Origin of the sequence: Enterococcus sp. AZ179 (assembly GCF_050498885.1) — a bacterium.
Classification (GTDB): Bacteria; Bacillota; Bacilli; order Lactobacillales; family Enterococcaceae; genus Enterococcus_D; species Enterococcus_D entomosocium.
In genome coordinates, this window is sequence record NZ_JBMHEO010000001.1 from 230,687 (window position 1) to 287,551 (window position 56,865).

Below are 56,865 nucleotides of genomic sequence, written 5' to 3' on the forward strand. Positions count from 1 at the left end.
ATTATTGGAGAATTTTTTCACACTAAACGACGACGTATAGTCGGTGATTTTCAAAATCAAAATCTTCCGTTTTGAACGCAATTCTCGAACTTCTTTATCAAAGACATACCCTTGGATCGTAACTCTGCGTTCTTCCTCAATGATATTGATCATCGGTGTCACAGGTTCATCGGCAGGAATATTACGTCCCAAGGCAATTGGTCCGTCAAATTCGACGGTTTTTACTTCTTTTTTGCGTTGCTCGTGGGCCATTAAGTTCTCAGCGGCTTGCAATTGGAAGGCTGCCGTTTGTTCTTCTTTTCGTGCTTCAAGTTCTTTCAAGGCTGCCTCAGCCTGTTCTTTGTCTAACTGCGGCAAGATCCGAAATTTTTGAAACCCGAAAGTCCCATAATTTTCCTCAATGATCGGTAAGTACTGTTGCTGCAAAATCGTGATGACCGCATCATTGTTGACGGGTAAAATCACTTTGTTCTCTTGAATCATAGGTATTTGATTTTTGATCACTTGATGAACTAACGGCCGATCACAATTTTGATTGGCTAACGCTAATGGCCAGTATTCTTGAATGAACTGCTCATCAAAGGAACCATCTTGAGCTTCAATGACAATGCGAACTTCCGCGATTTCTTTAAACGCTAGTTCAATGTGTTGTTTAAAGGATTGATACACCATCACCGGTAATAAACGTTCAAATTGGAAATAAAACGTCCACGCTTTTGATTGTCGATGCACGGTTACTTGTCTGATTTGGGCAGTTTGCATCAATGGATGCTGCCGAAGATTTGGGGCAGCTGCAATTTGGTCTAATAATATCTCAAAGGTCTCTCTTTCTTTTGACAATTGAAGATCCTCCTTTTCTCAGTACTCACTAGTATACCTCTTTTTGTCTTCACTTTCATTAAAAAATCGAGAAAGGAATTCCTCTCTCGATCTACCATTTGTTCCGATTTATTCTTGGTTGGCTAATAAAATCGTCAAGGTCGAAGCGACTTCTTCTTTCCTCACTTCAACGGTTGCGCCAGTATGCTTGATTTTGATCTCCACGATGCCTTCTACGGCTTTTTTACCGATGGTCAAGCGAATCGGACAACCAATCAAATCGGCATCTGCAAATTTGACCCCTGCACGTTCATTGCGGTCATCCACCAATACTTGATAGCCGACTTGGTTCATCATTTCTTCTACTTCTTCACTTAAGGCATTTTGATAGCTATCTTCAATCGACGTTTGGATGATATGCACATCAAATGGGGCAATTTCTTGGGGCCAATCGATCCCAAACTCATTGCCGTATTGTTCGACGATTGTTGAAAGCAGCCGAGAAACGCCCAGACCATAACAGCCCATGATGATTGGTTGTTCATCGCCATTTTCATCGACAACCGTCGCTTCTTGGGCCTCGCTGTACTTGGTTCCTAACTTGAAGATATGCCCAACTTCGATTCCTCGCGTAAAGGTTAAGGTTCCTTTTCCATCTGGGGAAGGATCGCCTTCTTGAACCAAGCGAAAATCGGCAAAGGCTAGTGGTTGAAAATCACGGCCTACATTTGCATTGAGAAAATAGCTCTGTTTTTCTGCAGCTGGTACGATCAGATTCGCCATATCTTGGACATGCTGATCCGCATACAATTGGATCAAATCAGCAAGCTCAATGGGGCTGCGAAGTTGTGTGTCACTGGTCAGATAGGACTCGGCTTCTTCAGCAGTCAGGACCTTCACTTGATCAGCCGCTAAAAAATGCTTGATTTTTGTTTCATTGAGACTGTGATCACCTCGAAGCAATACCATAATGACTTGCTCGTCAACGAGCAGCAAAAATACTTGAACGATTTTTTGCAAATCCGTATCGTGTGTTTTCGCCAGTTCCTCTAACGATAATGATTCTTTATGAACGACTTTTTGTAACTCTAAGTAGGTCTCATGAGATTTTTTAGCGATATACTGACTAGTTGCTAGTTTCCAATTGGCGACATAGTCGCTTTCAGTCGAATAACAGATCAGCTCTTCGCCGATTCCAGACAATGCCAAAAACTCTTTTGAATCTCGGCCACCCATCAAGCCATTATCCCCGACCACTGCCCGATACTCGATCCCACAGCGTTTCAATATGGCATGGTAAGCCATTTCGTAGCGATTATAGGTTTGATCTAAGCTGGCTTCATCGGCGTGAAAAGAATAGCCATCTTGCATGATAAATTCACGGCTGCGAATCAATCCAAAACGCGGCCGCTGTTCGTCCCGATATTTCGTTTGGATCTGATATAAGCTCAAAGGCAGTCGCTTATAAGACGTGATCTCGTTTTTGATCAATGTCGTGAACGGCTCTTCGTGAGTGGGCCCTAAAACGATCTCTCGTTCGTTTCGATCTGTCAACCGATACAAAGACTCACCATACAGTGAGGCCCGTCCAGACTCCTTCCATGGTTCATACGGAAGCAAAGAAGGCATCGCCATCTCCACAGCATCGATTTCTGCCAGCTCCTCACGAATGACCCGTTTGATCTTTTCTAACACCCTTTGTGCTAATGGCAAGTAGACATAGATGCCTGCCGCCACTTGTCGAATATACCCTGCCCTAACTAACAGTTGATGACTTAACGTCTCCGCATCGCTGGGGGTTTCCCTCAATGTCGGAATCAAACATTTTGACTGTTTCATTTTTTTCTCCTTTGCTACAAAAAATCATGTTCACCCGATCAACAATTGATTTGCTTGTGCGTCTTATTTTTAAAAGAAGAAACGTTGGATATCATTCCAGGTAACGAGAACCATCAGCAGCATCAAAAACCCAAACCCAATCAGGGTAATGATGCCTTCTTTTTCTTGACTGATTGGCTTGCCTCGCACACCTTCTAAAATATTTAAAACCAGTTTCCCACCATCTAATCCAGGAATCGGCAATAAATTAAAGATCCCCAAATTGATGGAAATCATCGCCATCATGGCGATCACCGTTGTGACACCTTGCGATGCGGCTTGAGAAGACAGTTGGAAAATCGCTACCGGTCCGCCCAATTTATTGATATCTGGTTGGGCGATCAAGTTGCCGACTGCTCTAAAAATAACCAGCGAATTGTCAATGGTCGTTTGTAAGCCACCCAGTAAGATGTCTCCGATCCCAGTTTTTAACGAAGCCGTGATCCCTAAGAAACCGATCGTGGTCTCCCCTGATTCTTGACTCGCAGGAGTTGCTGTCAAATCAAGTGTTTCCGCTCCTCGTTTGACTTCTAGAGTAATCTGAGTAGCTGGGTACTTTTGGATCTCTGTCGTCAATTCTGACCAGTTGGAAACATCGACGCCTTCAACTGCTAGGATTTCGTCGCCATTTTGCAGCCCGGCTTCAGCAGCCGGGGTTCCTGCTTCGATTCCTGTCACGACGGTTGCATCTTGATTCGCGACACCACCTTGCGCAAACACCAACCCAGTGAATAAAACCAAGGATAAAATAAAGTTATTCATCGGTCCTGCAAAATTCGTCAGCATTCGTTGCCACAGCTTTGCAGACTGGAATTGAACGTCTTTTGGTGCGATCCGAACTTCAACGCCATCTTCATGAATGATCGTTGCGTCATGATCCACAGCGTACGTAACCGCTTCTTGTTCATTGCCGTTGATGAAGCCAGTGATCGTCAACTTCTCCTCCAAGTCAAAGTCGGTCACTTCCATGGGGATCGCTTGCGGCAATTGGATCTTTTTGCTTGTATTGATTTTGGTGACTTTGCCAGTTGCATCTTGAACCAAGGAGACTGGCATGCCAGGCGTTAATTCGGTCTCATCTTCGCCCCAGCCTGCCATTTGGACATACCCGCCTAATGGCAGCATCCGAATCGTGTAGGTCGTCCCATCTTTCGCTTGATGCGCGAACAATTTAGGCCCCATACCGATGGCAAACTCTCTTACTAAAATACCTGCCCGTTTTGCAAAGAAGTAGTGTCCAAATTCGTGAATCACTACCACCACGGAAAAGATAATGATAAATACAAGTATCGTTTTCATGCTCGTTCCTCTCTTTCACAGCATCCCTCTCATTCAGGGCAGCCTTTCCTTATTTTATCACACCGGTTCCCGTTGAGGAACTCACATTCCCGTTGTAACAAGAATTTAAAAAAAGAAGCGCAAGCCAAGCCTGCACTTCTTAAAAATTTTCTAAAAGACACCGAATAAATACATGATTGGAAACACAAACAACATGCTGTCGAAGCGATCTAAGATTCCTCCGTGACCTGGCAGGATATTCCCTGAATCCTTCACGCCATAGTGACGTTTGATCGCGGATTCCACTAAATCACCAAATTGCCCAGCGATCGAAAAGAGGACCGTCAATAAAATCATGATGGCACTACCGTGTCCAAAATAATCTTTCCCAGGAAATGCTAATAGATACAAACCAGCTACGACCACCGCAGCAGCAATCCCGCCTAGGGCCCCTTCGATGGTTTTATTAGGAGAAATCTCCGGCCATAATTTTCGTTGGCCGTAACGCCGTCCCACCATGTAAGCCCCAATATCCGTTGCCCACACGATAAACAGCCCGAAAACTAAAACAACTAATCCATCCGTTGCTGACCGTGCCGTCAAGAAACGTTCAAACCCGACACCGGTATATAAGCTAACGATCACCGGAAACCCAGCTTCATCGATGGTATACGTATTTTTCGAAATAACCGCGATCCCTAGTAACAAAAGAACGATCAGATAGTACAAGGCACTTTTATCTGTCCCCTCTGGCAAAAAGAAAAACCAGCGTTCTTGAGGCAAAACTAAGATCACCGCTCCGAGGATTGAAAGAATTCCTTCAAAACTGAAAATAGCTAGTCCTTTCATCCGAAATAATTCATAAACACCAATTCCTGCCATTGCTGCTGCCAGCAATTCGACGGCAATGCCGCCAACATAAATAATTGGCAGGAAAAAGGCTAATGCGACGACCGCAGTGATTACACGTTGTCTCACTCTTCTTCCTCCTCTGTTTTCAAACCGCCAAAACGCCGGTTTCGTTGTTGAAAGCTCCCAATCGCGTCCTCTAATAACGCAGCATCGAAATCAGGCCAGAGCGCCTTCGTAAAGAATAACTCGCTGTATGCAATCTGCCATAACAAGAAATTACTGACACGTTCCTCACCACTCGTTCGAATCACCAATTCAGGATCCCACAAAGGGCTTGGTAAAAAACCAGTCATCAAATGCGTCCCCAGCATGTCTTCCGTGAGCTCTGGTAGGGCTTCGCCGGAAGCCGAGAGTTCTTCATAAAGCGCTTGGACAGCTGTCAAAATTTCTGCGCGGCTGCCATAATTCAAAGCAAAATTCAAGATCATTCCCGTATTGTCTTTGGTTTGGTCGATCGCTCGCTTGACCGCTTCTTGCGTGTGTAGGGGTAAAGAATCCGTGAACCCCATCACTTTGACTTGAACATTTTCTTTGATTAGCTCAGGAACAAAGGTGTCGAAAAAGTCGACTGGTAGTTGCATCAAAAAGTCTACTTCCTCGTTCGGCCGTTTCCAATTCTCTGTCGAAAATGCATAAAGCGTCAATACCTTCACACCTAAGTGTGAAGCGTGTTTCGTGATTTTCTTTACCGTCTCCATGCCTTCTTTGTGGCCAGCTACTCTTGGCAAGCGCCGATTTTGCGCCCATCTGCCGTTACCATCCATAATGATCGCGATGTGTTGGGGAATCGGCAGTGATGGATCAAATTCATGTTCAGCCGCTTCTTTGATATATTTGTCTTTTTGTGGAAAAAAACGCAGCATCGTATTCGCTCCTCTTCCAATTCTTGAAATTCATCTTTTACATTATAACAATAATCAGATTTCTTGCCTATGAAAACCAAGAAAAGATTTCCATATTAAGAAAAAACAAAAAAACAGCTGTCATATTCAAGTACATGAGATAGTTTCGCCCATAAAAAAAGAGCCGCTGAAGCGACTCTTCGTCATTCCTTTTAAACTTCAAGTAATTCTTGTTCTTTTTCAGCTGCGATGGCATCGATTTCTTTGATGCTGTTATCTGTAGCAGTCTGCACTTCTTTTTCAGATTCCCGCAAATCATCTTCTGTGATGTCGCCAGCTTTTTCTTGTTTCTTGTAAGCTTCCATGGCATCCCGACGAATGTTACGGACGGCGATTTTCGCATTTTCAGCTTCTTTTTTCACGTCTTTTGCTAATTCTTTACGGCGTTCTTCCGTTAATTGAGGAATCACCAAACGAATCACTGTTCCGTCATTGGCAGGCGTGATACCAATATCACTTTGCATGATGGCTTTTTCAACTTCTTGGATCATTGTTTTGTCAAAAGGTGTGATCATCAAAATTCTTGCTTCTGGAATCGTAATTGAAGCCATTTGGTTCAAGGGTGTTGGTACACCATAGTAAGTAACCATTACGCGGTCTAAGATGCTCGCGTTCGCGCGGCCAGCACGGATTTGTCCTAGTTCCCGCTGCAAGTTTTCTGCTGCTTTTTTCATTTTGTCTTTTGCTTCTGTTAAAATTTTGTCAGCCATGTTATTTCCCCCTTACTGTCGTTCCAATATGTTCACCTAAAATGGCGCGGCGAATGTTTCCATGCTCATTCAAGTTGAATACGACTAATGGAATATCGTTGTCCATACTTAATGAACTTGCGGTTGAATCCATTACTTGCAATCCTTTGGAAATGACTTCTAAATGAGTCAATTCTTCAAATTTCACAGCACTTTGATCCGTTTTAGGATCTGCTGAGTAGACGCCATCAACATTGTTTTTTGCCATCAAAATGACATCGGCGTTGATTTCAGCTGCCCGTAAGGCTGCGGTCGTATCAGTTGAGAAATAAGGATTCCCGGTTCCGCCAGCAAAAATGACGACCCGTCCTTTTTCTAAGTGGCGTTCTGCTCTACGACGAATATAAGGCTCAGCGATTTGACGCATCTCGATTGAAGTTTGGACACGCGTTGGTACACCAGCGTTTTCTAGTGTATCTTGTAATGCTAAAGCATTCATCACAGTCGCTAGCATGCCCATGTAATCAGCTTGGGCTCTTTCCATCCCCATTTGCGCACCGATTTGTCCACGCCAAATGTTTCCGCCGCCGACCACGATCGCCATCTGTACACCTAATTCGTGGACTTCCTTGATCTCTTTAACGATCTCCTGGATGGTCGGTGGTTTGATCCCAAAGCCTTCGTCACCCGCTAATGCTTCACCACTTAATTTTAATACAACACGTTGATATTTTGGTTTGCCCATCATGATTCCTCCGTACATTCTCCAATTCTATTGTAGCATATTGGTGCTCTTTCGTTGAAAATTATCTACACTATTTCTTCAAAAACCGTTTTTGCTTAAAAAAAGGGAGCGCACTTCCATGCGTTCCCATCTGTTCGAGGAACAGAATTATTTTTTCACTTGGCTCATTACTTCTTCAACGAAGTTGTCTTCGCGTTTTTCGATACCTTCGCCGACTTCAAAGCGGACAAAAGATTTCACAGTTGCGCCTTTTGATGCAACATATTTTTCAACTGTCATATCTGGGTCTTTAACGAATGGTTGGTCAACCAAAGCGATTTCTGCTTTAAATTTCTTCAAGCGTCCTTCAACCATTTTTTCAACGATGTTCGCTGGTTTGCCTTCGTTCAATGCTTGTTCTGTCAAGACTTGTTTTTCATGATCCAATTCTTCTTGAGAGATTTGTGCTTCGTTCACGTAGCGAGGGTTGATCGCTGCAACGTGCATTGCAACATCTTTCGCAACTGATTCGTCAGTTGTTCCTTCAAGAACAGTCAATACCGCAATACGTCCGCCCATGTGTAGGTAACCGCCGAAAGCAGCATTGTCATCTTTTTCAACAACTTCAAAACGACGGAAGCTGATTTTTTCTCCGATTACTTGTGTTGCTTCGATCAACGCAGCATCCATTGTGCCTTTAGAGGTTTCTAATTTTAAAGCAGCATCCATATCAGCTGGTTTGTTCGCTGCGATTACTTCAGCGATTTCTTTTACTAAGTCTTGGAACATTTCGTTTTTAGAAACGAAGTCAGTTTCTGAGTTCACTTCAACGATTGCTGCTGTGTTGCCGTTGATTGCTACAGATGCTAAACCTTCAGCAGCAATACGGTCGTTTTTCTTCGCAGCTTTTGCCATACCTTTTTCACGTAATAAGTCAACGGCTTTTTCGATGTCGCCTTCTACTTCAACTAATGCACGTTTTGCGTCCATCATTCCTACACCAGTCATATCGCGTAATTCTTTTACTAATTTAGCTGTTACTTCTGCCATTTTTTGTTTCCTCCTAAATGTTTTTAAACAAGATTGCTTGTCTTTAAAAAAAGCTGTTTCAAAGGAGAGTGAGGCTTGGCGCCTAGCCTTTGAAACAGCTCCATCATTTATTATTCAGCTGATGCGTTGTCGCCTTCGACAACATCAACGATTTCTTCGATTGAAGTTGCGTTTTCTGTTGATTCAGCAGCAAAATCTTCTTCTGCTACTTGGTCTTCGCCTTGGTTACCTTCGATGAAAGCATCTGCCATTTTCGCAGTGATCAATTTAACGGCACGAATAGCGTCATCATTTGATGGGATAACAACATCGATTTCGTCTGGATCACAGTTTGTATCGACCATCGCTACGATCGGGATATTTAATTTGCGTGCTTCTTGGATCGCGATACGTTCTTTACGTGGGTCAACAACGTACATTACATCTGGAATTCTTGGCATATCAGCAATACCGCCTAAGAATTTTTCAAGACGTTCGCGCTCTTTGTTCAAGCCAACGACTTCTTTTTTAGGAAGAACAGCAAATGTACCATCTTCTTCCATTTTGTTGATTTGTTTCAAACGAGCAACACGTTTTTGGATTGTTTCCCAGTTTGTCAATGTTCCACCTAACCAACGATGGTTAACATAGTATTGACCTGAACGGATTGCTTCTTCTTTGATTGCTTCTTGTGCTTGTTTTTTAGTACCTACGAACAATGCAACGCCGCCTTCTTCAGCAACATTTTTCATGTAGTCGTAAGCTGCGTCTACTAATTTCACTGTTTTTTGCAAATCAATGATGTAGATGCCGTTTCTTTCTGTGAAGATATATTTCTTCATTTTTGGGTTCCAGCGACGAGTTTGGTGACCAAAGTGTACGCCGGCTTCAAGTAATTGTTTCATTGAGATTACTGCCATGTTGTGTTTCCTCCAATTTGGTTTTTTGTTTTCCTCTCTTGCTCTTTTACTCCTTGAAGAACTGAATCGATCAGCACCGCTTCGCAGATGGAACAAGATGTGGGATTGACGTGAAAAACTCACGCCTTAAACAGTATACAGTAGCTAAAAAAGAAATGCAACTGATTCAAATGAAAAACTACGATCCGCGGTCCAGCTTTTTTTAACACTCTAAATCTTTTCTTATAATATCTAGGTTTTTTCGGCGTTATCTGCTATGATAAGGCTGACTTAATCAATCATGCTTAAAGGAGTTTACCTATGCGAAAAGCTGATCGCCATTTACTTATTAGACAAATCATTACTGAACATACTGTACGCACGCAAGAAGAATTATTGCAGCAATTGGAAGTCCAAGGCGTCTCCGCCACGCAAGCGACTATTTCTCGCGATATTCGTGATTTGAAAATCGTGAAAGTGCCCGATGAGTCAGGTCAGACAAAGTTTGTCATTTTTCAAGGAATGCAAGCTTCTGAGGATGAAAAAGAAGAAGAGCAGCGTTTGATACAGATGATCGAAGACGTTGTCACTAAAGTAGATCGTGTGCAATTCATGACCTTGATCCATACCGTTGCGGACAATGCGCCTTTGCTTTCGGCAGCGATCGATGAAGTGACCATGCCAGAAAAAGTTTGCTCGTTGGCGGGCTTTGATACAGTAGCGGTGATTTCCCGCAGCGACGAAGACGCTGAAACTTTTTATCAATTTATCAGAAACCACGCGGTCTTATAGCGCAAAAACAGCTATAGGATCTAGCTGCATTCTTCACTACAAAAAAGCTGTGCCCTTGTCGAAACAAGAAGCACAGCTTTTTTTGTTACATTTTGTCGGGTGCGTGTAAACCAAGCAACCGTAAATCTTCTTTCAATAGAGTAGTTACTGCATAAACAAGAGCTAGACGTGCGTCTTTTTCCGTATCTTCGGCTAAGATTTTGACATTGGCATAATACTTGTTAAAGGCTTGTGCCAACTTGATGGCATGTTTGGCAATGACGGATGGTTCATATTTTTCCGCCGCTTGCATGACCGTTTCTGGGTAGCGCTGAATCAATTTGATAACTTCCCAGCTCTCAGCGTCTGCCAACGCCAGACTGCTGACAGCAGCGGGATCAAAGTTGGCTTTTTCAAGAATGCTCATGGCACGGGCATGAGAGTATTGCACGTATGGTCCGGTCTCTCCTTCAAAACGGACGACTTCTTCTAGCGTAAAGTCGAAATTATTCAAACGGTCATTTTTCAAATCGTGGAAAACGACTGCCCCGACACCGACTTGTTTTGCTACTTCTTCTTTGTTTTCAAGTGTTGGGTTCTTTTCAGTGATTTGTTCTTTCGCTGAATCGATCGCTTCATTCAATACTTCTTCCAAAAGAACAATCTTGCCTTTTCTTGTAGACAGTTTTTTCCCATCTTTGGTGATCAACCCAAATGGCACGTGGGTCATATCATCTGCCCACTCAAAGCCCATTTCCTTCAAAACAGCTTTTAATTGTTTGAAGTGATAACTTTGTTCATTCCCTACCACGTACAATGATTTTGCAAAATTGTAGGTCCGTTTGCGGTAAAGCGCTGCAGCCATATCCCGTGTGATGTAAAGGGTCGCACCATCGGACTTACGGATCAACGCCGGATTTAAGTCATAGGCAGCCAAATCAACGATTTCTGCCCCTTGGTCTTCTTTTAGCAAGTGTTTTTCTTCTAATAATTCCACGACTTCTGTCATTTTATCATTATAGAAAGCTTCGCCATTCAACGAATCAAAGGAAACTTCCAACATATCATAGATTTTATTGAATTCTTTTAATGATTCATCACGGAACCATTGCCACAAATCCATTGCTTCTTGGTCACCATCTTCTAGTTTCTTGAACCAAGCTCTCGCATCATCTTCTAATTGCTTATCTGTCTCGGCTGCTTCATGAAAATCAACATACAAACGTAATAGTTCGTTGATTGGTTCCGCTTTGACCGCTTCTTCTGACCCCCACTTCTTATAGGCAACGATCAATTTCCCAAATTGTGTGCCCCAGTCGCCTAAATGGTTGATGCGAATTGGCTGATAACCGATTTTTTCTAAAATAAAGCCGATCGAGTTACCAATCACAGTGGAACGCAAATGCCCCATTGAGATGGGTTTGGCAATATTTGGTGAAGACATATCGATCGGTACTGCTTGCTGATTGCCGATGGTTTGATCGCCAAAATGATTTTTTTCTTTGAGAACCAGCTCTAAGACATGGGCAGAGATTGCTTTTTTATCCATAAAGAAGTTTAAATACGGACCGACCACTTCAATTTTTTCAAAAGACGCTTGATCGATTTTTTCTGCTAAGTCTGCGGCAATTTGCTGCGGCGCTTTCCGATAGACTTTTGCTAGCGAGAAGGCTGGGAATGCCACATCCCCATGGTCGGCTGACTTTGGATTTTCCAGTAATTGCTGAACTTGTTCGATCGATAGATCTTCTTTTACTACTTGATGGATCGCTTGTGCGACGATTTCTTTGTTATTCATAGTATCCCTCCTATAATGACTGAACCCATTTTTTGATGAAACGTTGTTTGAAGCAAGCAAACAGTTGTATGTTTTTCATGCAAGAAATGATTGATAAAAACAAAAAAGCCTCTAGCGCATAACTTGCACTAGAGACGAGATTTCCCGCGGTACCACTCTGATTGTCCTTTTCGGACCCACTTTTTTCTGATAACGGCAGAATTCCGTTTGCTTAGCAAATTCTCACAAGTGCGTTTCACAATCTGATCAATTCGGCTTCCACCACCCCGAACTCGCTAACTGATACTCGAATCGCTACTTCTCTTGTTTCATCAAATCAAGGCTATTTACTTCCCAGAAAGTATAGCAAAGAAATGTTTGTTTGGCTAGCGAGATTCTGGCATTTTTCAAAAATTTTATTTTTATACTTTAGGAATAAATAGATCCCCGGCAGTCACTGCCATGATCGCTTTGATTGAGTGCAAACGATTTTCGGCTTGATCAAATTGACGAGCATACTTGCTACGAAAGACCTCGTCAGTGACTTCCATCTCAGAAATCCCATACGCCTGCGCTGCTTTTTTGCCATAAATAGTTTGGTCATCATGAAAAGCCGGTAAACAGTGCATAAAAATCACTTGGTCATTTTGCGTTTTTTCCATCAGCGATTGGTTTACTTGATAAGGCAGCAACTGTTCGATCCGCTCTTGAAATTTTTCTTCTTCGCCCATTGAAACCCAAACATCGGTATACACGACATCAGCGCCTAAAACACCTTGATCCACGTCATCCGTCACCAGGATCTTTGCGCCAGAGTGCTGAGCATAGGCTTGTGCTTGTTCGATAATGTTTGCTTCTGGCTGCAAGGCCTTTGGGGTGACGACATGAATATTGACCCCTAAAATCGCACTCGTCACTAACAAAGAATTGGCGACATTGTTGCGCCCATCCCCACAGTATGCGATGGTCAAGCCAGTCAGTTCACCGAAGTTTTCTTGAATGGTTAAAAAGTCAGCGATCATTTGTGTTGGATGCCAGTCATCCGTTAAGCCATTCCAAACAGGCACGCCTGAATAGTTGGCCAGATCTTCGACGACCTGTTGGCTAAAGCCGCGAAACTCGATCCCGTCAAACATGCGTCCGAATACTTTGGCGGTATCTTCAACGGATTCTTTAGACCCCAACTGAATATCATTGGCCCCTAAAAATTCCGGATGCGCCCCCAAATCCACCGCTGCAACCGTAAAGGCTGCTCGCGTCCGTGTTGAATTCTTTTCAAACAAAAGCGCAATATTTTTTCCTTCTAAGTAGCGATGTGGTTGATTGTTGGCTTTCATCCCTTTTAAGTGCTGGGAAAAATCAATTAAATATTGCAGTTCTTCTTTTGTGAAATCTTTCTCTGCTAAAAAACTGCGTCCTTTAAAAACTGATGTCATTGCATACCCGCCTCTCAAATAATTAATAAATATACATCAGAATATCAAATAATGAAATATAATACAACTATATCTTCTGTTTGCTCATAAATGAAACAAAAAAAACACCTAAGAACGGATCTTAGGTGCAATCATCTTAAGAAATCCTATGGGCAAAGCTGACACTTGGATCAGCATTCAATGAAAGGTCTGCTAGGTGCTGCTTTTTCAACGCAACATGGGCATAGGCACCAATCATGGCCGCATTATCTCCGCAAAGGCGCAACGGTGGAATCAACAGTTCTACCTCCGGCAATTCCTGCATTGCTTTTTGTAAAGCGTCACGCAAGCCTTGATTCGCGGCGACCCCGCCAGCGACGATCAGTTGTTTTACCGGATAGGCTTGGCATGCCCGCACTGTTTTGTGAACCAATACTTCGACTACGCTGGCTTGAAAACTGGCTGCTAGATTTTCTACTGACAATGCTTCCTCTCTTTGCTGTGCATTATGCACAAAGTTGATAAAGGAACTCTTCAAGCCACTGAAACTAAAATCAAAATTATCTTCTTGCATCATTGCTCGAGGAAAGTGATACGTATCACTACCTAGATGTGCAAGGCGATCAATTTCTTTCCCACTAGGATAAGGCAAACCGAGAACTCGACCAACTTTGTCATAGGCTTCACCAGCGGCATCATCTCTCGTTTCTCCGATGATCTCAAAAGAGCCATCTTCTGCCATATACACCAATTCGGTGTGGCCGCCGCTGACCAATAATGCCATTAAAGGAAAAACCAATGGCTTCACTAGGCGAGCTGCATAAATATGTCCTGCCATGTGATTGACCGGAATCAGCGGTAAGCTGTGGGCCCACGCAAAGGCTTTCGCTGCAGAAAGCCCAATCAACAGTGCCCCAACCAACCCTGGACCATAGGTGACAGCCACGGCTGATAATTCTTCTGGTTGTGTGTTGGCTTGGGTCAATGCTTCGTCGATGCACAAAGTAATCTGTTCGACATGGTGACGACTAGCGACTTCTGGTACGACACCGCCGAAGCGCTGGTGGCTCTTGATCTGCGAAGCAACAATGTTACTTAAAATGGTGTCGCCGTTTTTAATCACTGCCACACTGGTTTCATCACAACTGCTTTCAATGGCTAAAATCAATTCATTCATTTGATTTTTTTCCGCCTACTTTCTTTTCCATAATCAACGCATCCTCTTCAGGATGACTGTAATATTTTTTTCTACGACCGATGACCGTATAGCCCATGCGCAAATAAAGGGCCTGTGCTTGTAAATTCGACACACGTACTTCAAGATAGATCCGCCGACCATCGGTTTGTTCCACGAGCGATTCCATTTGTTTCAACAATTCTTTCGCCAAACCATGCCCTTGATATGCTGGTAAAACCGCTACATTAAACAGCTCTGCTTCATCCAGCACTTGCTGAAAACAGAGAAACCCAATCAGCTCTTGGTTGGTTTTTCCATAACGAAACAAATAGCGACTGTTGCTGTTTTGCAAATCTTGCTGAAATTGCTGCAGATTCCAAGGCGAGCCAAAGGGATAGCTCTGATCCGCCAATGACCAGAGCATTTGCGGTGTCGGGATCGTTTGATCTGCTTGTTCGTTAGTCATTTAAAAATTTCACCATATCCAATGCGTCTTCATTGCCTTCGGTGTAGTACGCCGTTTTGATCGCCTGTGAAACAAACCCGAGGGTCCGATACAAACGTTGCGCATCACGATTGCCCAGGCGCACTTCTAATGTCAAACGGTCGCATTTGTTTTTCCTTGCATAACGTTCGATTTCTCCTAGCAAGAAAGAACCGATCCCTTTTCCTTGATAATCAGGAATGATCGCAATATTGGTGATATGGGCATCAGCGCCTAAAATCCGCACCCCGATAAACCCAATCATCCGCTCATTATGCAAGATGCCCAAATAAAGATGTTTGACCCGTGAATAAAGTTCTGACAAAAAGGCGCTCTTGGTCCAAGGCAGTTCCCCAGCATACACGAGACGCTCCACCTGCAGCAGCTCTTTAATGTCATCTCCGACTAATTCACGAACAACGTACGTTTCCCCTCGTATCTCTTTTTTACGCTCTGGGTATTGAATCTGACGGAAAAGAGCCAGCTTTCCCGTCATCGTTTTAAATTTTTTCAACATAGGCATCCACTCCCGGTTCATGCGAGGCTAACCATTTTTCTTCGGCTTCAACTAATTTTAAATAGTCTGGTACAAAACCATGGATCGAAGCGACCGGCGCTTCTTCTTTCGCAAGAGCAGCTAAAACAACGCCATTCGGGTAATTCCATAACGACACTTGATTGATATGGGCTGTCGGCAGTTCCGCCTCAATCATGTCTTTAAATTTGATGGTATCGGCGCCGACAAATAGCACTTCTTGACCATCGACTGCTTTTAGCTGGGTCAATAATTCAGACAGTGAGATATGCTGGTCTTTGATCCTTTTTTCTAAGGTCCCATTATGCCATTGGTAGGCACCTGCGTAGACATTTTGACGGCGAGCGTCAAACAACGGCACGATCACTTGCGATACGCCCACACAATTGGCAGCGACTGCTTTCAAACTAGAAACACCAATCAGCGGGATGTTCAATGTTTGCGCCAGCGTTTTTGCTGTTGTGACGCCGATTCGCAAACCTGTATACGAACCAGGACCTTTCGCAACAACGATTTGCTCCAGCTCTTTAGGGGCCATCCCCACCGCCTGCATCAATCCATCAATGGCAGGCATCAATGCTGTGCTGTGGTTTTTGATCGCCATCGTCTGGCTTTGTCCCAACACTTCTTGACCATCGACCACCGCAACCGCCAGTGTCTGGTTTGAGGTATCAATCGCTAATGTTTTCATCTATCTTCTCCCCATTCAAAAAACTCTCTCATATTCTACCATATTCTAATCAAATGCCCAACCAAGTCTCCAAAAAGATGCCTGCGTTTAGAAAAAAAGCAATAGGACAACAATACCCGAACCTTTGAAAAAAGCAAGCACGGCTGCAGTTGCAAACCAGCGAGGCTGTTTAAAGGTTCGGGTAAGGCGATATTCATTTTTTTTTTAATCCATTAAAACTCAGTTGACGTGTGTAACGACATCCTTCGGTGATTCAACTGGTTGCTAAGAAGATTGGCGCGTAATCAGCTCCGTTGCGATCGTAACTTTGCGAGGAACGGGTGCCGCATTCGTAATGATATCCAGCAAGGTCGTCACTGCCAGTTCCCCCAGCCATTCCGTATGAACTTTGATGGTTGACAGAGTCGGAAAGACGTACTTTGCGACACTGACATCATTGAAGCCGATAATTGCGATCTCCTCAGGAATCTTGATGTTTTTTTCTTGCAAAGCACGCATAGCGCCAATCGCTAAGGCATCACTGGAAGCAAATAAGGCACTTGGCAACTCTTTGTTTTGCTGCAAATACTCTTTCATCGCCTCATAACCGCCCTCTACTGTAAACGGTGCGTTGAGATGATATTGCGGGTGGTGCAACTTCAACCGACGGAGCCGTTCCTCAAAAATCCGGCGCCGAGGGTCTTCGATTTCTTGGTGATGGTCCTTGGTAAACTCAACGCCTGATAACAAGCCGATCCTTTGGTGGCCTTTTGCAATAAAGTCATCGATCACTAAATCGACCGCTTGTTGAAAGTCCACCACCAGAGAATTGACGCCCTGGGCCAATGCATCAAAATCGACCATCAACAAATTGGATTGGCTTTTTTTCAATTGACGAATCTGGTGATCATCGAATTTCCCTAGCGCGATCGTTCCATCGACGGCGGTATCAGACAATCCTTCATAGGGTTCTTTCAGCAAACGGATCCCTAATTCTTCGGTTTTGTTTTCAATCCCAATACGGATGGCTAAGTAGTAAAGATCCGCTAATTCTTCCTCGGTATCAAACCATTGGATCAAGCGTATACTACTGGTTTCCGGCTGACTCTTTTTTTTGTGTTTTGTGTAATTGAGTGCTTCTGCGGCTTTAAAAATTTTCTCTTTGGTTTCAGAGCTGACCGATAATTCTGAATCGTAATTCAGCACCCGTGATACAGTGGCTGGCGAGACGCCAGCCTGTTGTGCAATATCTTTAATCGTTGCCATCTTCCAGCCTCCTTTTTTTGCGGGGAACTTTTTTATAAAGTAGCTATAAAGTGAGCAAAGGCCGCTTGCCCTGTCTGGTCTCGTTTAAAGACGCCTGCATGCGTCAATACTTGTGTAAAGACTTCTCCTAATGCATTGCGCAAAATCTGCGACACGTTTTCGGCATTGCATTCTGGGTGCTGGGCTTTGATCGCATCTGCCCACGGTATATGGTAAGCCGCGATCTGATTGGGCTGATCCAATAGATAAGCAGTCACTTCTTCTAGTTCCGGAGCTAAACGCGGTGGGAGAACTGCCAAACCCATGACTTCAATCAATCCGATATTTTCTTTTTTGATATGCTGCACTTCTTGATGTGGATGAAAAATGCCGTCAGGATGTTCTTTGGAAACATTATTATCCCGCAAGACTAAGTCCATTTCAAACAGCTCTCCTTGCTTGCGGGCGATCGGTGTCACTGTATGATGAGCCGTCCCATCTTCTGAAAAAGCATGGATCGAAACACTTGGATCTGAGTACTGTTGCCATTGGGCTAACACATATTGGCAAGCGGCGGCTAATTTTTGTTTGTTTTTCGCTTGTAATCGTATCACCGACATTGGCCACTTCACGATCCCCGCAGCTACATCAGGAAACCCAGTCAAAGAAAAGTGTTGTTCGATTGGCGCTTTTGCCATGGCAAACGTATGCCGCCCTCCTTGGTAATGGTCATGGGACAAGATCGAACCCCCAACGATCGGCAGATCGGCATTGGACCCGACAAAATAATGCGGCATCACTTCAATGATCTGCAACAAGCGAGCGAAGGTTTGCAAATTGATTTTCATAGGCCGATGGTCTAAAGAAAGAAAAATCGAATGCTCATTGTAATAGGCGTAAGGAGAATATTGGAAGCCCCACGCTTCATTATCCAAATTCATACGAATGATCCGATGATTGGTCCGCGCTGGGTAATTGACCCTTCCTTGGTAGCCTTCATTTTCCAAACACAACATACATTTCGGATAATCTACAGAAGCAGCGGTACCTTCTTGGGCAATTTGCTTCGGATCTTTTTCAGGTTTTGATAAATTGATCGTGATCTCGATCTCCCCATACTCCGTATCAACAGGAAAGACGATATTTTTAGCGATGGCCCGAGTCTTGATGTAATCATTTTGACGGCACAGCTCAAAGAAATAATCCGTCGCTTCTTTAGGATCATTGGCATAATGTTGCGCAAAAAAAGCATTGACTACTGAAGGTGGTGGCGTCAAAAAGTCCATCAACTGGGCTTCAAAGATTTCTCTTTCTGCGTGAGAATCGCCAATTTGCTGATTGCTCAATGCACATGCCACCAGTTCGTCCATCATTTCAATCGAGGAACGAGCAACAGAACGAATTTCGCTGGGCTCAAAAACAGCTTCCCCGATCATAGCTAGTACTCGGTTTTGCAAATAAATACGATCCATTTCCATCCAGCCGCCAGCCTTGATTGCTAAAGTGACGAAATCGCTGATTGTTTGGCTGATCGTCATTGGTTATTCCTCCTGCCCTTGATACCCATTTGGATGGCTGACATGCCAATTCCAAGCAGTCTCGATGATTGCTTCGACGTCGGTATAGACTGGTTTCCAGCCTAAAACCTTTCGTGCTTTTTCACTCGATGCCACTAAGGTACTTGGATCACCGGCACGGCGAGGCGCCACTCTGGCTGGGATCTCTTTTTTCGTTACATTGCGGGCCGCTTCCACCATTTCTTTCACAGAGTACCCATGATTGCTGCCTAAATTGAAGACATTGCTCTCATTGCCTTTTTGTAAATATTCTAATGCCAACAGGTGAGCAGCGATCAGATCTTCGACATGGACATAATCACGAACACAAGTCCCATCTGGAGTATCGTAATCCTCCCCAAAAATCGCGACTTCTTTTCGTTGTCCTAAAGCAGCTTGTAAGATGATCGGTACTAAGTGTGTTTCTGGATCATGGTCTTCACCGATCGAAGCATCCGACTTCGCGCCAGCCACATTGAAATAACGCAATGCGACATACTTCATACCATAGGCTTCATCGCACCAACGCATCATTTTTTCCATGATCAACTTGCTTTCGCCATAAGGATTTTTAGGATTTGTTGGGGTTTCTTCCGTGATTGGACTATGATCAGGTTCCCCATAGGTTGCTGCTGTAGAAGAAAAGACAATATGTTTCACTTGATGTTCCTTCATCACTTCTAAGAGGACCTGCATCCCATACACATTATTGTTGAAATATTTCAATGGTTTTTCTACGGATTCCCCCACCAAAGAGCTGGCAGCAAAGTGAATCACGCCGTCGATCGTTTCTTTTTCAAAAACCGATTGTAAAAATGCTTTGTCGCGAATATCCCCTTCATAAAAGGTTGCTGCTGGATGGATCGCTTGGCGATGTCCTGTCAGCAAATTGTCAATGACAACGACTTGTTTTCCTTGTTCGATCAATTGATCGACTGCATGAGAACCGATATAGCCGGCTCCTCCTAATACTAAAATCGCCATATTTTCAGCCTTCTTTCTAAATTCCTTAATCATTTCTTATTCTACAGTTTTCGTGCACCATCATCAATACTTGCTTGATAAATGTCGGTTGCGTAGCCGATTTCTGCTAAATAGGTTGCTTTGACGGACGCTTCAAAATCAGCCCATTCACTTGCTTTAACCAATGCGATCCCGCAGCCGCCAAAGCCCGCACCAGTCATCCGCGCACCTAAAACAGCAGGATGCGCTTGAGCAGCTGCGACTAATGTATCTAGTTCACGCCCTGTCACTTCATAATCATCCCGCAATGAAGCATGCGAAGCATTTAACAACTGGCCGAATTCTTCAAGATCACCAGCAGTCAAAGCGGCTTTTGCTTTTAATGTCCGTTGGTTTTCCGTCACTGCATGTTTCGCCCGTTTGATCAAGCGTGGATCGTCGATCAATGCTGTATTTGCAAAAAAGGTTGCTTCGTCTAATGCACCCAATGAATCAACGGCTAATGATTTTTGCAAACGAGCTAATGCTTCTTCACATTCTGCACGTCGTTCATTGTATTTAGAATCAGCCAATTCGCGGCGCTTATTGGTATTCATGATCGCTACGACATAATCACCAAATGCCGCTGGTACGACTTCATAATTTAAAGTGTTCGTATCTAAAAGCAATGCATGGTCTTTTTGACCCATTCCGATCGCAAATTGATCCATGATCCCTGAGTTAACGCCAATAAACTCATTTTCGACTTTTTTGCCGATTTTAACTAAGTCCAAGGTCTTCAAAGTTAAATCAAAGAGATCTTTTAGACAAACCCCCGTCAGCAATTCAATCGATGCAGAAGAAGAAAGACCTGCGCCATTCGGAATGTTGCCATAAAAAGCGATGTCAAAGCCACGATCGATCCCTTGCCCCGCTTCTTTTAGGAAACGAACGACCCCTTTCGGATAGTTTGTCCAATCATCTTCTTTTCGGTAATCTAGCTCATCTAACTGAAAGGAGATCACGCCTTTTTCTGGAAAATTCTCTGAATAGAGTTGGATCAACTGGTCTTCACGTTTTCGTGCTACTGCATACGTCCCTAATGTGATTGCCGCCGGGAAAACATAACCGCCATTGTAATCTGTGTGTTCACCGATCAAGTTGATTCTCCCTGGCGCAAAATACATGCCTGTGCCTGCTGTTCCAAATTTATCAATAAATATCTGTTGCAATTGCTCCATTTTTCTCACTCCCACTTTCTTTTTAGTAAACTTATTGTAAATTATTTACTAAATTATTTCAAGCGTTTTCAATCCTAAAAGTGATTTTTTTTGATATTTTTTCCGTTTTCATTCATAATGAACCTATAACTAAAGGCGAGGTGTTTAATGATGAAACGATTTCTTTCAGGATTTTTAGTAGGAACAGTCGCAACGGTTGCTGCAGCTGCAAGTGTTGTTATGACGGTCAAGAAACAAGTGATTGATCCAATTGACGAACAACAAGCAGATCATGATGAAAAACGGAAACGCGCGATGCGTAAAAGCGTTGCCCGCTAATCATTTGCTACAAAAGAGCCGTCAGCCTTCAATAGGCTGGCGGCTCTTTTAGGTAATCATTCTGCCTTCTCCAGTAAGTCCTGCAAAATCACGGCTTGATTTTGTTCTTCATTTTTCGCTCCGTAAAGTAAGGTCACGGTCTGTTGTTCAGCAACCAACGCTTTTAACCGTGCCAAGGCATCTTTAGCTGGCGCTTTCTCTAATTCTTGTAGATAGCAGCCTTTAAACGCATCAAAACGTTCAGGATCATGCCCAAACCATTTGCGCAATTCAGTACTTGGTGCGACTGCTTTGAGCCATAGATCGATCTGGGCTGCCTCCTTTTTCATTCCTCTAGGCCAGATGCGATCCACCAATACCCGATAGCCATCTGTCGTTTCCGCCACTTCATAAATTCTTTTTCGCTTGATCAACGCACACTCTCCTTATCGATAGACCTAAGTTCTATAAATAAAGGCAAAAGCCCACAATGTAAATTGAATAATGACTTACTTGAAACACTCCGTTTGGTGTTTCGTCGCTCATTCAAATTTGCTTGTGTTCTTTTGCCTTAAGTTCTCTCTTTTATAAACTATTTTTCTTTTTCGTCTTGCCACTCCAGCCTTCATAACCTTCTTTTAGGATATAGACATTGGTAAAGCCTTCTTTACGTAATTTATTTGCTGCGCGAATACTCAACGATTTACGCGTGTCATATAAGTAGATTGGTTGATCTCTACGAAATGCGCTGAAGGAATTGGTTAAAACCGTAAAGGGAATATTACGCGCCCCTAAAATATGCCCACTGTCAAATTCATTTTTTTCCCGAACGTCGATCACTTGGGCTTTCTTCATTCCTGCTTTAAATTCATCTTCTGAGATGATCGTTGCTGAACGGCGTCCCATAATTTGAAAATACGCCCAGTTCAAAGCGATTGCTAAGATTATTAATGCCAAAACCAAGTTTAGCCACATAATTGGTGTCATTTCTTCTATTCCTCTCTATTGTAACAAACATTCTTTTTTGATTTATGCTGCTTTAATGTATCATTGCCTAGCAGCTTGTCATCTATGCTTTTGCTGCAAACTGCAAAGCTAATGATGCTGCCCCAATCACACCGGCATCATTCCCAAGTTCGGCCAATTTGATTTCAGTACTTTCCGTTACCTGTGGGAAGGTAAATTGAGCAAAGTAGGCAGCAACCCGTTCACGTAAAAATTCACCGGCTGCCGATACGCCTCCACCTAAAACGATACTTGATGGATTTAATGTGTTTCCTAGGTTTCCGCATGCCAACCCAAGGTAGAAGCACACTTTATCAACGACCATCAAGCCAAATGGATCGTTTGCTTGAGCCGCTTCAAAAATATCTTTACTTGAAACATCTTCCCCATTGTCCAGCTGTTGTTTCAATGCCGAGTCGCCAGCATATTCTTCTGCCAACTGTCGAGCAACTCGCACAACACCCGTCGCACTAGAAACAGTTTCTAAACAACCACGTTTGCCGCAAGTACATTCGAACCCTTCAGGATCAACAGTGATATGACCGATTTCTCCGGCACAACCAGCAACCCCATGAAGCAATTGCCCTTCCATGATGATACCGCCGCCAACACCTGTACCTAGTGTGATAAAGATGACATCAGGATTGTTATCCCCTGCCCCTTTCCAACGCTCACCTAAAGCTGCTACATTGGCATCGTTATCGATGGCAAATGGGATTTTTGTGCCTTTTTCAATCAGTTCTTTGACTGGCTGAAGTGTTTTCCAGTTCAGATTGTAGGCACCTATGACGGTTCCTTTGTCACGGTCGACACTTCCTGGTGTCCCCATACCAATACCGATAAATGCTTCCGGCTGTAAGCCATATAATTCTAGGCGATGATTGATCGATGCCACGATTTCTGGCACGATATGTGAGCCTTCATCAAGAATATTGGTGTCAATACTCCATTTTTGCTGAATCTCGCCTTCGCTCGTTAAAATAGCGAATTTCACAGTTGTTCCGCCTAAATCAATTCCGATGATTTTTTTGTCCATCACTTGTTTTCCTCCCGGCTTTCTTCAATTCGATGCTCCCGCGTAAGAATTCGCCGGGCAGTCAGATATACATCCCGATCTATCAAGCGACTGTCATAAAAGTTTTTCAACTCGATTTGCATCAGTTCTATATCGTAGATCCGCTTGCCGACATATACGTAAACACCAAATTGTTTCAGTAATTGTTGTACGTCATATAACGTTTCCATTTAACCACTTCCTGCTTATTATACAAGTAATTAATATTTTTTAAAACCATATATCACAAAAATAGCCAATAAGAAAACAAAGAGTCCGCCAGAGAGGATTCTGGTGTGGATCGAATATTTTCCATAGTTCTTTGGCAATGCCAAAAGATTCCCTAACAATAACCCACCGAGGATCCCGCCAATGTGTCCCCACATATCAATCGTTTGATCAAACACCCCAAAAACCAGGTTCAATCCAACGAATAGGGCAAATTGCCGTACCATTGCTTGGATGCGGTAATCATTTCTAAAATGCCAACCTAAAATCAAAAATGCCCCGAAAAGCCCGAATAATGAAGTACTAGCGCCTGCTGATTGAACCCCTATTTGGTTGAAAGCAAAACTCATGGTATTGCCCATGATGCCGCTTAGTAAATACAAGGCAAAAAAACGGCTATGACCATAGATGGCTTCTACTTGTTGCCCCATATAATAGAGAATCACAGAGTTGATTGCAAAATGTGCCAACCCGAAATGCAGAAAGATTGGGGTAACGAAACGCCAATATTCATTTAAATAGACGACAAACGGACCAAACATCACCCCGCCTGATTGAATAGAGGGACTAAAATAACCCAAGATAAACACAATAGTTTGGATAGCTAAAAATAGATACGTGAAGATCGGCTGATTCAGCCATCTTTTCATTTGAGAATTCATTGACGTGCTCCTTTACGTGCGAATAAGCGAATCCGTATAGATTTTATCGATTGGAATGTCGAATACATCTGGTGTCCATTGATCGTTGAATTGTTCTCCGAAGACCAAAGAAACGGTCTTGCCATCAAAAGCTGACAAGAAACGATCATAATAGCCGCCGCCAAAGCCGATGCGATAGCCTTTTTTCGAAAAAGCCAAGCCGGGAACAATGAGTAAATCCAAGTGATGGGCTTCTTGCTCACTGATCGGCTCTTCAACCCCAAATGCCGACGTTTCATAACGCGTTGCCGGCTCCACATGATAAAACTGCAATTTTTTTTGTTGTGCTTTCGGCACTGCGATTCGTTTGTTTTGTTCAAATCCTTTAGCAAAAATAGCCGCTGTATCAAATTCAAATGGCAACGAACGGATCACTCCTACTGACTTAGCCGTTTGCCAAATCTGAGAAGAAAACAGCAACTGCAAAATCACCGTTTCTTTCTGCTGCTTTTGTTTGCTCGGCATTTTTTTTAATGTTTGGATCATGTGCTCTCTAATGACTGGTTTTTCCATTGGATCACTCCTCTCAGAAATAGTACCAAAAACTGTGTCCAAATAGCAAACTAGAATCGCAGATTTCTTGGCAAGATCATGACTATCTGCTCATCCTTCTTTACGCCGGATCAGTAAAAAGACAAAGTACGGTGCCCCCACGATAGAAATGATGATACCAGCTGGGATCTCACCGCTTGTCAATAGTAAACGACCGATCGTATCACTTACTAAGACCAGCAGACTGCCGATCATTCCCGCTAAGAAAAAGGCACTGCGAGATTCTCTGCCGATGAGTCCCTTGGCGATATGAGGCGCCAATAAGCCCACAAAGGCTAAATTACCGGTATAGCCAACCGTACTGGCAGCCAAACCAACCGCAATCACTAAAAACCACGTCCGCAACCGTGTCAAAGAAACCCCTAAGCTAATTGCCTGTTCCTCACCAAAACCAAGCAGATTAAGTTTAGGTACGGTCCAGAAAGCTGCGACAGACAATACGATGACCCAAGGAAGCAGACTGGTAATTTGCTGCCACGAGGTTCCCCAGATAGATCCAGAAAGCCATGCTGTTACAAAGCGATAGCGGTCTTTTGATAATTCCACCGTAAAAAGTAAAGTAGCCGCGGCCAACCCTGCATTGACGGCGATTCCCGCAAGCAGCACTCGCTCCATCGACAACAATTGGCGGTGTTTATAGGCAATCAAATAGACCAGTACAGCAGCCAACAAGCCACCGAAGATCCCAACGACAGGTAAAAGCTGCGATCCTTGGGTATAAACCCCTAAGTAGATCATTACAAAGAGACCCGCGCCATTGTTGATTCCTACGATACTTGCATCAGCCAGCTCGTTTCTCGTCACCCCCTGCAAGACAAAACCAGAAAAACCAAAGGCACCGCCGGCGATCAGCGCCAGACAAGCCCGTGGTAGTCGAAACTCAGTAAACGTCAGTACCTGACTCGAAGAAGCCGTACCTTGAAAGATTGCCCCTAATGTCTGAAAGGTTAAGATTGTTTTTCCCACCATGACACTTCCTAAAAAAGCGGCCATCACCAGTAGAAAAAAAACAAAGAGTGTTTTTTTCATCAGTCTTCCCTCCGTATCTTGACCAATAGAAAAGGCACACCGATCAATGCCATCAGTATCCCAAAGGGTGTCTCAAAAGGGGGATTGATCAAGCGACCTGCCAGATCAGCGGCCATCACCAGTGTTCCCCCTCCAAGGATCGTCAAAGGCAAAATCAGTTGATAGTTTTTGCCCACCATCCCCCGCACGACATGAGGAACCATTAAGCCGACAAAGCTGACCGGTCCTACAAGCGAAACCGCCATTCCCGCCAAAACTACGACTAACAGTAAGGCAGATGCCCGAATCAGATGCGGGTGCTTGCCTAATGAAATGACGGTGTCATCTCCTAGTGCTAACAGATTGAGGGCTTTTCCTAGCCGTAGCACAAAAACGATGGCGATCAGATAGATGGGGCCCACAAAACGCAGTTGCTGCCAAGTCACATTCGCCGCACCACCGATAAACCAAAAGGCTATCTCTTGGTTTAAATCAAATTGCAATGACAGAGTTTGACTAATGGCTGAGAAAAAAGAACTTAATGCCACACCAGCCAAAATCAGTCCCGTGGGCGACATGCCTAGTTTGGCGTATCTGGTCAGTAAAAAAAGCAGCCCAGTTGCCGCAAACGCACCAAAAAAGGAAAACAGCGCCGCTTGACTCGGTTGCACACTAGGAAAGAGGATAAATGCGATCGCTAGTCCCAAGGCAGCCCCACTATTGACACCTAAAAGACCACCATCTGCCAAGGGATTTCTCGTAATCCCCTGCATGATGGCTCCTGTAACAGCAAAACAACTTCCTACTAGAAAAGCAGCCAAAACACGTGGCAACCGAATATTGCGCAAGACTTGATGCAGCTGATTCTCATAATCAAAAGCAAAGACGGCATCCCAGATCGTTTCAAAAGAAAGGTCCGCTGCTCCTTGAGTGATCGCTAAAAAGAAACAGATAATAAAGCAGCCACTAAAAAGCAGCAGCAGCCAAGGAAACTTTTTCATATCTGCGCTCCTAACTCATAGGTCAAGACCAGCGGCTTTGTACTATTAGGAAAGGTACCTAACACGGCATCGATCTCAAACAAACGCTGCAGCCATTCTTTGGTCAGCACCGTTTCCGGTGTACCGGAAACCAAAAGCTCTCCACCTTTTAATGCGTAAATATAATCAGAAAAACGTGACGCATGATTCAGGTCATGAATCGACATAATGATCGTTTTCCCATAGGTTTTATTGATTTGCTGTAATAAGAGCAAAATTTCTAATTGATGCGCAGGATCTAAAAAGGTTGTTGGTTCATCTAAAATCACGATATCCGTATCTTGCGCCAGTGCCATGGCGATCCAAACGCGCTGCTTTTGTCCCCCTGACAGCGTACTGATCACTTCTTCTGCCAGTGCCGTCAAACCAGTTGCCTGCAAAGACCAGTCGATCGCTGCAAGATCTTGTTCCGATAGACTATTCAGTCCTTTTTGATAGGGAAAACGACCGTAAGAAACAATTTCGCGAATCGTCAAGCCAATCGATGAGTCGCTAACTTGTGAAAGCAGCGCAATCTTTTTAGCCACTTCTTTGGTTTTGATGTTCTGGAGGTTTTGTGTATCTAATAGGACCTCACCAGACAAAGGCTGTAAAATTCGGGCGAGTGCCTTTAAAAATGTCGATTTTCCACTGCCGTTCGGACCAATCAAGCCGATGATTTTCCCTTCTGGAATCTCAATTGTTAGATTTTGCACAATTTTTTGTTTTTGATAGCCGACACTCAAGTCAACTGTTCGTAATTTCGCCATATTCGTCCCCAAAATAATTGATTGATAATGCTTATCAATTATGAATGTAATCCTACTATTCGTCAATAGTTCTAAAAAAAGGAAATAAAAAAATAAGATTGACAAATCAGCGTTTCTCCGTAATAATAGCAATCAGCAAATGAGAATTATTCTCAATTAAAATGATAAGTGCTCATCTTTTAACAAAGGAGGAAGTTTTTCTATGAAACAATGGTCAAAAAGAAGTACTTGGCTTACCCTGCTAGCAGCCTGCTCCCTTACTCTACTGGGTGCTTGCGGTACGAATAATGACTCAACGGATAGCAGTGGATCAGCCACTACTTCTTCAGAAATAGCAACAACCTTTACCGATGCGATGGGAAATGAAGTCACTGTTCCCGAAAACCCACAACGGGTGATCGGTAGTTACTTGGAAGATTATTTGGTCGCTTTAGGGGTAACCCCGGTTGCTCAATGGACAGTCGGCAATGACAGTGATCAAGCATACTTGCAAGACAAACTAGCAGATGTGCCAAGAATCAACTATGATCTGCCCTATGAAGATGTCTTGAGCTTTGAGCCAGACCTGCTGCTGATGGATAGCAATTCCATGGTGGAAGGCGACAAATATGATCAGTACAGTAAGATCGCGCCGACCTATGTGGTCACAAATGGCGAGGAAGTAACCTGGCGTGAACGTCTGACAGATATCGCAAAGGTCTTACACAAAGAAGAGCAAGCTGCCCAAGTAGAAGCTGATTATGATGACTTAGTCGCTGCTACCAAGGAAACGTACGCTGATCAAATCCAAGGCAAGTCGATCGCTGTTTTATGGGTGGTCAATAATTCTGCCTTCATGGTTTCAGAAACAAAATCAAGTGGTCAACTGCTGTATCACGAACTCGGTTTTGAAGTTCCCTCGCTTGTTTCAGAAATCAGTGAAAGTGCCACTGCTGACTGGTCTGCCGTTTCTCTGGAAAAATTGGCAGAATTGGATGCCGATTACTTGATTTTAGTGAATAGTGATAAAGGCGCTGATTTTTTCAGCGAACAAGTCTGGCAAAATCTTGATGCAGTCAAAAACAATCATTTATGGGAATTCGGTCCTGAATCAAGCTGGCTCTACAACGGTCCTATCGCCTATACCAAAATGATCGAAGACATCCAGAGCAAATTGGACTAATGCGTTTCAAGTAATTCGTCAAGTAAAACTACTTAACAAATTTCAGGAAAAAGCTAGCATTCCCGCACAAAACATGCTATTATATTTTAGTCTGAGAGATTTCTTAGAGGATTCTTGTATCGTTAGGGGGGAAAATCATGCGCGTAAACATCACATTAGAGTGCACTTCTTGTAAAGAACGCAACTACTTATCAAACAAAAACAAACGTAACAATCCTGATCGTTTGGAAAAGAAAAAATATTGCCCACGTGAAAGAAAAGTTACTTTACACCGCGAAACAAAATAATACTATTTAAGAAGTTCGCAAACGCTGATAACCAAGGCGTTTGCGAACTTCTTTTTTTTCAGACATTTTGCAATGATAGCTGCTGCATTTTTATTTCCCTCTTTACACAACCACTCCCCTATTTTCACTTATTTGCTTTGAACTTTTGAGCCAACTTTTTCTTTGAAGCGACGTATAAATAAATTTTAATGTATAATGTAAAAAAGAAACTAATGTTCAACAAAGGCGGCACATAGAACATGAACCAGCTTTTTCTTCTAGCTGTCCTTTCAATATACTTTGAGTGCCAGTCGATCCTTTCAAGCTATACTGCCTATAGGAGGTGAACCCATGCTTGGCAATTTTACGTATCTACCTAGTAACTATCGTCTGTTTTATGGCGCTTTTCTTTTTGCTCTTATTGGAAATATGCTTTTCATTTTCATTAAACACCCTGCTTGGACCTTTAGCTTACCGACAGTGATTATCCTCTTCTTAATAAATGTCTTCTTTTGGACAAAATACAAGAAGAAAGTTATTCCTTGCACAACTGATGCACTGTTTTATGTTCTGCTCTTCCTATTGGTATTTTACAATCACTAACATAATGCTTATTTTGATACTAATTGTTTCTCTTTCCCCTATTTCGTCATAACGAAGGAGTGTTGATGCGATGGAGATTTCCCATATCACGTTGATCGTACAGAATTTAGCAAAGACGACAACGATGCTGGAAACATTGTTTGAAGCAGAGGAAATTTATGATAGCCGAGACCAGCCCCATTCTTACTTCCCAGAAAAATTCTTTTTGATCGATGGCTTATGGCTTGCTGTTATGGAGGATGCCTCCCAGAAGCTGCCGAAAACGTATAACCATATTGCCTTTAAAATCGATCAAACTCAAATCGATTCCTTGATTACGCGCATCCAAGGACTAGGATTGAAGATCGAAAAAGATCGTTCTCGTATCAAAGGCGAAGGTGCTTCCATTTACTTTTACGACGATGACAACCATTTGTTTGAACTACATACTGGTACGTTGGCTGAACGGTTGCACCATTACCGTCTGACAGAAACGAGGTAATCTTCATTGCTAGCAACTGCATTGACTGTTATGGAAAGAATTCCCACAAGAAAGGAAGAAAACAATGAAACTAGATATGGTTGGTATTATCACAAAAAACATGGAACAGGCACTGGCTTTTTATCAAGTACTTGGCTTCACGCCATTAGGTCAGCACTCAGAAGATTATATGGAATTAGCAAACGACGGGGTTCGCATCTCTTTGAATAGCCGCCAGATGGTTGCCGGGATCTACGGACATGCACCAATGACTGTTGGTGACACAATTGAATTAGCCTTTTTATGTGATTCCCCTGAAGAGGTTGATGCCCTTCATGCAAAAGTCGTAGCTGCCGGGTATCAGTCTTTCAAAGAACCTTGGTGTGCCTTTTGGGGGCAACGCTATGCCATCGTCAAAGATATAGACGGCAATCTCTTAAGTTTGTTTGCAATGCTACCTGCCGAAAATTGATTTAAGCTACGACAGTCGGTCCAATGGATCGGCTGTTTTTTTAATCACACCTTCGGGTAAAAAGACAAAATCACGTTTTTATGTCCAATCGGATTCTGATAACCTGAAATGAATGTATCCCTTATAAAACAACGTTTCCCATCATTATAAGCCAAAAATAATCTCTCTATAAAAAAACAAATCCACCCATCCGCTCCTGTTCGCTTGACAAAAAAGAACAAACGTTCGTATAATCTCGGTAAGGAGTGATAAAAATGGGTGGTTTTAATTATGCGCTCGAGCCAAAACGCGATATCTTATTTATCGATGTCAAAAGTTTTTATGCTTCTGTCGAATGCATCTCGCGCGGCTTAGACCCTATCCAAGCGATGCTGGTCGTCATGTCTCATTCTGACAATACTGGAAACGGCTTAATCTTAGCGGCTTCCCCAAAGGCAAAATCGGCTTTAGGAATTTCAAATGTGACCCGCAATGACAATCTGCCGACGCATCCCGATTTGTACAAAGCATCGCCACGTATGAGTTTTTATATCAAAGAAAACACCAAAGTCAATGATGTCTTTCGCAAATATGTTGGACAAGATGATTTGCTGCTCTATTCAATCGACGAAACGATGATGGATCTGACCCGTACACTGGATCTTTTCATTCCTGATAACACGATTTCTCGCGAAGAAAAACGTTGGCTGATTGCCCAGCAAATTCAAAAAGACATTTACGAAACAACGAAATTGTATGTCACCATCGGTATTGGTGACAATCCTTTGTTAGCAAAACTAGCTTTAGATAACGAATCCAAACACAACCGTTCCTTGATTGCCGAATGGACCTACGAAGATGTCCCGACAAAAGTTTGGCAAATCAGCCCCATGACTGAGTTTTGGGGAATCGGTCGACGCACAGAAAAACGACTTCACTTGATGGGGATTGAATCTATTGAACAATTGGCTCATGCCAGTCCTGATCTTTTGCGCAGTCGCATGGGAATCATTGGTGAGCAGCTCTACCATCACGCTCACGGCATTGACCGCACCATTTTAGCCGAACCGACACCGCAGGTCATGGAAAAAAGCTACGGCAATAGTCAGGTCCTACATCGCAATTATTATTTACAAGAAGAAATCGAGATCGTCATCAAGGAAATGGCAGAGCAAGTTGCCGCTCGAATTCGCCGCCATCATTGTCAGACCGCTTGTATCAATGTTTACATCGGCGTAGCCTTTGGTGAAACTGCCTCTGGCTTTTCCCGACAAATGAAAATCCCGCCAACTGACAATACACGTAAGCTTGTTGCTCATTGCCTATTTCTCTTTCGAAAATTTTATACCGGGCAAGTCGTTCGCCACATCGGTATCACCTATTCAAAATTGGTTTATACAGAAAATGTCCAGCTGGATCTTTTTGAGCAAGCAGAAACGCAATTACGCCAGCGTAAATTAGATTTGATCATCGATAAGATTCGTGAGAAATACGGCTTCACTTCGATCGTTCATGCCACAAGCCGAATGGAAGGCGCTCGTGCCATTGCACGCAGCAAATTAGTCGGTGGTCACGCTGGTGGTCTAGATGGGATCGCCAACATAGGACCTGTCCATCAGCAAAAAGAAAAAGAACCGTTTGCTGATGGTTCAAAAAATACTGGCACTTGACTCGTTTTTCTTTCCTTTTCGATGACAAATCTTAAGATAACATTAACAAACGATCCATTTTTTAAAGATTTATGTAATTTCGAGGCCCCCATCTCCCCCTTTACTTCTTTCTAAGGTACTTTAATAGCAAGGAGTGTGAGCAGATGAAAATTGACAAAATCGAATACAAACGAGTCATCAATGGTGCGGGACACCTTGAGTACGATTTGCTGCAATATTTAGAAAAGAATCGGGCGACTGCTGCACAAAACCTGAAACAGTCTGAGATCGATTACCTTCTGGAAAAAGATATTCAGCATCGGATCATTCAACATGCTCGTAAGAGTTTCTTTGGCGATACAATCGTTTTAAAGGATGAATATGCCGAAGATTATCTTTTATTAAAAAAGTATACGGATATGTTCCAAGAAACATTCTAAAAAAAAACGCAGAACCAACTGGTTCTGCGTTTTTCTTATTCTTCGAAATGTTCTTGATAAACATCATCAACCGTTTGATTTGGGTCGATCACGATATACAGACTCTTCGTTTTTTCACTGATTTTTGTTGATTGGTATACATTATCCAATCCTTCCGTATCTTTGTCCTTGTATGGGAAATAAACAAGATCCGGTGTACCGTTACGGTAAAGAATTTCCATCCGTTCAATATCTTCATATTTCAACGCACGAGCAAACATCCCTAATTCAAGTCCGCCTAAGTTGATGTCATGTGTTGCCACATGATCGCCTTCTTGAAAGATTTCAATTTTGAACCCAGCACATGGATGAATCTCAACGAATTCGCTTCCGTGGATACGGCCAAAACTGGTCGTGATTTGTTTGATCCATAAGTCACCGATGTAACGGCGCTCGATCGTCCATGTTTCTCCATTACGGAAATAAAATTTTAAAGCTTTCATTTCTCTAGCCATGACAAAACGCTCCTTTTTATTAATAATACATTTTAATTCTAACACATAGTCGCTACTGGGACACAAATTAACTTTGGTTTTCGTTGACTTTTTTCATAAACCGAGAGATTTCCACCGCCGCTCGTTGATGAGTCCCTTTAGCAATGAGTTGTTGCGCCCCATCGGTCACCTGATAATCAAACTGGAATCCTTGTTCTTTTTCCCATTGTATAAGAACTGTGATTGTCGCTCCGACTGGTGAAGGTTTCAAATGATCGATCGAAAACTTTGTACCGACGGTGGTAAACCCTTTATCTAAAGTAGGCTCAAGTGCTTCCCAACAGGTGTTTTCCACCATTGCGACTAGTCGAGGGGTTGCTAAAACCGCTAAACCGCCAGAACCCAAAACAGCCGCAGTGTCTTGAAGGTCAACGAGAAAGTCTTTTTTGCTTTCCATTCTTCAGTTATCCCTCCTTCGCTAAATATGCTTGGGCAAACGCCAATAGTGCTTCTTTTTCATTAGGGATTTTTCGTGTGATGACTGCACCTTCGGCAGCGGCCAAGACTTCTTTGAGCCACGGACCAGAAGAACGATCAACTGTCTGCAGTAAATCACGTCCATTGATCGCCAGCTCCTTCAGTGAATGGATCGGTAGCTGCTGATAGCGCTGACTGATTTTTGCAGGATCATTGGGCAGCTTGTCATAACGCAATAATCCTTCAGCTAAACAGGTTGCTTCTAAACCGAACTGATACAACAGCAGATCGTTCCATTCGCCGTTTCGACGCATTAGCAGTGCTTGATAGACCGTTTGTACTTGGCGGATGCAGTCATTCGAACATTTCCAAGCTTTTAAAAAGCTGCGGACTGCCTCAGGAGCTAAACCGATTTGGTCAATGAGCAATACCCAAGCCGTCGTTTCGTTTTCTAATGGGATCGCTGGCAGGTCTGCCATCCGCAGTAACGCCTCACCGTATTCCCGTAAGCCTGGGCAATAGATATAGCATTCGGTTTCTACTAGTGCTCGTAGTGCTTGGTTCCGATGATTGCCTAACAGCAATTTCACGAATTCAATCATGATCCGTTCAACAGAGATTTTCCCCAACAAGGCATGATTCGCATGGATAGCAGCCAATGTTTCTGTTTCTAAAACAAAGCCCAATTGACTGACAAAACGCAGCCCCCGCATCATTCGTAGGGCATCCTCATGGAAACGTTCCTGCGGGTGACCCACTGCTCGTAAAATCTGATTGTCGATATCTGCCAGACCATCGAAAAGATCAATGATGACCCCATCTTCTTGAAGTGCCAATGCATTGATGGTAAAATCCCGCCGCTTTAGATCTTCTTTCAAGGAACGGACAAAATCAACTTTGTCAGGTCTGCGATAATCCTGATAGGCGGCTTCGGTTCGAAAGGTGGTAATCTCATATTGCGCCTGTTCCCACAAGACCAGCACCGTCCCATGCTCGATACCAATGTCAATGGTTCGAGGAAAAAGCGCCTTGATTTCGGCTGGAAACGCACTGGTAGCAATATCGACATCATGGATCGGCTGGCCTAAAATCGTATCCCGCACGCTGCCGCCAACAAAGTATGCTTCATAGCCCGCGGCTTCGATTTTTTTTAGGAGTGGCGCAGCTTCTGCAAATTCTTTTGGTAGTTTAGTCAGCTTCATGTACTTTCCCATCTTTTCTTTCAAAACGATACGCATCCCGCTGATTGAATTTTGCCATATTTTCCTCAAACACTTCAGTCAGGTCGATGTCTAGTGAATTGGCCATGATCATCGTCACAAAGAGTACATCGCCCAGTTCTTCTGCCACGGTCTTTTCAACTTCATCGCTTTTTTTATTTTTTTCCCCGTAATAGTGATTTACTTCTCGCGCCAATTCGCCAACTTCTTCAGTCAAACGAGCCATTTGGGCGAGGGGGCTGAAATAGCCAGTTTTAAATTGTTGAATATAGGCGTCGACTTCTTCTTGCATCGATGCCAAGGAACGTTTATCTGTCATCTTCTTCACCCTTTCTCGTTTATCTTACCAAAAGAATGGCTGCCTGCCTAGATAGAGCCCCCTCAGGATTTGTTGTACATTCAATGATTTCGTGCTACATTGATACTTGTGGAAGTTGAATAACGGAGGAAACAGGATGCGGGCATTTTTTTCATGGCGAACGATTCGCGACATTGTTTTGATTATTTTCGGTACGAGTATTTATGGCTTCGGTCTAGTCTATTTAAATATCCCAAATGACTTAGCAGAAGGCGGTGTGACAGGGATCACCTTGATCCTGCGAGCCTTATGGGGAATCAATCCTGCCATTAGTACATTGATCTTAAATATTCCGATCATTTTGATCGGTGGCAAAATTCTTGGTCGACGCTCATTAGTGTATACGATTTTAGGAACCTTTGGTTTGTCTTTTTGGTTGGCATTTTGGCAGAGTGTTCCCCTGTTGATCGATCTACAGCATGATCTACTGATCGTCGCACTCTTGGCTGGTTTGATTGCAGGGATCGGTAGTGGGATCGTCTACAAAGTCGGTGGAACAACAGGTGGCGTCGATGTACTGGCGCGCATTTTAGAGAAAAACTTTGGGGTGACGATCGGGCGGTCGCTTTTGATCTTTGATGTGTTCGTCCTGTTGCTTTCTTTGACCTATATAGATTTGAACCGCATGATGTATACCTTGATTTTTTCTTATGTCTTCACTCGTGTGATCGATTCGATCTTAGACGGCGGCTATTCAGCCAAAGGGATTTTAGTGATCAGCAATCATAGCGAAGAGATAGCTCCTGTTTTAATGGATGAATTGGAACGCGGTGTCACGTTTTTACAGGGCGAAGGGGCTTACTCAAGAGTATCGAAACAAATCATTTATATGGTGGTCAGCGGACGGGAGATTTCTGAAGTCAAGCGCATTGTTCATGACTTTGATCCGCAAGCGTTTGTTTCTGTCATCAATGTCCATGAAGTCGAAGGCGAAGGCTTTACCTACTTAAGACCTAAGTCACGGTTCTTACAGCGCAAAGCAGCGGTCTCTAAAACAAAATAAAGACTAAAAAAGCAGTCCCGGTTAAAGGACTGCTTTTTTATTTGTCAGCGGCTTTCTTCTTTTTGTTGGAGCAAGTGCCGATTTACTTCATCGGAAAGTTCCAAGAAGGCATCACGATCCCCATTTTCCAATGCTAGATCGATCTGCCGATACAAGGTATCAATTTTGGTTTTTGCTTCTTCTTTTTCAAGGTACTGGGTAACATGTTGGGTCATTTCTTGATCCAAGTGGTCGTTCCAACGTTCATAAGGATTGTCTTCTAAAACTGCTAAATAAAAGGATTGCGACCAAGAATCTGGAAAGAGACATTCAAGATACAAGGGTTGTTTCCAATTCATGCGAATCTCGTGAAAAATCTGATCAATGTCATAAAAGGTCTGTCCTTCGATACTCAAGACAAAGGGTTCGCCTCCAACTTCCGTACTGCGGACACTTAAGCCCCGTTTGGCTGCGGCTGCCCCTTCTACAAAATGAACATTGGCCAAGATCGCTTCATGGTTCGCCAGATAGTTTAACACCCAAGAGACTTCTCGGCGGCTGAAGGAAACGGTCGAAACTAACCAATTAAGAAACTTTTTCTTTTCTTGTACATTGATGTTCATTTCTCTCACCTATCTTTCTAATAAGTCCTCCACGATCGACTGTACTTCTAAATCACCTGGTTCGTGTGCCAAATAATGTTGTAGCAAATGAAGAGCTTCAGGTAAACGCCCTTCTTCACGTAAGAAAATGCCGTATTCCTTCATAAACGCCGGTTCATGGTGCAAATCAGCATTGGCTTCTTCGTAATATTTTGCTGCTTTGTCAAAATCTTCTAACGCATTGAAGGCTTGCGCTAGATTCCATAAAGCGTGAGGCTGTTCATTGTCTTCCATTCGCTCGATCGCCAAAATCGCTTCTTGCCAACGCGCTTCATTCAAATATAAATTACTTAAAGTCAGTAATGTATCCTCTTCTTTTTCACCAGTTTCCAGTGCTTTAAGTAAAAATGACTCGGCTGCTTCACTGTCATGAAGTCGGTAAGCATTCTCGGCAGCAAAATGATAGAAATCCACTTGATATGGATCTTCATGAATCCCTTCTTCGATCACACGTTGCGCTTCTTCCAGCTGTTCTTCTTCTTGCAATGCTTCAGCCAAATAAAGATACAAGGCCCGGTATTGGGGATTCATGACCCGCAACTGCTGCAAGTAGCGAATCGCTTGTTCATTTTCCTTCAGCTGCAAATAGACTAAAGCCGTTTGAAAGAGACGCTCGTCCGTCTGTTCGTCTTCTAAGCTTGCTTCAAAATATTCCAACGCCTCTTCAAACTTACCTGCCATACTCAATGACGTTCCGGTCCGTTCAACGATCGAAATCCCCGAAATATCCGTAATATCTTCTTCCAGCAATCCTTGATAAAGGTCAACAGCTTCTTGATAGCGATCCGTTGAAAAAGCTAACTCAGCTAAGGCAAAACGAATCAAGGGTTCCTCTGGCACAAGGCTTTGCGCTTCTTTTAATTTGGCTTCGCTGACTTCCGGAATACCGATCAGTTGATAGAGATCCGCACTCAATAACAAGGCTTGCAGATAAGCTTCACTCGTTGGTGGTATTTGATCGATATAGGTGAAGGCTGTTTCAATCTGGTCTTCTTCCATCGCAATTTCCGCTAAAGGAAGCAGCAAAGCTTCATTTTCAGGATGCCGCTGCTGCAAGGTTTCAAATAACGTTTTCGCCTCTTCTAAAAAACCGATCTGCAGTAATTCATCGCCTAAAGCGCCAAGTGTTTCATCATCATCTTTTTGCAGTGCTTCGGTAAAATTCAATTGTGCTTCAGCCAACTCTTCTGCGGCTAGTGCTTTTAACATTTTTTCACTATAAGTTTCCATTTAGACCCCTCGAATCTCATTGATTAATCGCTGATAAGTCTCCATCGTTTGGACAAGATCTTTCTCCTCGATTTCCGTTCTGCCCCCTATTGTACCAACTTTTGCCAAAAATAACAGTTTTTTTTCTTTTTGCTGCAATTCTAGTACACGGCTGAAATATTCGCTTAAGGAAAAAGACTCGGGCAATTCGATAGGAAAGCCTAATCGTGCAAGCCATTGGCAAAATACTGGCAGATCGACAGTCAACTGCTGCTGCTGGACTGTCCAAATAAAATGAAACAAAAAGCCAAAGAACAATTTCATCGCATCAGACAGCAAGTGACCATTTTCTGTTTGATAAGCAGCATCGGCAAAGAGTTGCCCAAACTCCTCTAATTCGCGTCCCGACTGCTGATACAATTGGATCAGCTGATTGGTATAAGCTGCCAACGAGTGTCTCATCAATGCCTGATGACTGGGGTACGTTCGATAAAGTTCCTTTAAAAAATCGCTATCGGCAAGCACGCCACCACGGATCAGGGTCAAAAAGTCGACAAGTTTCCCATCGATTTGCTTTTCGGCAATCGTCTGATCGAAAATAACAAATTGTGGTGCATTAGGATTTTCCAGCATCGGGATATCTGGCTTTTTCACAACGATCGCTGTTTCTTTGACACTTTTGGCTAAGGCCCGCAAGGAAACAGGAATCAACCAAAGCTGTGTCGATAGGACCGAAGTCGCATGGATAAAACTGCTCAGTGCCAATACACCTTCATTCCCAAACCCGACGATCAACAAGGACTCTTGCTTTGAAAAGCGACCGAAGAAATCCATCGCGGCCTTAAATTCACTAAAGTTGTTGCAATACATTTGGTTGGTACAAATATACCAATTGACCTCGCGCGGCAAAAACAGGCGGGTTACTTTTTCTGAAAAGCGGTCATAATAACGCTGATTCGTCAAAATGATCACCTGCTGCGGCTCGATCGACTGTCCTTTCATGACCGATGCCAATGTTTCCCCGTAAGAAATCTGGGTTTCTTGCTCATTTCTGTAAAAAACAGCTTCCATCGGCTCACTCCTTTGTTGCTACTACTTACTATTATAGCAAGAAGCCGTTGAAACACCTACTAAATCGCTAACCATTAGGAAGTATTTTCGCCGATTTGTCCCATGATTCTATGCCAAAAAGCAAAAAACATGGTTTCCTGTATTACAAAGGAAACCATGTTTTTTTCTAAACCAAAAGCGAGTAAAGTGATTGATTTTGCTGAAGGTTGATGTAGCCTTGATCAAACTGTTCAATTCGTGACAGTAATGCGGGTAGATCGTTTTTTTGTTTCAACAAGATTCCCAGCATTACTGGTCCTGTTCCACGATTGATTTTTTTCGTATATTCAAACCTCGTGATATCATCATCAGGCCCTAATACATGGCTAACAAATTCCTTCAACGCACCGGGACGTTGTGGGAAATTGACGATAAAATAATGTTTCAATCCTTGATAAATCAGTGATTTCTCTTCGATCTCTGCCATGCGGGAACTATCATTGTTACCACCACTCACAATACAGACGACCGTCTTGCCTTTGATTTGCTCTTTGATCTCATCCAGAGCTGCCACGCTCAAGGCACCAGCTGGTTCAGCGACGATCGCTTGTTTGCTGTATAATTCTAGAATCGTTTGGCAGATTCCACCTTCTTCCACCGTTACCAATTGATCCACATAGCGTTTGGCATGGGCATAGGTCTGAGCTCCGACTTGTTTGACTGCCGCACCATCGACAAAGGTTTCAATATGCTCTAAAGCCACCGGTCCTTGGTGATCAAAGGCTGCTTGCATCGAGGCGGCCCCTACAGGTTCTGCTCCAACAACTTTTATATTTGGCTGCTTTTCTTTCAAATAGGCTGCGGTCCCGCTGATCAAACCACCGCCACCAATGGCTGCCACCACCAAATCGATCGATACTTGTTTTTTTTCAGCATCCGCCAACATTTCCACGGCTACTGTTCCTTGTCCTGCGATAATATTGGGATCATCAAAAGGAGCAATGAAAGCCATTTGCTTTTCTTTTGCAAATTGTTTGGCAGCCTGCGCCGCCGCATCAAAGGTATCTCCCACCAATTCGATTTTGACGTAGTCGCCGCCGAAAAAGAGAACTTGCGCGACTTTTTGTTGCGGCGTCGTTGTTGGCATGAAAATGACCGCATGGATCTGCTGTTCTTGGCAGGTATAAGCAACGCCTTGGGCATGATTTCCGGCACTGGCACAGACGACGCCACGACTGGTCTGCACAGGATCTGCTTGGGTGATCGCATAGTAGGCACCTCGTAATTTGAAGGAGCGGACTTTTTGCAAGTCCTCTCGCTTCAACAAAACCGTCGCTTGGTATTTTTCAGATAAAAAGCGATCATACTGCAGCGGTGTATGACTAACTGCTCCCCGCAGTCGTTCATATGCTTGTTCGATTGCAGAAACTGTCACCAACAAACGCGCCACCTCTAATCTTTCGCAACAAACGGCATCATTTTCCGTAACTCGCTGCCGACTTTTTCAATTTGATGGTTGCTGTTTTCTTCACGCATTTTATAGAATTCAGGGAAGCCATTTTGATTGTCTTCAATGAATCCTTTCGCGAATTGACCATTTTGGATATCTGTCAATACGGCTTTCATGTTTTCTTTGGCTTGTGCGGTGATCACCCGAGCACCGGAAACGTAGTCGCCATACTCTGCCGTATTCGAGATCGAATGGCGCATTTTTTTGAATCCTCCTTCATAAATCAAGTCAACGATCAGTTTCAATTCATGACAAACTTCAAAATACGCCAATTCCGGTTGGTACCCGGCTTCTACCAATGTTTCAAAGCCCGCTTCGATCATGCTGGTCAAACCGCCACAAAGTACGGCTTGTTCCCCGAAAAGATCGGTCTCGGTCTCTTCTTTAAAGGTCGTTTCCAAAACGCCGACCCGTGTGGCACCAATGCCTTTTGCATAAGATAAAGCTGTCGCTTGTGCGTTGCCAGTCGCATCTTGATAGACTGCAAACAAGGCTGGCACCGCAAACCCTTCGGTAAAGGTTCGACGCACCAAGTGGCCCGGTCCTTTAGGCGCAACTAGGAACACATCCACCTCTTCTGGCGGCGCGATCACATCAAAATGAATATTAAAACCATGCGCAAATGCTAATGCATTGCCGGCAGAAAGATTCGGTTCGATCTCATTTTTATACAACGATCCTTGGATCTCATCGGGTGCCAAGATCATGACTACGTCCGCTTTTTGAGTGGCTTCGGCTACTGGAAAGACTTCAAATCCGTCGTTTCTTGCAGCTTCTGCTGACTTTCCTTCACGAATGCCGATAAAGACTTCATGGCCTGTGTCCCGTAAATTTTGCGCATGAGCGTGCCCTTGAGAGCCGTAGCCGACGATCGCAATCTTCTTGTCTCCTAGATTATCTGTAACTTCCTCGTTGTAATATACTTTTACCATACTTGTTTCCTCCGAATTCTTTCTTTATTTTAAGCAATTCAAAATTGCACTTACCCTCTTGTAAAGCCAGTGACACCCGTTCGTGCCAACTGTTTGATCCCGTAGGGACGCAAAACTTCGATGCATGCTTCTACCTTTTTCGTATCACCGGCAACTTGCACAACGATCGTTTTCAGTGCGACATCGACAATGTGCGCTCGAAACGGATCAATCACTGCTTGGATCTCCGAGCGGCTAGTGGTTGGTGCATTGACTTTGATCAGCACCAGCTCTCGTTCGATATGAGGAACTTCTGTAATATCAGAAACCTTCAAGACATCTATTTGTTTATTTAAATGCTTGGTCACTTGTTCTGTTTCTGCCAAATCGTTCACGTTGACAATGATCGTCATTCGTGAAAACTCTGGCCGTTCCGTTGTGCCGACAGAAATACTCTCGATATTGACCTGCCGGCGGTTTAAGACACTCGTGATGCGGCTCAAAACACCTGCTTCATTATGGACGATTGCTGCTAATACCCGTTTCATCCCCTTAGACCCCCATCATTTCATGATTGGCTTTCCCCGGTGGGATCATCGGCAACACATGCTCTGAGGGCGAGACCATTACTTCGATCAGTTGCGGCCCCGTATGTGCAAAAGCTTCCGCTAGCATAGCAGAAAGCTGAGTGGGTTCATCGATCCGACAGCCTTCGATGCCATAAGCTTGTGCTAGTTTAACAAAATCAGGTTGCTGTGCAAAAACAGAGGCAGAGCGTCGTTTGCCATGAAATGTTTCTTGCCATTGGCGGACCATTCCTAACGAACGATTATTCAACAAAACAAATTTGACATTCAAGCCATACTCATTCAAAATAGCAAATTCCTGGTTTGTCATTTGGAACCCGCCATCGCCAACAAACACCACGACCATTTTTTCTGGATGAGCAAATTGGACGCCAATTCCCGCAGGGATACCATAGCCCATCGTGCCTAGTCCGCCACTGGTGATCAACTGCTTAGGAAAGCGAAACGGATAATACTGCGCGACCCACATTTGATGCTGCCCAACATCGGTGATGACGTAAGCCTCTCCTTTGGTCAAACGCCCTACTTCTTCGATGACTTTTTGCGGTTTGATTTCTTGTGCTTGAGTGCGATCATAGCGATAAGGTTTTTCCGTCTTTCGTGTTTGGCATAGATCCGACCAGGCAGACCACGTTCCTCTAGTTGGCGGATACCGTAGCATCTGTTGCAAAGCAGCCTTGGCATCGCCGACGATTGGGATCTTTGTCTCTACAATCTTGCCAATCTCCACCGGGTCGATGTCGATATGAGCAACGATGGCCTGCTTGCCGAACTGACTGCCGGCAGTCGCTAAGCGATCATCGAAGCGAGAGCCGATATTGATAATCAAATCGGCTTCTGATAAAGCCATGTTCGCCGCATACGTTCCATGCATACCGCCCATGCCCAAGAAAAATTGATGATCATTTGGCAGTAAGCCTAAGCCGAGCAACGTTGTGACTGTCGGCAACTTGTACTTGGCAATAAATGCATTTAATTCAGCCGCAGCTTCAGCCGCGATCACGCCTGCACCAGCCAGTACCACTGGTCGCTGTGCTTTTTCTAAAACGTGCATCAATTTTTCAATTTGCAGACGGGAAGGCTCTGCATTCGGTTGATAACTTTTCCTTGTGATCGGCAATGAGCAGGTTTCAGCGGTTTCTTGCAATGTAATATCTTTCGGAAGGTCGATCACAACAGGTCCCTTACGCCCAGTTGAAGCGATGTGAAAGGCTTCAGCGATCACTTTAGGTAAGTCATCCACACAACGGACTTGGTAATTGTGTTTCGTGATCGGCAACGTGATACCTAGAATATCCGCTTCTTGAAAAGCGTCTTTGCCAATTCCTGGTACGGCCACTTGCCCCGTGATAACCACCAACGGTACGGAATCGCTCATAGCATCGGCAATGCCCGTGACGACATTCGTAGCACCTGGACCACTTGTCACTAAAACGACCCCAACATGGCCAGTAGCTTTGGCATAGCCTTCAGCGGCGTGGATTGCGCCTTGCTCGTGACGCGTCAAAATATTCGGAATCGCGGCATCATATAATTGGTCATATAACGGTAAGACGGCGCCACCCGGGTAGCCAAAGATCATTTCGACGCCTTGCTCTTGCAAGCTGTCCACTAACACTTGCGCGCCAGTCCTTAGATGCGATGCTTGATAGTCGATGTTTTCCATTGCTACTCCTCCTCATCAGGTACTCGCATAATCCCGCCCGTATTCGCAGAGGTCACTAAAGCGGTATAACGTGCAAGCCATCCTTTTTTTACTTTTGAACGAAACTTCGGTCGTTCTTGCGCACGCTTGGCAAGCTCTTCTTCTGAAACTTGCAGATTTAGCGTTCGATTTGGCAAATCAATAATGATCTCATCGCCATCGTTGACTAGTCCTAATGGACCACCGGCTGCAGCTTCCGGAGAAATATGTCCAACTGCGATCCCCCGCGTCGCTCCTGAAAAGCGGCCGTCTGTAATCAAGGCGACATCTTTGCCTAACCCACGACCAACGATACTTGAGGTAGGCGCCAGCATTTCCGGCATTCCCGGCCCCCCTTTCGGGCCTTCATAGCGGATCACTACAACATGTCCTTTTTGTACGGTATGATTGTCGATTGCTGCGACTGCTTCATCATGAGAATCAAAACAGATCGCTTTCCCTTTGAACACTTGGACACTTGGATCGACCCCGCCAACTTTGATGACACTGCCTTCTGGGGCGATGTTTCCGTACAAGATCGATAGACCGCCAACTGGACTATACGGGTTTTCTTTCGGATGGATGACTTCTTCGTTGTGGATCTTCGCTTCAGCGACATTTTCTCGTAACGTCTTACCGGTAACAGTCGGTCGATCGGGATGAATCGCTCCTTCGATATCACATAGCTCCCGAATGATTGCTGAAACCCCACCGGCTTCATGGACATCATGCATCGAATAGGCTGATGATGGCGCGATTTTTGAGAGATAAGGCACTCTTTTAGCGATTTCATTGACCCGTCTTAAGTCATAATCGATCTCTGCTTCATTGGCGATCGCTAAGGTATGCAGCACTGTGTTGGTGGAACCCCCCATCGCCATGTCTAAAGCGAAGGCATCATCGATAGCTTCTTTGGTCACGATGTCTCGAGGTTTCACTTGTTTTTCAACAAGATCCATCAACTTAAAGGCGGCTTGTCTAACTAGTTCTCGTCGTTCTTCAGACACGGCGAGGATCGTACCATTGCCTGGCATTGCCAATCCTAAGATTTCTAAGAGGCAATTCATCGAATTGGCAGTAAACATCCCTGCGCAGGAGCCGCAAGTCGGACAGGCATTTTGTTCCATAAACTCAAAATCTTCTTTTGTCATATTACCCGTCTTGTACGTCCCAACGGCTTCAAACATGGAAGATAAGGTTATTTGATGTCCCCGAGGATCAATGCCGGCTTTCATAGGACCGCCGGAACAAAAAATTCCTGGTACGTTGGTCCGCATGGCTGCTAAGATCATGCCAGGAGTGATCTTGTCACAATTTGGGATATAAAATACGCCGTCAAACCAGTGGGCATTGATGACGGTTTCTGCAGAATCAGCGATCAATTCTCGGCTAGGTAGCGAATATCGCATACCGATATGTCCCATCGCAATGCCATCATCTACGCCGATTGTATTGAACTCGAAAGGGATGCCGCCAGCTTCACGAATCGCTTCTTTTGCGATATCTGCTAACTCCCGTAAATGCACATGCCCAGGCACGATATCGATATAGGAATTACATATCGCAATAAATGGCTTGTTCATATCATGGATATTTTTAACTTGTCCTGTGGCATAGAGCAGACTCCTAGCTGGCGCTGCATCGATCCCTTTTTTAATTTGATCACTTCTCACACTCATCATCTCCTGCATTTTGGAATAAAAAAAAGCATCCCGGTTATAAAAAACTGGGATGCTTTGCCAGAATCCCATTTTACTTACGCAAATAGGACTCAAACAAACGGATAATTTTTGCTTCCGTGTTCTAAGTCCTGGTATCAATAATAATGACTAATAAATATTGATTAAAATTACGCATAGAAAATGGCTCCTTCATTAGAAATAGTAACGTTCTTGTAATTGTTTACCAATATACCCTTTGCAAAATCACTTGTCAACGAATTTTCTGAATTTTTTTTCAATAATGACAATTCCAAGGAACCCTTTCTCACATCAGATGTCATTTAATCGCTTGCTTCTTTTGATAAGAATGACTTTTAAATCACCTTTATTCTTGCTTGAGAATTAAAGTGTGCCAGCAACCCTTGTTTTTTTTAGACCAAAAGAAAAACAAAAAATATTTTTGAATTTTCTGACAATAATAACCGTTTCTTTTCCCATTCGATCCGCCTGCATAGTGGCAGTTCCTAGTTAGACAAAAGAAAAAACCCTTGATTACTCAAGGGTTTCTACAAGACTCAATTATTTCACTGCGTCTTTAAGAGCTTTACCTGGTTTGAATGCAGGTACTTTGCTAGCAGGGATCTTGATTTCTTCACCAGTTTGTGGGTTGCGTCCTTTGCGTTCTGCACGAGAACGAACTTCAAAGTTACCAAAGCCGATCAATTGAACTTTTTCACCGTTAGCTAAAGCGTCTTGAATTGTTGAGAATACAGCGTCTACTGCTGCAGTTGCGTCTTTCTTAGTTAAGTCAGTAGCTGCTGCAACTTTTTCGATTAATTCTGCTTTATTTGCCATGGATGGTTTCACCTCCTGATATTTTTTTTGATGTCATGCATCAACAAAAATCTTGAGTGGTCCAAGGTTTTTGTCAAATATTGATTACCATCAATATTCTGATATAACGTTATCATAAGAACCTTGTAATATCAAGGATTTTAACGTTTTTAGGGGGTTTTTTTTTGGTTTTTTCCCATTTTTCTAGAAAAGGACAGATTTCTTTGTAAAAAGAAACAAAGTATGATAAAATCTCTATTTTCTTCTGCGTGGAATGATCCGAATCGGCGTTCCTTCAAAAGTGAATGCCTTGCGGATTTGATTTTCTAAGAAACGCGCATAAGAGAAATGCATCAGTTCTTCTTCGTTGACAAAAATAACAAAAGTTGGCGGTTTGACAGCCACTTGCGTCGCATAAAAAATCTTCAAACGTTTGCCTTTGTCTGTTGGTGTTGGGTTGATCGCCACCGCATCCATAATGACGTCATTCAACAACGCAGATGGAATACGCATGTTTTGATTCATGCTGACTTCTTCGATCAACTGCGGCAACTTATTCAAGCGCTGTTTCGTCACTGCGGAAACGAAAATGATTGGTGCATAATCCAAATATTGGAATTCATCTCTGATTTCTTCTTCAAAATCACGCATCGTATTCGTTTCTTTTTTCAATGTATCCCATTTATTGACAACGATAATGATTCCACGGCCTGCTTCATGGGCATAGCCAGCGATCCGTTTGTCTTGCTCGCGAATTCCTTCTTCGGCGTTCAAGACCATCAAGACGACGTCTGAACGTTCAATGGCCCGCATTGCTCGCATGACACTGTATTTTTCAGTAGATTCGTAGACCTTCCCTTTTTTACGCATGCCGGCGGTATCGATCATGGTAAATTCTTGACCGCTTTCGCTAGTAAAATGGGTATCGATCGCATCACGAGTCGTTCCTTCGATATCTGAAACAATTACTCGCTCTTCTCCAAGAATCGCATTGATCAAGGAGGATTTCCCGACGTTTGGTCGACCGATCAAACTAAACTTGATAATGGAATCGTCTTCTTCTTCCGCTTCATTGGTAAAGTGTTTGACTGCTTCATCTAGGACATCACCGATCCCTAATCCATGACTTCCTGAGATTGGGTATGGATCGCCCAGACCTAAACCATAAAATTCATAGATATCGTTGCGCATCTCGGGATTATCAACTTTGTTGACCGCTAAAATCACGGGTTTGTTGCTTTTGTATAACAAACGAGCCACAAGCTCGTCAGCATCTGTTACTCCTTCACGAGCACTCGTAATAAAAACAATGACATCTGCTTCATCGATGGCGATTTCTGCTTGATGCTTGATTTGATCCATAAACGGCTCATCACTTAAATCGATCCCACCAGTATCGATTACGCTAAACTCACGGCCTAGCCATTCACCAGTGGCATAAATACGATCTCTGGTCACTCCTGGAGTATCCTCAACGATCGAAATTCGTTCTCCAGCTATCCGGTTGAAAATGGTCGATTTCCCCACATTCGGACGTCCAACGATCGCTATTGTTGGATTTGACATTTTTTACCCTCCATTTAAAAAAGCAGTCCTTGTACGCTGCTTCTTGTATTCAATCTTACTTAGTTTACCTAAAGCCATGGAAAGTTGCAAGCTTTCTCGGCAAACAAAAAATCAGCTTATAACAAATTCAAACATCGAATCGTTATAAGCTGATGGCATACAATTACTCTTCGTCGCTGTCTTTTAAGGCATCGCCTAAGATATCACCCATGGTAAACCCAGTTGATTCTTCTGGCAATTGATAATCATCCTCTGAAACTTCTTGTGTTTCATTGGTATTTTCTGCTTTTTCTAATGCTTTGATACTTAATGCGATTCGGTGTTCTGAAGGGTTCACTTCGAGCACTTTCACTTGCACTTCATCGCCTTCTTGTAAGACTTCATGTGGTGTCGCAATGTGTTTATGGGAGATTTGTGAAATATGGATCAGCCCTTCAACACCTGGGAAGACTTCCACAAACGCACCGAAGCTTGTCAAACGTTTAACAGTCCCAGTTAAGACACTGCCAACAGCCGCTTGCTCTTCAATATTGGTCCAAGGGCCAGGCAATGTGTCTTTGATTGAAAGAGACACACGTTCTTTGTCTGCATCAACAGATAAGATACGGACGTTGACGGTATCTCCCACAGACAAAACGTCACTCGGTTTGCCAACATGCCCATGTGAAATTTCAGAGACATGGACAAGTCCATCGATGCCGCCTAGGTCCACGAAGGCACCAAAGTCAGTCAAACGAGCTACTTTTCCTTCTACTTCTTGTCCTTCATATAAATCAGCTAGTAAAGCTTCTTTTTGTTTTGCTTTTTCTGCTTCAACAACAGCTTTATGAGAAAGGATCAAGCGGTTTTCAGAAGGCTCGATCTCAACGATTTTAAAGGTCAATGTTTTCCCTTTGTAATCTTCAAAATCCGCAACAAAATGATCTTCGACCATTGATGCTGGAACAAACCCACGAACCCCTACGTCAACCACTAATCCGCCTTTAACGACGTTGGTGACTGGTGCTTCGATGATTTTTCCTTCTTGGAAATCTTTTTCGATATCTTCCCAAACTTTTTTCGCATCTAAGCGACGTTTAGAAAGGAGATAGCTGCCATTTTCTTTGTCTTTCCCAATTGCTGAAATCACAACTAATTCTAAGACATCCCCTACTTTGACTGCTTCGTTGATGTCTTCAACAGGTAAAGTCGATAATTCTTTTGCAGGAACAACGCCTTCGACACCGGCGCCTTCGATCCCTACGATCGCTTGTTTATCCTCAATGGCCAATACCTCGCCTTTAACGATATCTCCAACTTTTACTTCTTGGAAATTGTCTAAAGCGGCTTCCATTGATTCATTTCCACTCTCAACCTGATTATTTTCAAATTCTGTCATCTCTCATGTCCTCCTAACCAACAATTCTGCAATAATTGCACTACATCTTTTAGTTTAAAATAGAATGAAAAAAAAATAAAGCGATTTCTCTTATTTTCCTAAAAAACTACGGTTTTTTCGTTGAAAAAGTCTTTTCACGTCTGTTTTCTTGCTTGCTTTCATCTTTTTCGTAGGAAAAATAAAAAAACAATGGGGAACACCCATTGTTTTCGCTAGTCGATCTTTTCTTGGATCGTTTTTTGGATCGCTTCTACGACTTGCTCGATTGTTAAACCGGAGGTGTCAATTCGAACGGCATCTGTTGCTTGTTTCAAAGGGGAGACTTCCCGATGAGAATCCAAGTAATCTCTTTGCTGAATCTCTTCTTTTAAAGTTTCATAATCGGTACCGATCCCTTTTTGCTGATTTTCTTTGAAACGGCGCTGCGCCCGTTCTTCCACACTTGCTACCAGAAAAATCTTGACTTCTGCTTGTGGTAAAACCGCCGTACCAATATCGCGGCCATCCATCACGACACCGCCATCTTTAGCGATCATCTGCTGTTGTTGGACGAGTTTTTCGCGGATCGCAGGGTATGCCGATACCTTCGAAACTGCGTTGGTTACTTCTGGCTGACGGATCGCTTCTGTGACTTGCTCTCCTCCTGCAAAGACCTCTTGACCGTGTTCAGTCGGTTCAAAAGTGATGGGGTATTGATCGATCAAAGCAGCGATCGCCGCTTCATCCTCTAATGAACAGCCGCTTTTTAAGGCCAAATACGTGATGCTGCGGTACATGGCCCCGGTATCTGTATAAATAAACCCTAAATCATTGGCGATGATTTTTGCCACGGTACTTTTCCCAGATGACGCCGGACCATCAATAGCGATGTTGATTTTTTTCATTTTTCTTACTCCTCGTTTCCCAACGATGTGTATTCCTTCATCGTTTCTGCTTATCGTTCACCTTGGCTTCTTCCTACCAAGAAAAAAAACCGCCAAAGCGGTTTTTTATTTAATTCGTAATGTGTCGCCAGGGTATAGCATGTAGTTGTTTGGATCAATCCCATTTAATTGATATAGAGTTTCAACTGAGATGCCTGTACGGGCTGCCACTTGTTCAGGACCTTCACCTGCTTGCACCGTCGTGTATTCCTCGGTACCAGTCGCTCCTTGCCCTTGATTATTTTGCGTAGTGTCTTGCCCTGCATTGTTTTCCTGTTGAGCCGGCTCACTACTACTTGATGGCGTCGTTGAAGCTGGTGCAGAACTGCTACTGCTTGATGAAGAACTTGATTCACTTGATGACGAACTCGTTTCACTTGTCGATTCAGCAGTTGATGATTCCGTTGTTGATGACTCGGTTGTCGAAGATTCTGTCGTACTTTCTACTGTACTGCTTGAACTTGCTGCGGTCGGGGCATCACTGTTATGATTCAATACCCAAATACCGGCACCAACCGGAATTGCCACGATCAAGAAAAGCAAAACTAAAACGATCGTCAAAAAGAGTGAATTCCCACGCTTTTGTTTTCTTTGTTGGGATCTTGATGCAGAATCATCGTATTCTGTATCATAGATTGGTTGTTCCCACGGTTCTTGATTTTCTGAATTGTAGTCATTGTCTTTCTTGCTCACTCGTATTCCCTCCTAGTTTCCTTCCGATGTATTATACCATAGGTAAATAAAAACTGTCCTGCAAAATACGATTCAATTTATATCTTTAAAAATTTTTATTAAACGTTCTTGCCAATGAAGGATGACTTTTTTTTCTAAAAGCTCTTCTTCCACTGCCAATTCGATCCCGTCATTGTCGCAACAATAAGGATTTGCTGATGCTTCTTCCCCAAAGTGCGCCAATAAAAACTGGCGACGACAGCCGGTAAAATGAATATAAGCCAACATTTTTTGTAATTGTTCTTGCTTTTGCTGTTCGTTTTGTTTTAGCGTTTCCAGCCAAAACGCAGCCCCCAACTCCTTCATCTTCTTCTGCCATTTTTCTTGCAGCGGTGTCAAAGGTCCTTTCATCTTTTCCTGATCCATTCGTTCTAAAGCACGGCGTTCTTCTTTGTTTTCTCGCTGAAAGAAGTAGTGAATCTGCTCATCGTGTTCCTGATAAAGCAAGATCGCACTGCTTTGTTTGCCATCGCGGCCTGCTCGACCGATTTCCTGACTGTAGTTTTCCAGCGAATCAGGCAAGTCATAATGGACCACAAAACGAATATCTTCTTTATTGATCCCCATCCCAAACGCATTGGTTGCGACGAGCAATTTTAGTTTATTCTGAGAAAACTGCTGCTGCAACGTTTTTCTTTGATCGCTCGCTAGACCACCATGATAATAGCCTACCGAATAGCGCTGACGCAGTTTGTTATAGACTTCTTCGACTTTGCTTCTTGTGGAACAATAGATGATCCCAGCCCCGCCTAAGCGGCTGAGATAGTCTGCCAATGCCGCATCTTTGTCTGACGTTTTCTCTACGAACAAGCCGATATTGCTGCGGTTCATCGAATAACGGTAGACATTGGCATTCTTTGCTAACAACACTTGCCGAATATCTGCTTCGACTTGTGCCGTAGCAGTAGCCGTCAATGCTAATGTGACGGGTGTCTTCAAACGTTTTTTTACTTCACCAAGCTGCAAGTACTCTGGTCGAAAATCAATGCCCCATTGGGAAACACAATGAGCTTCATCCACCACGAGCATAGCGATCTTAGCTCGTTCGAGTTGCTGCAAAATGGCTTCTTGCACGATCATTTCTGGACTTAAGAACAAAAATTTGTACTGCGATAAATGCTGCATCACATAGTGACGATCGGTAGGGTCCAGTTGACTATTAAACGCAATCGCGCGTTTTTCCCCTTGCTTTTGTAGGCCATAGACTTGATCTTCCATTAAAGAAACAAGCGGTGAGATAATGATTACGATGCCATCTATGAGGTACCCTGGCAGCTGATAACAGAGACTTTTGCCATTCCCGGTAGGCAAAATCGCTAACGTATCTTGCTGCGCTAAAACACTTTCGATGACTTCTTTTTGTCCTTGACGAAATGTTTTGAAGCCAAAGTACTGATTCAGTGCGTTTTCTAACATCGAATCCCCCGTTTCTGAGCAATCTGTAACAAACGGATCGTCAAAAAATCAGTCGTAAGAAGCTCCTGTAATTCTTGATAGCTGTTTCTCCAAGAAGTTTCTGGCAGCTTATTCAGCAATGATGTATCAAAGCGCTGATACGGAAATGTCGGATCAAGCAGTGCCCACTCAATCAAATGATCATTAACGGTTCCTCGTTTGATCCTTCTTTTTTCCATGATCTGCTCAACAGAAGCTCCTTGCAAGAACAATGCACGACTTTCCAGCATACTTTGATTCAGATTCCTATTTAGAAAAGGCGATAATCCTTGAAACAGTACCATCTGCGGCTCTTTTTCGACCAGGGCTAAAAATTGATGGATCGCAGCTCCTATATAAAGATTGTCCCAAGGCTTACCTTGTACAGATTCTGGCAAAAGTTGGAAAAACGCCTGCCCCAGAAGATCAGGACCAGATAAGGTACCCGCTAAAAAATCTGCGACTTCTGCGGGAAGTTGGGCAAAAACTGCCGAAAGTTCTCGATGAGTGATCTTTTTGATTTCAGGGTATTGATGGATCACTCGACGCACAGGTTCTGTATATAAAGGCGTGTTCTCAACAGGAATATACTGATTCGTCACCCCTTGATATGCAGCTGCTTGAACCAGCAGTCGGACAAAACGCCATGCCTCCTCCGTCGTTCGTCCATACCGAAAATAATCCGTATGATGCAACAACATTTCTCTTGACTGTTCATAATTTGCAGCGGTCCTTTTGAGCAGCAGACCATCTGAATCTCGACTTAGCATCCCTTGTTGGATCAAGTCAGCGATCGTCTGTTGATACTCCCTCTCATTCAACTGTGGCAACGCTTGAAAAAGACCTAATCGATCATAAAAAAAGGCATAACTCAAGACAGAGCTAGTGCGCTTACCAATGAGAATTTGATAAAGTGTCGATGGACGCAACTTGTCAGTATCAGAAAACAGCGCTAAAATAAAAGAATCCATATCTTCCTCCCAGAAAGGACTAAAAAATGTCACAACGCTGTAAAATTGTTCCTGAGCGCTGCATTGCTTGTGGACTATGTGCGATCTATGCTCCCGAGATCTTCGATTATGATGAAGATGGGATCGTTTTATTTGCCCAAGAACCGAGTGCACGGCAACAGTTTATCATAGAAGAGCAACAAGAAAAAGTCAAAACTGCTTATCGCAAATGCCCCACCAGAGCGATCCTTATAGAAAAATAAAAAAGTCGACCTGCCATTAACAGACCTTTCGTCTGCCACAGCAAGTCGGCTCATTTTTTATTTTCCTATAGCAGAATGATGGGGCTGCTTACGAGCCAACCATGGGAGCAGTTTGGCATGTAGTGCTAAAAAGACGGCACTGACGATCGCTCCTTTAACCAAATTGAAGGGTAAAATCCCAATCGCCACATATTGCGGCAAAGACATCCCTAAAAATTGATCGGCTGTGACCCCGAAAAAGCGTAGATAAAGCGGTGTGATCACAAATAGGTTCGCCACACTCATAAAAATCGTTACCGACAAGATACCGCTGATGACACCAACCATTTTGTTTTTGGTGTGGATACCTTTGCGGAAAAAGTAGTACATTGGCAAAGTAAAGGCACATGATGCTAAAAAGCTTGCCGTATCTCCCACCATATCAGCAGGTGAAAAACCAGATAAGAACAAATGCAGGACCGAACGAATGAAGGCAGTCACTACCCCACTCCAAGGACCAAATAAAAACATCATGATCATCACGGGAATATCACTAAAATCGATCTTTAAAAAGCTGAATGCCGGAAAAATTGGAAAAGCGATAAATTGCAAAATTGTTCCCATAGCAGCACACATGGCGATCGTCACCATTTTTCTTGTTTTGTTGTTCATCAGTATAAATCCTCCTAAGTTCAGGATTCCTCTTCAAACGAACCTATTAAATTTCCTCGGCTTTCTTGTCGGCGCCAGACAAAAAATGCCCTCTTTTTTCCACAGGGAAAAAAGAGGGCATTCGAAATAGCCATAAGCAAATCAAATACGCTCTATCTTCTTTATCCAGACTGTACTGTCGGTATCGGAATTTCACCGATTCAGCTATTTCCGAAGAAATAGGTCGTGGACTATAACCACCGGTCGGGAATTGCACCCTGCCCCTGAAGACGAACCTTTATTCTATTTATTACATGTTCTATTATACACAAAATCTAAAAATTAACAATAGTTACGTTTTCAGATACTTTTCAACTATTTTGCACTGTTTTTCAGCTGGCTGACTTCTTTCTTCGACAACTCTCGGTATTCCCCTGGACGAAGACCTTTTAAATCTAACGGACCATAGTTTTCCCGTTTTAGTTTTTGCACAGGCAAACCAACTGCTTTTAGCATGTTTTTGACTTGATGATTGCGACCTTCGTGGATCGTCAATTGCACAATACTAGATTGTGCCGTTTGGTCTGTCGATAAGATTTCAAAGCGAGCAGGCGCGGTCTTACGCCCTTCGATCCGAATTCCTTTTGTCAATGGGAGCAGTTGCTTTTTATCCGCAATGCCTTTGACCTTGGCAACATACACTTTTTCGACTTCGTGTTTTGGATGCATCAGTGTCTGTGATAATTCCCCATCATTTGTCAGTAGCAGCAAACCGGAGGTATCATAGTCCAAGCGGCCGACTGGATACACCCGTTCAGGGACTTCAGCAAAATAATCCAAAACGACTTTGCGTTTTTTATCATCTGTTACAGCTGAGATCACGCCACGAGGTTTATAGAACAAATAATAGACATGTTGTTCTTGTTCGATCGGAACGCCGTCCACTTCAACGACGTCTTTTGAACCGACTTGGACCCCTAATTCTTTGATTACTTGTCCATTGACTCGCACACGGCCTTCGGTTATCAATCCTTCAGCTTTTCTTCTTGAGGTGATGCCGGCATGGGCAATCACTTTTTGCAAACGTTCCATCTTCATTCTCCTTCTGTTTCTGCTTGTTTGTAGCGGTCGTAAAAAAGATCAAACGGTGCATCTTCTTCAAGTTCATCTTCCATTGATTGGATGTCAGGCAATTCAGCCAAACTTTTTAAGCCAAAATAATCCATAAAGTATTCCGTCGTACCGTATAGGATCGCTCGTCCTGGTCCGTCCACGCGTCCCTTTTCTTCAATCAGCCGCTTTGCCACCAGTTTTTGGACAGAACCGCTGGATTGAACGCCGCGAATCTCTTCTACTTCCATCCGAGTGATCGGTTGCTTATAAGCAATGATCGACAAAGTTTCCAAAGCGGCTTGCGACAATGAACTCCCCATCGGTGATTCGGCGTATTTCTTCAATAAAGGGGCAAATTGCTTTTTAGTGGTTAAAATAAAATGATTGCCAACTTCTAGAATATGCAACGCGGTATGTTCATTTTCTTCATATTGCTGATTTAGTTCCTGCAAATGCTGATAGACACTGGCAGTATTACTTTTGACTAAATAACTCAGTTCTTCAAGTCCGATCCCCTCATCACCGACGACGAATAAGATCGCTTCTAATTCACTATATTTACTCATCTTCTTTACCTGTTGGATAGAGCAGAATCGACGCATAATTGTCTGATTGCTCTACTCGAATCGTTCCTTTTTTCATTAATTCTAACAATGCCATAAAGGTTACCACAACTTCTGTTTTATTGTAAGAAGTAAAAAACGAATCAAAGCTGCGGCCTTTTTTAGCACTCACATGTTGCATCTCCAACTGAATCGCCGCCATCTTTTCATCGATGGTGCTTTCATCAGGAGAAATCTTGGTTTCTAGTACTTGGCGATTTTTCTTTTTCTCGATCATTTTTTGAAAAGCCAAAAAGAGATCGATCGTGTTGAATTGATTGGCTCTTAATTGATCTTCTTCCTCTTTGTATTCATCGACATCCATCGGATCTTTCGTGTAATACAAACTGCGCTCTTCCGCTTTTTCTGAAAGCTGTTCGGCTGCGTACTTAAATTTTCGGTATTCTAGCAGTTGTGCCACCAGCATATCCCGCGGATCTTCTTCGTACTCTTCGACTTCAGCAATCAACTCTTGTTTAGGCAACAGCATCTGGCTTTTGATCGCCATCAAAGTCGCCGCCATGACTAAATACTCTCCAGCGACTTCTAATTCTAAAATTTTCATGGCATGGATGTACTGCATGTATTGTTCGGTGATGGTAGCAACTGGAATATCATAAACATCGATCTCCAGTTTTTTGATCAAATGAAGCAGCAAATCCAACGGTCCTTCAAAGACAGCTAATTTTATTTTGATTTCTTCCATTCCATCCTCGATTTCTAGGCGCGCGGAAAGTGCTGCTTGTACACTTCCGTCATCCGTTTCTTCGTTATATGCGTGTAAATCTGAGTGGTCGAGATATCTGCGTGCCCTAGCAACTCTTGAACCGTTCGTAGATCTGCCCCGTTTTCTAATAGATGGGTCGCAAAACTATGGCGCAGCGTATGGGGAGTCACATTCTTGGTGATCCCAGCTTGTCGAACCAAGGCTTTTAAATTTTTCCAGATCCCTTGACGAGACAGTTGCGTACCATGGTTGTTTACAAACAGATGGCTTTCATCCGGCGTTTTTCTCGTCAAATACGGACGCGCATCGCTGAGATAGGTT

The 56,865-nt window shown here is 43.4% G+C and carries 63 protein-coding genes, 1 riboswitch and 1 other annotated feature (2 of these 65 only partly in view); of the genes, 11 read left to right on the forward strand and 52 right to left on the reverse strand.

What is annotated here, in order from left to right; translation table 11 throughout:
• The 9 genes from IGI88_RS01015 to rpsB all read right to left on the reverse strand — a co-directional run.
• Positions 1–840, reverse strand: partial view of a PolC-type DNA polymerase III gene (locus IGI88_RS01015; protein WP_301389315.1) — the 5' portion only. It extends 3,510 nt beyond the left edge of the window; only the first 840 of its 4,350 coding nucleotides appear in the window; the start codon lies at positions 838–840; its stop codon lies off the left edge, out of view.
• A gap of 108 nt (positions 841–948) precedes the next feature.
• A complete protein-coding gene (locus IGI88_RS01020) occupies positions 949–2,658 on the reverse strand; it encodes a proline--tRNA ligase (RefSeq protein ID WP_429960114.1) in 1,710 nt (569 codons plus the stop codon).
• 69 nt (positions 2,659–2,727) lie between these two features.
• The gene (gene rseP, locus IGI88_RS01025) at positions 2,728–3,996 is read right to left on the reverse strand and encodes an RIP metalloprotease RseP (RefSeq protein ID WP_005236991.1); all 1,269 of its coding nucleotides are present in this window, start codon (positions 3,994–3,996) and stop codon (positions 2,728–2,730) included.
• Between the two features lie 150 nt (positions 3,997–4,146).
• Positions 4,147–4,953: a phosphatidate cytidylyltransferase gene (locus tag IGI88_RS01030; RefSeq protein WP_005236992.1), complete on the reverse strand. Its 807-nt coding sequence runs from the start codon at positions 4,951–4,953 to the stop codon at positions 4,147–4,149.
• Entirely contained in the window at positions 4,950–5,750 is an 801-nt protein-coding gene (locus IGI88_RS01035; RefSeq protein ID WP_429960115.1) for an isoprenyl transferase, read from the reverse strand. The genes IGI88_RS01030 and IGI88_RS01035 overlap by 4 nt, the downstream gene beginning before the upstream one ends.
• 191 nt (positions 5,751–5,941) lie before the next feature.
• On the reverse strand, positions 5,942–6,499 hold the full coding sequence (gene frr, locus IGI88_RS01040; protein ID WP_005229434.1) for a ribosome recycling factor: 558 nt from the start codon (positions 6,497–6,499) through the stop codon (positions 5,942–5,944).
• A 1-nt stretch (position 6,500) separates the two neighbouring features.
• Positions 6,501–7,223: a UMP kinase gene (gene pyrH / locus IGI88_RS01045; protein WP_005229433.1), complete on the reverse strand. Its 723-nt coding sequence runs from the start codon at positions 7,221–7,223 to the stop codon at positions 6,501–6,503.
• 147 nt (positions 7,224–7,370) lie between these two features.
• Complete coding sequence (gene tsf, locus IGI88_RS01050) at positions 7,371–8,252, reverse strand: translation elongation factor Ts (RefSeq protein ID WP_005229432.1); 882 nt, start codon at positions 8,250–8,252, stop codon at positions 7,371–7,373.
• Positions 8,253–8,362: 110 nt separating this feature from the next.
• Positions 8,363–9,151, reverse strand: a complete 789-nt coding sequence (gene rpsB, locus IGI88_RS01055) for a 30S ribosomal protein S2 (RefSeq protein WP_005229426.1) — start codon at positions 9,149–9,151, stop codon at positions 8,363–8,365.
• Positions 9,152–9,451: 300 nt separating this feature from the next.
• On the opposite strand from rpsB, the gene IGI88_RS01060 reads away from it, so the two are divergent.
• Entirely contained in the window at positions 9,452–9,922 is a 471-nt protein-coding gene (locus IGI88_RS01060) for an arginine repressor (protein ID WP_005236999.1), read from the forward strand.
• Positions 9,923–10,007: 85 nt separating this feature from the next.
• Here IGI88_RS01060 and argS read toward each other — a convergent pair whose 3' ends face one another.
• The 10 genes from argS to IGI88_RS01110 form a co-directional block, all read right to left on the reverse strand.
• Positions 10,008–11,699 (reverse strand): arginine--tRNA ligase, encoded by a 1,692-nt coding sequence (argS, locus tag IGI88_RS01065; RefSeq protein ID WP_005237000.1) that lies wholly within the window; start codon positions 11,697–11,699, stop codon positions 10,008–10,010.
• 127 nt (positions 11,700–11,826) lie between these two features.
• Positions 11,827–12,020 (reverse strand) — a binding site (T-box leader).
• An 80-nt stretch (positions 12,021–12,100) separates the two neighbouring features.
• Positions 12,101–13,114 carry an ornithine carbamoyltransferase gene (gene argF, locus IGI88_RS01070; protein WP_429960116.1) on the reverse strand — a complete coding sequence of 338 codons (1,014 nt, stop codon included), beginning with the start codon at positions 13,112–13,114 and terminating at the stop codon, positions 12,101–12,103.
• 136 nt (positions 13,115–13,250) lie between these two features.
• Positions 13,251–14,270, reverse strand: coding sequence for a tRNA (adenosine(37)-N6)-threonylcarbamoyltransferase complex transferase subunit TsaD (tsaD, locus tag IGI88_RS01075; RefSeq protein ID WP_016621244.1), 1,020 nt, complete (start codon positions 14,268–14,270; stop codon positions 13,251–13,253).
• The gene (rimI, locus tag IGI88_RS01080; RefSeq protein WP_016613163.1) at positions 14,263–14,736 is read right to left on the reverse strand and encodes a ribosomal protein S18-alanine N-acetyltransferase; all 474 of its coding nucleotides are present in this window, start codon (positions 14,734–14,736) and stop codon (positions 14,263–14,265) included. Before rimI (IGI88_RS01080) ends, tsaD begins: the two co-directional genes overlap by 8 nt.
• Positions 14,729–15,271, reverse strand: coding sequence for a ribosomal protein S18-alanine N-acetyltransferase (gene rimI, locus IGI88_RS01085; RefSeq protein ID WP_005237007.1), 543 nt, complete (start codon positions 15,269–15,271; stop codon positions 14,729–14,731). The genes rimI (IGI88_RS01080) and rimI (IGI88_RS01085) overlap by 8 nt, the downstream gene beginning before the upstream one ends.
• Positions 15,255–15,980, reverse strand: a complete 726-nt coding sequence (gene tsaB, locus IGI88_RS01090; protein ID WP_194188056.1) for a tRNA (adenosine(37)-N6)-threonylcarbamoyltransferase complex dimerization subunit type 1 TsaB — start codon at positions 15,978–15,980, stop codon at positions 15,255–15,257. The genes rimI (IGI88_RS01085) and tsaB overlap by 17 nt, the downstream gene beginning before the upstream one ends.
• A 264-nt stretch (positions 15,981–16,244) precedes the next feature.
• Positions 16,245–17,225, reverse strand: a complete 981-nt coding sequence (locus IGI88_RS01095) for a LacI family DNA-binding transcriptional regulator (protein WP_194188057.1) — start codon at positions 17,223–17,225, stop codon at positions 16,245–16,247.
• 32 nt (positions 17,226–17,257) lie between these two features.
• Positions 17,258–18,742 carry a UDP-glucose--hexose-1-phosphate uridylyltransferase gene (gene galT / locus IGI88_RS01100; protein WP_301389635.1) on the reverse strand — a complete coding sequence of 495 codons (1,485 nt, stop codon included), beginning with the start codon at positions 18,740–18,742 and terminating at the stop codon, positions 17,258–17,260.
• 3 nt (positions 18,743–18,745) lie between these two features.
• The gene (gene galE, locus IGI88_RS01105) at positions 18,746–19,744 is read right to left on the reverse strand and encodes a UDP-glucose 4-epimerase GalE (protein WP_034878687.1); all 999 of its coding nucleotides are present in this window, start codon (positions 19,742–19,744) and stop codon (positions 18,746–18,748) included.
• Positions 19,745–19,785: 41 nt separating this feature from the next.
• Positions 19,786–20,943, reverse strand: coding sequence for a galactokinase (locus tag IGI88_RS01110; protein ID WP_008381089.1), 1,158 nt, complete (start codon positions 20,941–20,943; stop codon positions 19,786–19,788).
• 150 nt (positions 20,944–21,093) lie between these two features.
• Here IGI88_RS01110 and IGI88_RS01115 point away from each other — a divergent pair, with 150 nt between their 5' ends.
• Complete coding sequence (locus tag IGI88_RS01115; RefSeq protein WP_017144401.1) at positions 21,094–21,261, forward strand: DUF3042 family protein; 168 nt, start codon at positions 21,094–21,096, stop codon at positions 21,259–21,261.
• 56 nt (positions 21,262–21,317) lie between these two features.
• Here the strand turns inward: IGI88_RS01115 and IGI88_RS01120 are convergent, their stop codons facing one another.
• The 9 genes from IGI88_RS01120 to IGI88_RS01160 form a co-directional block, all read right to left on the reverse strand.
• Positions 21,318–21,674, reverse strand: a complete 357-nt coding sequence (locus IGI88_RS01120) for a DUF488 domain-containing protein (RefSeq protein ID WP_005237034.1) — start codon at positions 21,672–21,674, stop codon at positions 21,318–21,320.
• Positions 21,675–21,825: 151 nt separating this feature from the next.
• A complete protein-coding gene (locus IGI88_RS01125) occupies positions 21,826–22,227 on the reverse strand; it encodes a rhodanese-like domain-containing protein (protein WP_005237036.1) in 402 nt (133 codons plus the stop codon).
• 82 nt (positions 22,228–22,309) lie between these two features.
• On the reverse strand, positions 22,310–23,281 hold the full coding sequence (locus tag IGI88_RS01130; RefSeq protein WP_005229395.1) for an ROK family glucokinase: 972 nt from the start codon (positions 23,279–23,281) through the stop codon (positions 22,310–22,312).
• On the reverse strand, positions 23,281–23,490 hold the full coding sequence (locus tag IGI88_RS01135) for a YqgQ family protein (protein WP_005229394.1): 210 nt from the start codon (positions 23,488–23,490) through the stop codon (positions 23,281–23,283). The genes IGI88_RS01130 and IGI88_RS01135 overlap by 1 nt, the downstream gene beginning before the upstream one ends.
• 30 nt (positions 23,491–23,520) lie before the next feature.
• Positions 23,521–24,189, reverse strand: coding sequence for a rhomboid family intramembrane serine protease (locus tag IGI88_RS01140; RefSeq protein ID WP_005237037.1), 669 nt, complete (start codon positions 24,187–24,189; stop codon positions 23,521–23,523).
• A 12-nt stretch (positions 24,190–24,201) separates the two neighbouring features.
• Positions 24,202–24,741 (reverse strand): 5-formyltetrahydrofolate cyclo-ligase, encoded by a 540-nt coding sequence (locus IGI88_RS01145; protein WP_086299630.1) that lies wholly within the window; start codon positions 24,739–24,741, stop codon positions 24,202–24,204.
• 90 nt (positions 24,742–24,831) lie between these two features.
• Complete coding sequence (locus IGI88_RS01150) at positions 24,832–25,809, reverse strand: FecCD family ABC transporter permease (RefSeq protein WP_016621237.1); 978 nt, start codon at positions 25,807–25,809, stop codon at positions 24,832–24,834.
• Positions 25,809–26,789: a FecCD family ABC transporter permease gene (locus tag IGI88_RS01155; protein WP_086332200.1), complete on the reverse strand. Its 981-nt coding sequence runs from the start codon at positions 26,787–26,789 to the stop codon at positions 25,809–25,811. Before IGI88_RS01155 ends, IGI88_RS01150 begins: the two co-directional genes overlap by 1 nt.
• Entirely contained in the window at positions 26,786–27,577 is a 792-nt protein-coding gene (locus IGI88_RS01160) for an ABC transporter ATP-binding protein (protein ID WP_061053916.1), read from the reverse strand. The genes IGI88_RS01155 and IGI88_RS01160 overlap by 4 nt, the downstream gene beginning before the upstream one ends.
• Positions 27,578–27,779: 202 nt before the next feature.
• Between IGI88_RS01160 and IGI88_RS01165 the strand changes: the two genes are divergently transcribed.
• The 7 genes from IGI88_RS01165 (at position 27,780) to IGI88_RS01195 (ending at position 32,608) form a co-directional block, all read left to right on the forward strand.
• Positions 27,780–28,739, forward strand: a complete 960-nt coding sequence (locus IGI88_RS01165; RefSeq protein ID WP_429960117.1) for an ABC transporter substrate-binding protein — start codon at positions 27,780–27,782, stop codon at positions 28,737–28,739.
• 137 nt (positions 28,740–28,876) lie between these two features.
• The gene (rpmG, locus tag IGI88_RS01170; RefSeq protein ID WP_005229384.1) at positions 28,877–29,026 is read left to right on the forward strand and encodes a 50S ribosomal protein L33; all 150 of its coding nucleotides are present in this window, start codon (positions 28,877–28,879) and stop codon (positions 29,024–29,026) included.
• A gap of 330 nt (positions 29,027–29,356) precedes the next feature.
• On the forward strand, positions 29,357–29,608 hold the full coding sequence (locus tag IGI88_RS01175) for a hypothetical protein (RefSeq protein WP_005237045.1): 252 nt from the start codon (positions 29,357–29,359) through the stop codon (positions 29,606–29,608).
• 70 nt (positions 29,609–29,678) lie between these two features.
• Positions 29,679–30,089 carry a FosX/FosE/FosI family fosfomycin resistance hydrolase gene (gene fosX, locus IGI88_RS01180; protein WP_008381069.1) on the forward strand — a complete coding sequence of 137 codons (411 nt, stop codon included), beginning with the start codon at positions 29,679–29,681 and terminating at the stop codon, positions 30,087–30,089.
• Between the two features lie 64 nt (positions 30,090–30,153).
• Complete coding sequence (locus IGI88_RS01185; RefSeq protein ID WP_061053912.1) at positions 30,154–30,540, forward strand: VOC family protein; 387 nt, start codon at positions 30,154–30,156, stop codon at positions 30,538–30,540.
• Positions 30,541–30,794: 254 nt separating this feature from the next.
• Positions 30,795–32,189: a Y-family DNA polymerase gene (locus IGI88_RS01190; protein WP_016613094.1), complete on the forward strand. Its 1,395-nt coding sequence runs from the start codon at positions 30,795–30,797 to the stop codon at positions 32,187–32,189.
• A 143-nt stretch (positions 32,190–32,332) separates the two neighbouring features.
• Entirely contained in the window at positions 32,333–32,608 is a 276-nt protein-coding gene (locus tag IGI88_RS01195; protein WP_008381063.1) for a hypothetical protein, read from the forward strand.
• 35 nt (positions 32,609–32,643) lie between these two features.
• Here IGI88_RS01195 and IGI88_RS01200 read toward each other — a convergent pair whose 3' ends face one another.
• The 4 genes from IGI88_RS01200 to IGI88_RS01215 form a co-directional block, all read right to left on the reverse strand.
• Entirely contained in the window at positions 32,644–33,102 is a 459-nt protein-coding gene (locus IGI88_RS01200; RefSeq protein ID WP_008381061.1) for a hypothetical protein, read from the reverse strand.
• Between the two features lie 67 nt (positions 33,103–33,169).
• Positions 33,170–33,538, reverse strand: coding sequence for a thioesterase family protein (locus IGI88_RS01205; protein ID WP_008381059.1), 369 nt, complete (start codon positions 33,536–33,538; stop codon positions 33,170–33,172).
• Positions 33,539–33,545: 7 nt separating this feature from the next.
• Positions 33,546–34,760: a CCA tRNA nucleotidyltransferase gene (locus IGI88_RS01210; protein WP_429947492.1), complete on the reverse strand. Its 1,215-nt coding sequence runs from the start codon at positions 34,758–34,760 to the stop codon at positions 33,546–33,548.
• Entirely contained in the window at positions 34,747–35,097 is a 351-nt protein-coding gene (locus IGI88_RS01215) for a nucleotide pyrophosphohydrolase (RefSeq protein WP_008381054.1), read from the reverse strand. Before IGI88_RS01215 ends, IGI88_RS01210 begins: the two co-directional genes overlap by 14 nt.
• 136 nt (positions 35,098–35,233) lie before the next feature.
• Here IGI88_RS01215 and IGI88_RS01220 point away from each other — a divergent pair, with 136 nt between their 5' ends.
• Entirely contained in the window at positions 35,234–36,139 is a 906-nt protein-coding gene (locus IGI88_RS01220; RefSeq protein ID WP_005237068.1) for a YitT family protein, read from the forward strand.
• A gap of 44 nt (positions 36,140–36,183) precedes the next feature.
• Here the strand turns inward: IGI88_RS01220 and IGI88_RS01225 are convergent, their stop codons facing one another.
• The 15 genes from IGI88_RS01225 to IGI88_RS01295 all read right to left on the reverse strand — a co-directional run bounded on the left by IGI88_RS01225 (position 36,184) and on the right by IGI88_RS01295 (position 53,230).
• Positions 36,184–36,741 carry a YpiB family protein gene (locus IGI88_RS01225; RefSeq protein ID WP_008381051.1) on the reverse strand — a complete coding sequence of 186 codons (558 nt, stop codon included), beginning with the start codon at positions 36,739–36,741 and terminating at the stop codon, positions 36,184–36,186.
• Positions 36,742–36,750: 9 nt separating this feature from the next.
• Entirely contained in the window at positions 36,751–38,010 is a 1,260-nt protein-coding gene (locus IGI88_RS01230; RefSeq protein ID WP_061053910.1) for a tetratricopeptide repeat protein, read from the reverse strand.
• Positions 38,011–39,060, reverse strand: a complete 1,050-nt coding sequence (locus tag IGI88_RS01235; protein WP_008381049.1) for a hypothetical protein — start codon at positions 39,058–39,060, stop codon at positions 38,011–38,013.
• A 166-nt stretch (positions 39,061–39,226) separates the two neighbouring features.
• Positions 39,227–40,480, reverse strand: a complete 1,254-nt coding sequence (ilvA, locus tag IGI88_RS01240) for a threonine ammonia-lyase IlvA (RefSeq protein WP_061053909.1) — start codon at positions 40,478–40,480, stop codon at positions 39,227–39,229.
• An 11-nt stretch (positions 40,481–40,491) separates the two neighbouring features.
• The gene (gene ilvC, locus IGI88_RS01245; RefSeq protein ID WP_005237076.1) at positions 40,492–41,481 is read right to left on the reverse strand and encodes a ketol-acid reductoisomerase; all 990 of its coding nucleotides are present in this window, start codon (positions 41,479–41,481) and stop codon (positions 40,492–40,494) included.
• A gap of 50 nt (positions 41,482–41,531) precedes the next feature.
• Positions 41,532–42,008: an acetolactate synthase small subunit gene (gene ilvN, locus IGI88_RS01250; RefSeq protein WP_005229349.1), complete on the reverse strand. Its 477-nt coding sequence runs from the start codon at positions 42,006–42,008 to the stop codon at positions 41,532–41,534.
• 4 nt (positions 42,009–42,012) lie between these two features.
• Positions 42,013–43,713 (reverse strand): biosynthetic-type acetolactate synthase large subunit, encoded by a 1,701-nt coding sequence (gene ilvB / locus IGI88_RS01255; RefSeq protein ID WP_016621017.1) that lies wholly within the window; start codon positions 43,711–43,713, stop codon positions 42,013–42,015.
• Between the two features lie 2 nt (positions 43,714–43,715).
• Positions 43,716–45,404, reverse strand: a complete 1,689-nt coding sequence (gene ilvD, locus IGI88_RS01260) for a dihydroxy-acid dehydratase (protein ID WP_008381045.1) — start codon at positions 45,402–45,404, stop codon at positions 43,716–43,718.
• Positions 45,405–45,971: 567 nt separating this feature from the next.
• A complete protein-coding gene (locus IGI88_RS01265; RefSeq protein ID WP_003126821.1) occupies positions 45,972–46,247 on the reverse strand; it encodes an HU family DNA-binding protein in 276 nt (91 codons plus the stop codon).
• A 234-nt stretch (positions 46,248–46,481) separates the two neighbouring features.
• Complete coding sequence (gene der, locus IGI88_RS01270; RefSeq protein ID WP_005237082.1) at positions 46,482–47,792, reverse strand: ribosome biogenesis GTPase Der; 1,311 nt, start codon at positions 47,790–47,792, stop codon at positions 46,482–46,484.
• A gap of 163 nt (positions 47,793–47,955) precedes the next feature.
• Entirely contained in the window at positions 47,956–49,170 is a 1,215-nt protein-coding gene (gene rpsA, locus IGI88_RS01275) for a 30S ribosomal protein S1 (protein WP_005229333.1), read from the reverse strand.
• Positions 49,171–49,382: 212 nt separating this feature from the next.
• A complete protein-coding gene (cmk, locus tag IGI88_RS01280; protein WP_144330348.1) occupies positions 49,383–50,054 on the reverse strand; it encodes a (d)CMP kinase in 672 nt (223 codons plus the stop codon).
• Positions 50,055–50,159: 105 nt separating this feature from the next.
• Positions 50,160–50,786 (reverse strand): SAG1386/EF1546 family surface-associated protein, encoded by a 627-nt coding sequence (locus IGI88_RS01285; protein WP_144330347.1) that lies wholly within the window; start codon positions 50,784–50,786, stop codon positions 50,160–50,162.
• Between the two features lie 72 nt (positions 50,787–50,858).
• Positions 50,859–52,241, reverse strand: a complete 1,383-nt coding sequence (locus tag IGI88_RS01290) for a RecQ family ATP-dependent DNA helicase (RefSeq protein ID WP_429960118.1) — start codon at positions 52,239–52,241, stop codon at positions 50,859–50,861.
• A complete protein-coding gene (locus tag IGI88_RS01295) occupies positions 52,235–53,230 on the reverse strand; it encodes a helix-turn-helix domain-containing protein (RefSeq protein ID WP_429960119.1) in 996 nt (331 codons plus the stop codon). Before IGI88_RS01295 ends, IGI88_RS01290 begins: the two co-directional genes overlap by 7 nt.
• A gap of 26 nt (positions 53,231–53,256) precedes the next feature.
• On the opposite strand from IGI88_RS01295, the gene IGI88_RS01300 reads away from it, so the two are divergent.
• Positions 53,257–53,472 carry a ferredoxin gene (locus IGI88_RS01300; protein WP_005237096.1) on the forward strand — a complete coding sequence of 72 codons (216 nt, stop codon included), beginning with the start codon at positions 53,257–53,259 and terminating at the stop codon, positions 53,470–53,472.
• A gap of 57 nt (positions 53,473–53,529) precedes the next feature.
• Here the strand turns inward: IGI88_RS01300 and IGI88_RS01305 are convergent, their stop codons facing one another.
• The 5 genes from IGI88_RS01305 to xerD all read right to left on the reverse strand — a co-directional run.
• Positions 53,530–54,123 carry an ECF transporter S component gene (locus tag IGI88_RS01305; RefSeq protein WP_016613081.1) on the reverse strand — a complete coding sequence of 198 codons (594 nt, stop codon included), beginning with the start codon at positions 54,121–54,123 and terminating at the stop codon, positions 53,530–53,532.
• 150 nt (positions 54,124–54,273) lie between these two features.
• A riboswitch (FMN riboswitch) is annotated at positions 54,274–54,398 on the reverse strand.
• Between the two features lie 79 nt (positions 54,399–54,477).
• Positions 54,478–55,194 (reverse strand): pseudouridine synthase, encoded by a 717-nt coding sequence (locus tag IGI88_RS01310; RefSeq protein ID WP_034872188.1) that lies wholly within the window; start codon positions 55,192–55,194, stop codon positions 54,478–54,480.
• Between the two features lie 2 nt (positions 55,195–55,196).
• On the reverse strand, positions 55,197–55,781 hold the full coding sequence (gene scpB / locus IGI88_RS01315) for an SMC-Scp complex subunit ScpB (RefSeq protein WP_005229316.1): 585 nt from the start codon (positions 55,779–55,781) through the stop codon (positions 55,197–55,199).
• Positions 55,774–56,523, reverse strand: a complete 750-nt coding sequence (locus IGI88_RS01320; RefSeq protein ID WP_008381030.1) for a segregation/condensation protein A — start codon at positions 56,521–56,523, stop codon at positions 55,774–55,776. Before IGI88_RS01320 ends, scpB begins: the two co-directional genes overlap by 8 nt.
• 14 nt (positions 56,524–56,537) lie before the next feature.
• Positions 56,538–56,865: the end of a site-specific tyrosine recombinase XerD gene (xerD, locus tag IGI88_RS01325; RefSeq protein ID WP_005237104.1), read on the reverse strand. It continues 563 nt past the right edge of the window; 328 of the gene's 891 nt are visible here — the last part of the coding sequence; its start codon lies beyond the right edge, outside the window — the gene reads right to left on this strand; its stop codon occupies positions 56,538–56,540.

Excerpts from the sequence above, each read along its gene's own strand:
- IGI88_RS01115 (WP_017144401.1), top strand. The coding sequence starts at position 21,094 with ATGAAACGATTTCTTTCAGGATTTTTAGTAGGAACAGTCGCAACGGTT.
- ilvC (WP_005237076.1), bottom strand. The coding sequence starts at position 41,481 with ATGGTAAAAGTATATTACAACGAGGAAGTTACAGATAATCTAGGAGAC.
- ilvB (WP_016621017.1), bottom strand. The coding sequence starts at position 43,713 with ATGGAAAACATCGACTATCAAGCATCGCATCTAAGGACTGGCGCGCAA.
- IGI88_RS01230 (WP_061053910.1), bottom strand. The coding sequence starts at position 38,010 with ATGGAAACTTATAGTGAAAAAATGTTAAAAGCACTAGCCGCAGAAGAG.
- IGI88_RS01310 (WP_034872188.1), bottom strand. The coding sequence starts at position 55,194 with ATGGAACGTTTGCAAAAAGTGATTGCCCATGCCGGCATCACCTCAAGA.
- IGI88_RS01165 (WP_429960117.1), top strand. The coding sequence starts at position 27,780 with ATGAAACAATGGTCAAAAAGAAGTACTTGGCTTACCCTGCTAGCAGCC.
- rpsB (WP_005229426.1), bottom strand. The coding sequence starts at position 9,151 with ATGGCAGTAATCTCAATGAAACAATTACTTGAAGCCGGCGTACACTTT.
- IGI88_RS01200 (WP_008381061.1), bottom strand. The coding sequence starts at position 33,102 with ATGGCTAGAGAAATGAAAGCTTTAAAATTTTATTTCCGTAATGGAGAA.
- IGI88_RS01140 (WP_005237037.1), bottom strand. The coding sequence starts at position 24,189 with ATGAATTCTCAAATGAAAAGATGGCTGAATCAGCCGATCTTCACGTAT.
- IGI88_RS01145 (WP_086299630.1), bottom strand. The coding sequence starts at position 24,741 with ATGGAAAAACCAGTCATTAGAGAGCACATGATCCAAACATTAAAAAAA.
- IGI88_RS01225 (WP_008381051.1), bottom strand. The coding sequence starts at position 36,741 with ATGAACATCAATGTACAAGAAAAGAAAAAGTTTCTTAATTGGTTAGTT.
- IGI88_RS01020 (WP_429960114.1), bottom strand. The coding sequence starts at position 2,658 with ATGAAACAGTCAAAATGTTTGATTCCGACATTGAGGGAAACCCCCAGC.
- IGI88_RS01210 (WP_429947492.1), bottom strand. The coding sequence starts at position 34,760 with ATGAAGCTGACTAAACTACCAAAAGAATTTGCAGAAGCTGCGCCACTC.
- IGI88_RS01195 (WP_008381063.1), top strand. The coding sequence starts at position 32,333 with ATGAAAATTGACAAAATCGAATACAAACGAGTCATCAATGGTGCGGGA.
- fosX (WP_008381069.1), top strand. The coding sequence starts at position 29,679 with ATGGAGATTTCCCATATCACGTTGATCGTACAGAATTTAGCAAAGACG.
- tsaD (WP_016621244.1), bottom strand. The coding sequence starts at position 14,270 with ATGAATGAATTGATTTTAGCCATTGAAAGCAGTTGTGATGAAACCAGT.
- IGI88_RS01295 (WP_429960119.1), bottom strand. The coding sequence starts at position 53,230 with ATGGATTCTTTTATTTTAGCGCTGTTTTCTGATACTGACAAGTTGCGT.
- rpmG (WP_005229384.1), top strand. The coding sequence starts at position 28,877 with ATGCGCGTAAACATCACATTAGAGTGCACTTCTTGTAAAGAACGCAAC.
- der (WP_005237082.1), bottom strand. The coding sequence starts at position 47,792 with ATGTCAAATCCAACAATAGCGATCGTTGGACGTCCGAATGTGGGGAAA.
- IGI88_RS01130 (WP_005229395.1), bottom strand. The coding sequence starts at position 23,281 with ATGGACAAAAAAATCATCGGAATTGATTTAGGCGGAACAACTGTGAAA.
- IGI88_RS01125 (WP_005237036.1), bottom strand. The coding sequence starts at position 22,227 with ATGACACCAATTATGTGGCTAAACTTGGTTTTGGCATTAATAATCTTA.
- IGI88_RS01175 (WP_005237045.1), top strand. The coding sequence starts at position 29,357 with ATGCTTGGCAATTTTACGTATCTACCTAGTAACTATCGTCTGTTTTAT.
- tsf (WP_005229432.1), bottom strand. The coding sequence starts at position 8,252 with ATGGCAGAAGTAACAGCTAAATTAGTAAAAGAATTACGCGATATGACT.
- IGI88_RS01110 (WP_008381089.1), bottom strand. The coding sequence starts at position 20,943 with ATGGAGCAATTGCAACAGATATTTATTGATAAATTTGGAACAGCAGGC.
- IGI88_RS01320 (WP_008381030.1), bottom strand. The coding sequence starts at position 56,523 with ATGGAAGAAATCAAAATAAAATTAGCTGTCTTTGAAGGACCGTTGGAT.
- IGI88_RS01290 (WP_429960118.1), bottom strand. The coding sequence starts at position 52,241 with ATGTTAGAAAACGCACTGAATCAGTACTTTGGCTTCAAAACATTTCGT.
- scpB (WP_005229316.1), bottom strand. The coding sequence starts at position 55,781 with ATGAGTAAATATAGTGAATTAGAAGCGATCTTATTCGTCGTCGGTGAT.
- IGI88_RS01265 (WP_003126821.1), bottom strand. The coding sequence starts at position 46,247 with ATGGCAAATAAAGCAGAATTAATCGAAAAAGTTGCAGCAGCTACTGAC.
- IGI88_RS01160 (WP_061053916.1), bottom strand. The coding sequence starts at position 27,577 with ATGGCGAAATTACGAACAGTTGACTTGAGTGTCGGCTATCAAAAACAA.
- IGI88_RS01035 (WP_429960115.1), bottom strand. The coding sequence starts at position 5,750 with ATGCTGCGTTTTTTTCCACAAAAAGACAAATATATCAAAGAAGCGGCT.
- IGI88_RS01205 (WP_008381059.1), bottom strand. The coding sequence starts at position 33,538 with ATGGAAAGCAAAAAAGACTTTCTCGTTGACCTTCAAGACACTGCGGCT.
- argS (WP_005237000.1), bottom strand. The coding sequence starts at position 11,699 with ATGAATAACAAAGAAATCGTCGCACAAGCGATCCATCAAGTAGTAAAA.
- IGI88_RS01135 (WP_005229394.1), bottom strand. The coding sequence starts at position 23,490 with ATGGAAACGTTATATGACGTACAACAATTACTGAAACAATTTGGTGTT.
- ilvN (WP_005229349.1), bottom strand. The coding sequence starts at position 42,008 with ATGAAACGGGTATTAGCAGCAATCGTCCATAATGAAGCAGGTGTTTTG.
- rimI (WP_016613163.1), bottom strand. The coding sequence starts at position 14,736 with ATGACTAACGAACAAGCAGATCAAACGATCCCGACACCGCAAATGCTC.
- IGI88_RS01220 (WP_005237068.1), top strand. The coding sequence starts at position 35,234 with ATGCGGGCATTTTTTTCATGGCGAACGATTCGCGACATTGTTTTGATT.
- IGI88_RS01060 (WP_005236999.1), top strand. The coding sequence starts at position 9,452 with ATGCGAAAAGCTGATCGCCATTTACTTATTAGACAAATCATTACTGAA.
- IGI88_RS01095 (WP_194188057.1), bottom strand. The coding sequence starts at position 17,225 with ATGGCAACGATTAAAGATATTGCACAACAGGCTGGCGTCTCGCCAGCC.
- IGI88_RS01305 (WP_016613081.1), bottom strand. The coding sequence starts at position 54,123 with ATGAACAACAAAACAAGAAAAATGGTGACGATCGCCATGTGTGCTGCT.
- cmk (WP_144330348.1), bottom strand. The coding sequence starts at position 50,054 with ATGAAAAAAATCAACATCGCTATTGATGGTCCGGCGTCATCTGGGAAA.
- pyrH (WP_005229433.1), bottom strand. The coding sequence starts at position 7,223 with ATGGGCAAACCAAAATATCAACGTGTTGTATTAAAATTAAGTGGTGAA.
- IGI88_RS01150 (WP_016621237.1), bottom strand. The coding sequence starts at position 25,809 with ATGAAAAAAACACTCTTTGTTTTTTTTCTACTGGTGATGGCCGCTTTT.
- rseP (WP_005236991.1), bottom strand. The coding sequence starts at position 3,996 with ATGAAAACGATACTTGTATTTATCATTATCTTTTCCGTGGTGGTAGTG.
- IGI88_RS01215 (WP_008381054.1), bottom strand. The coding sequence starts at position 35,097 with ATGACAGATAAACGTTCCTTGGCATCGATGCAAGAAGAAGTCGACGCC.
- IGI88_RS01300 (WP_005237096.1), top strand. The coding sequence starts at position 53,257 with ATGTCACAACGCTGTAAAATTGTTCCTGAGCGCTGCATTGCTTGTGGA.
- tsaB (WP_194188056.1), bottom strand. The coding sequence starts at position 15,980 with ATGAAAACATTAGCGATTGATACCTCAAACCAGACACTGGCGGTTGCG.
- galE (WP_034878687.1), bottom strand. The coding sequence starts at position 19,744 with ATGGCGATTTTAGTATTAGGAGGAGCCGGCTATATCGGTTCTCATGCA.
- galT (WP_301389635.1), bottom strand. The coding sequence starts at position 18,742 with ATGACGATCAGCCAAACAATCAGCGATTTCGTCACTTTAGCAATCAAG.
- IGI88_RS01235 (WP_008381049.1), bottom strand. The coding sequence starts at position 39,060 with ATGGAAGCTGTTTTTTACAGAAATGAGCAAGAAACCCAGATTTCTTAC.
- frr (WP_005229434.1), bottom strand. The coding sequence starts at position 6,499 with ATGGCTGACAAAATTTTAACAGAAGCAAAAGACAAAATGAAAAAAGCA.
- IGI88_RS01155 (WP_086332200.1), bottom strand. The coding sequence starts at position 26,789 with ATGAAAAAGTTTCCTTGGCTGCTGCTGCTTTTTAGTGGCTGCTTTATT.
- rpsA (WP_005229333.1), bottom strand. The coding sequence starts at position 49,170 with ATGACAGAATTTGAAAATAATCAGGTTGAGAGTGGAAATGAATCAATG.
- rimI (WP_005237007.1), bottom strand. The coding sequence starts at position 15,271 with ATGTTGAAAAAATTTAAAACGATGACGGGAAAGCTGGCTCTTTTCCGT.
- IGI88_RS01185 (WP_061053912.1), top strand. The coding sequence starts at position 30,154 with ATGAAACTAGATATGGTTGGTATTATCACAAAAAACATGGAACAGGCA.
- IGI88_RS01190 (WP_016613094.1), top strand. The coding sequence starts at position 30,795 with ATGGGTGGTTTTAATTATGCGCTCGAGCCAAAACGCGATATCTTATTT.
- argF (WP_429960116.1), bottom strand. The coding sequence starts at position 13,114 with ATGACATCAGTTTTTAAAGGACGCAGTTTTTTAGCAGAGAAAGATTTC.